This window comes from Mycobacterium sp. PO1, from assembly GCF_017312405.1.
Classification (GTDB): Bacteria; Actinomycetota; Actinomycetes; order Mycobacteriales; family Mycobacteriaceae; genus Mycobacterium.
In genome coordinates this window covers 1-47,976 of the sequence record NZ_BLTG01000071.1, presented here as the reverse complement: position 1 = coordinate 47,976, position 47,976 = coordinate 1, and the positions used below count along the sequence as shown (strand labels likewise).

Sequence of the window (47,976 nt, the reverse complement as noted above, 5' to 3'; positions counted from 1 at the left end):
TTGGTGACGGTGTTGATCGTCGCGGGGGCGGGGGCGACGGCGATGTGTGCCGATCTGGGGTCGCGCACCATTCGTGAGGAGATCGACGCGATGGAGGTGCTGGGCATCAACCCGGTGCAGCGCCTGGTGACGCCGCGGATGCTGGCCGCGGGGTTGGTGGCGTTGCTGTTGAACAGTCTGGTGGTGATCATCGGCATCCTGGGCGGGTACTTCTTCTCGATTTTCGTCCAGGACGTCAATCCGGGGGCGTTCGCGGCGGGGATCACGTTGTTGACCGGGGTGCCCGAGGTGATCATCTCCTGTGTCAAGGCCGCCCTGTTCGGGTTGATCGCCGGGCTGGTGGCCTGTTATCGGGGGTTGACGATCACCGGGGGCGGGGCCAAGGCGGTCGGTAACGCGGTCAACGAGACGGTGGTGTATGCGTTCATGGCGTTGTTCGTCATCAACGTGGTGGTCACCGCCATCGGTATCCGGATGACGACAGGCTAGGCGAGGCGCATGGGTACCTCAGCGGTGTTGCGGTCGCGGTTCCCGCGGCTGGTCGGCTATGCCGGGCGGCCGGTGGCGTTGTTGTCGCGCATCGGTGATCACACCCTGTTCTACGGACGCGCGCTGGGTGGGGTGCCGCACGCGGCGGTGCACTTCCGCAAGGAGATCGTGCGGTTGATCGCCGAGATCTCGATGGGGGCGGGCACGTTGGCGATGATCGGCGGCACCGTGGTCATCGTCGGGTTTTTGACCCTGGCCGCCGGCGGCACCCTGGCCATTCAGGGCTACTCCTCGTTGGGCAACATCGGGATCGAGGCGCTGACCGGGTTCCTGGCGGCGTTCATCAACGTGCGCATCGCCGCGCCGGTGGTCGCCGGGATCGGGCTGGCGGCCACGTTCGGGGCCGGGGTGACCGCCCAGCTGGGCGCGATGCGCATCAACGAGGAGATCGACGCCCTGGAATCGATGGGTATCCGCCCGGTGGAATACCTGGTCTCCACCCGCATCGTGGCCGGCATGATCGCCATCACCCCGCTCTACTCCATCGCGGTGATCCTGTCGTTTCTGGCCTCGCAGTTCACCACCGTGGTGCTCTTCGGCCAATCCGGCGGACTGTATGACCACTACTTCGACACCTTCTTGAACCCGATCGACCTGCTGTGGTCATTCCTGCAAGCCGTCCTGATGGCGATCGCGATCCTGCTGGTGCACACCTACTTCGGCTACTTCGCCTCCGGCGGACCCTCCGGCGTCGGCGCCGCGGTCGGCAACGCCGTACGCACCTCCCTGGTCGTCGTCGTCTCGGTCACCCTGCTGGTCTCCCTGTCCATCTACGGCTCCAACGGCAACTTCAACCTGTCGGGCTAGGGGAGGCGAGATGAGCAGAAGCGTCGGGCCGGGCCCGGCCCATCGGTCGGAGACCACCAGCAGCGCATCGCCGTTGGCGGCGTCGTCGGGGCGGCATTTCGGGGTGTCGCATTACGCGCGGCCCCTGGCCGGTCTCGGGCTGGTGGTGGCGGTGGTGGCGATCATCGCAGTGGCGATCGGGTTGTTCAACGGCAGTTTCACCAAGACCGACACCGTCACGGTGCTGTCCCCGCGGGCCGGGCTGGTGATGAACCCCGACGCCAAGGTCAAGATGCGCGGCGTGCAGGTGGGCAGCGTCGAATCGATCTCCTACCGACCCGACGGCATGGCCGAGCTCAAGCTGGCCATGGACCCGTCGCAGATGCGTCTCATTCCGTCCAACGTCAACGTCGACATCGCCTCGTCGACGGTCTTCGGCGCCAAGTTCGTTCAGCTCGCAGCGCCGGCGGATCCGTCGGGAACCCTCTCGGCCGGCCAGGTACTGCAGGGCGACCACGTCACTGTCGAGATCAACACCGTCTTCCAGCAATTGGTCAACGTTCTCGACTCGATCGATCCCGCCAAACTCAACGAGACCCTCGGCGCCATCGCCCAAGCCTTCAACGGGCGTGGGGAGCAATTCGGCCAGACTCTGACCGACTTCAACGCCGTGCTGGCCGAACTGGAACCGAGCCTGCCCAACCTCGCCCGCGACATCGAGCTGGCGGTGCCTGCGCTGACCGCCTACGCCGACGCCGGCCCTGACCTCGTCTCGACCATCGAGAACACCACCACGCTGAGCAATTCGATCGTCGACGAGCAGCAGAATCTGGACGAGTTTTTGGTCAGCGCAATCGGACTGGCCGACCTGGGCAACGAAGTGGTCGGCGGCAACCGGCAAGCCTTGACCGACGTGCTGGACGTCCTGATACCGACCACCGATCTGCTCTACAAGTACCGGAAGTCGCTGTGGTGCGGAATCGGGGGCCTGGTGCCTTTCGCCAAGGCGCAACCGCAGTACCCGGGAATCTCGGTGTCGGCTGGCCTGACGCTCGGAGTCGAGCGTTACCGCTACCCGGGCGACCTGCCCAAGGTGGCGGCCTCCAGCGGAGGCGCCGACTATTGCGAGGAACTGGGGCTGCCGGAACTGCCGCCGGAATTCGTGCCGCCCATGGTCGTCGGCGACATCGGCTCCAACCCGGCGCAGTACGGCAATGCCGGGATCCTGCTGAATTCCGAGGGCCTCAAGAACTGGTTGTTCGGACCGCTGGACGGCCCGCCGCGTAACACCGCACAGATCGGCATGCCCGGATGACGCGATCGACCGGAACCCTCATCAAGTTCGGCGCTTTCGGCGTCGTGATGACGGTATTGACTGCCTTTTTGTTCCTGGTGTTCAGCGACGCCCGAACCGGCTCGACCAACGAGTATTCGGCCGTCTTCACCGACGCCTCGCGATTGACGACCGGCGACACCGTGCGGATCGCCGGTATCCGGGTCGGCACCGTCACCGGCGTCGAGTTGCTCCCGGACCGCGATGTACTGGTCACCTTCGACGCCGACCGTGACGTTGCGCTGACGCAGGGCACCAACGCGGCGATCCGGTACCTGAACTTGGTCGGTGACCGCTACCTGGAGCTGATCGACACCCCCGAGTCGACGAAGATCCTGCCGGCCGGCGGCCGCATTCCGGACGATCGCACGGCGCCGGCTCTCGATCTGGACCTGCTTCTCGGCGGCCTCAAACCGGTCATCCAGGGCCTCAATCCCGAGGACGTGAATGCCCTGACCTCGTCGCTGGTCCAGATCCTGCAGGGCCAGGGCGGCACACTGGAGTCGCTGTTCTCCAAGACTTCGTCGTTCACGAACTCTCTGGCCGACAACAACCAGGTCATCGAGCAACTGATCGACGATCTTCGTACGGTGCTGGACACCCTCGCCGACGACGGCGAGCAGTTCTCCGGCGCCATCGACAAGCTCGAACAGCTGGTCTCCGGGTTGTCAGCCGACCGCGATCCCATCGGCACCGCAATCGAGGCCCTCGACAACGGCACCACGTCATTGGCCGACCTGCTGGCGCGCGGCCGAGCGCCGCTGGCCAACACCGTCGACGAATTGAACAGGTTGGCCCCGCTGGTGGACAACGACCTCGCACGGCTCGATGCCACCCTCCAGCGGCTGCCCGAGACCTACCGCAAGCTCGCGCGGGTCGGCTCGTACGGCGCGTGGTTCCCCTATTACATCTGCGGCATCACCTTCCGCGCTAGTGACCTGGAGGGCCGCACGGTGGTGTTCCCCTGGATCAAGCAAGAGACCGGAAGGTGCGCTGACAACTAGATGTTGAAGTATCGCGGCGCCCAACTCGCCAGAGCCGGCTTCATCGGCGTGGTCACCATCGTTCTGGTGATCGCCGTCGGGCTGCAGCCCGAGCGATTGCTGCAGTGGGCTTCCTCCATTCGCTACCAAGCACTGTTCACCGAGGCCGGGGGGCTGGCGGTCGGCAATGATGTGACCGTATCCGGGATCAAGGTCGGGTCGGTGTCCTCGATCGGTCTCGACAACGGCGACGCCCTGGTCGGGTTCACCGTTGCCGGCCAATATGCCTTGGGTTCGGACACCACCGCGCACATCAAGACCGGAACGTTGCTGGGCGAACGGGTTCTGGCGCTCGAGTCGGAGGGAAGCGGTGTCCTCGATCCGCAAACGGCGATTCCGACGACGCCGACGACCTCCCCGTACTCTCTGACCGACGCGGTTGGAGACCTCACGGCCAACACCGCGGCCACCGACACCGAATCTCTCAACCAGTCATTGGACACGCTCGCGCAGACACTCGACCAGGTGGCGCCGCAGCTCGGACCCACGTTCGACGGGCTTTCCCGGGTGTCCACGGCACTGAACAACCGCAACGAGAGCCTGGCCGAACTGCTGAAGGCAGCCGGTGAGGTGACCGGCGTGTTCTCCGAACGCAGCCGCCAGGTCAACACGTTGATTCTGAACGCCAACGACCTCGTCGCAGTCCTCAACGACCGCCGGTACGCGATCACCAGTCTGCTGTCGAGCATTTCAGCGGTGTCTCAACAGTTGACCGGGCTGGTGGCCGACAACGAACAGGAACTGGCGCCGGCGTTGGAACGGCTCAACAACGTCACGCGAATGCTCGAGAAGAATCGAGAGAATCTGCAGAAGATGTTGCCGGGTGCGGCGAAGTATTACCTGACACAGGGCGAGATCGTCTCCAACGGTGCCTATTACAACGCGCTGGTCCCCAATATTCAGCCGGCCCAGCTGCTGCAACCGTTCCTCGATTACGCGTTCGGTTTCCGGCGGGGCGTCGAGGCCGGTCAGCCGCCGGACAACGCGGGGCCGCGTGCGGAACTTCCCTTCCCCGTCAACAGTATTCCTCAGCCAGGAGACCTGCCCAATGACGGCAACCCGTAAGCGGCTGGTGGCCGGCACGGCGATCATGCTGGCCCTGATCCTCGTGGCCGGCGCGGCTTTTCTTGTCCGGCAGGTGTTCTTCGGCCCGAAGACAATCGTCGCTTACTTCCCGACTGCGACCGCGATCTACCCCGGCGACGAGGTTCGGGTGTCCGGGGTCAAGGTCGGCACGATCAGCGACATCGAACCCGCCGGTACCGAAACGAAGATGACGTTGGAGATCGACAGCGATCTCCCGGTTCCGGCGGACGCGAAAGCGGTGATCGTCGCCCAGAATCTGGTCGCTGCCCGTTACGTGCAGCTGACCCCGGCCTATCGATCTGGCGGCGGTCCGACCATGGCCGACGGCGCGGTGATCCCCAGTGACCGCACCGCTGTTCCAGTCGAGTGGGACGAGGTCAAGACGCAGCTCATGCGCCTGGCCACCGACCTCGGCCCGCAGACCGTAGGATCGGGCACCTCGATCTCCCGGTTCGTCGACAGCGCCGCCAACGCCATGGACGACAACGGCGTGAAGCTGCGTGAGACGCTGGCCCAGTTATCCGGAGCCGCACGGATATTCGCTGAGGGCAGCGGCAACATCGTCGACATCATCAAGAATCTGCAGATCTTCGTCGGGGCGCTGCGAGACAGCAAACTGCAGATCGTCCAATTCCAGAATCGCCTGGCCAGCCTCACCAGCGTGGTCAACGACAGCAGGTCCGATCTGGACGCGGCGCTGTCGGACCTGTCGGTCGCGATCGGTGAGGTCCAGCGTTTCGTTGCCGGGAGCACGGAACAGACCACCGAGCAGGTTCGCAGCCTCAAGGAGGTCACCCAGATCCTGGTCGACCAGAGGCTGGATTTCGAAAACGTCCTACACATCGTTCCCAACGCCATCGGCAACTTCAACAACATCTGGTACCCGAACGGGGGGGCCGTCACGGGCGCGTTCTCGCTGAGCAACTTCTCGAACCCGGTGTGGTTCTTCTGCGGACTGATCGGCGGGGTGGCGAACACGACGGCGCCGGAGACCGCGAAACTGTGCGCCAACTATCTCGGCCCTGCGCTGCGTCTGTTGAACTTCGGCAACCTGCCCTTTCCGATCAACGCCTACCTGCGGCCGGCTACCAGCCCGGAACGGCTCATCTACACCGATCCGAAGTTGGCGCCCGGCGGTGCCGGTCCGGGTGATCCGCCCGAGCCGCTTCCGGATGTCTCGGCCTATCTCGGTGCGGGCGACGTGCCGCCACCGCCAGGGTGGAACGCGCCGCCAGGCCCACAGGGTCTGTACGCGCCGGATGACGATGCTCCTGCGATTCCTTCACCGGCGCTGTTCCCGGGAGCGCCGATACCGGCGCCGCCCAATATCATCTCCAACATCCCGGCTCAGCCGCAGACTGTTGACGGTCTGCTGCTGCCGCCCACGCCGGCACCGCAGGCCCCGGCGCCCGGCCCGCTGCTGCCGGCAGAAGGGATGCCGCCGTCATGACTTGTGCAACGAAGCGAATGGCCGTTCTCGTGTTCGGTGCGGCGGTGTCACTGACGGGTTGCTCCTTCCAAGGGGTCAACTCGTTGCCGCTGCCGGGTGCGGTGGGTCGCGGGCCGGAGGCAGTGACTTATCGTGTCGAGATCCCCAATGTGGCCACATTGGAATCGAACTCGCCGGTGATGATCGACGATGTCATCGTCGGCAGTGTCGGAGAGATGAGGGTGCAAGACTGGCACGCCGATGTCGAGATCTCGGTCCAACCCGATGTTGTGGTTCCGGCCAACGCGGTAGCGACCGTGGGACAGACCAGTCTGCTGGGTTCGATGCACCTGGCTCTCGACCCTCCGCTCGGTGAAGAGCCGGCCGGCAGGCTGACGCCAGGAGCTACCTTGCCGCTCAATGCGTCGTCGACCTATCCGACCACCGAACAGACGCTGTCGTCGCTGTCGGCCGTGGTCAACGGCGGGGGACTCGGCCAGCTCGGCGACATCATCCACAACATGAACACCGGCTTGTCGGGCCGTGAGGATGAGATTCGCGAGTTGCTGACTCGTCTCGACGATTTCGTGGGTGTGCTGGACCAGCAACGCGACAACATCGTCGGCTCGATCCAGCAGTTGCGACGTGTCGCCGGCGAGTTCGCCGGCCAGCAACAGACCATCGACGAAGCGCTCCGCGACATTCCACCCGCCATCGATGTCCTGATTGCCGAGCGTCCCCGCTTCACCACGGCATTGGAGAAGCTGGGCCAGTTCAGTGACACCGCCAGCGGACTGGTCAATGACGCGGGTGACGATTTGGTTCAGAATCTGGAGAACTTGGGGCCGATCCTGGGCGCACTGGCCGACGTCGGTCCCGATCTGAATCTCGCGGTGTTGTGGGCCTCCGCATTCCCGTACGGACCCACCTTCGCCGACATCATCACCCGGGGTGACTACATCAACCTGTTCGCCACGTTCGATCTGACCTATCCGCGCTTGAAGAAGACGCTGCTACTGGGTACTCGGTGGGGTGATGAGAACGCCAAACTCATTCCCGCACCCGGCGATCCGTACTATCTCAACTACACCTACAACCCGATGGGTCTCGGTGTCGCACCGCCACCGCCGGACGCGGTGCCGCCTGCGGACCTGGCGACCGGCACGAGCGGGATGCCACCGGCGGCCGGCCCTGTCCTGCCGGTGCTGCCTCCACCCCCGACAGCGCCGTGGCTGCCTCAGTCGGAGCCGATCACGTCGTCGCAGATATTCGCCGGCCCGTACGGCGAGCAAGTACCCGAACCGGCAGCGGCCTCGCCGCCCGGGGAGATGCCGCCGGTCCCGGGAGGTGGTGGCTGATGCTCACCCGCTTTGTTCGAACGCAGCTGGTGCTGTTCACCATCGCCTCGATCGTCGGGGTCGCTGTCATGGTGTTCGCCTACATCCAGCTGCCCACACTGCTCGGTATCGGCCGCTTGACCGTCACGATGGAGCTCCCCGCAACCGGTGGGCTCTACCAATTCGCGAATGTCACCTACCGCGGGGTGCAGATCGGCAAGGTGCGGGAGGTGCGCCTGACCGAGGACGGCGCGGAGGCGACGCTGTCGTTGGACACCTCACCGAAGGTGCCGGCGGATCTCGTTGCCGAGGTGCGCAGTGTGTCTGCCGTCGGTGAGCAGTACGTCGACCTGCGGCCGCGCACCGATTCAGGTCCCTATCTGGAGAACGGTGCACGAATTGCCCGTTCTGACACGACGATTCCCCAGCAGGTTGGTCCGATGCTGGACCAGCTGAGCGCGTTGGTGGATAGTCTGCCCAAGGACCGGATCCAGGATCTGCTCGATGAGACGTTCCTCGCGTTCAACGGAGCCGGACCTGACTTCGCCTCGTTGCTCGACTCGGCATCGACGGTGACTGAGGACGTGAGCGGGGTATCGGGAGAGACGCGCGCGCTGGTCGAGGACAGCGGTCCGTTGCTGGAGTCTCAAGCCGAGACAGCTGACGCGATCCGGACGTGGGCGCGCAGCCTCAACGGCATCTCGGCGCAGGTCGTCCAGAACGACCCCGAGGTGCGCGCGATTCTGCAGCAGGGTCCGGGTTTCGCGCAGGAGGTCAGCGGGCTTCTGGACGGGGTGAAGCCGACGTTGCCCGTCCTGTTGGCCAACCTCACCACCGTCGGCCAGATCCTCGTGACGTACAACCCCTCGATAGAACAGTTGCTCGTGCTGTTCCCGAGCATCATCGCCGCCCAGCAGTCATTCGGCCTGCCCAGGAACAACCCCACCGGCCTGCCGTCGGGCGACTTCGCGCTCACCATCAGCGACCCCAATCCCTGTACGGTCGGGTTCCTGCCGCCGTCGCAGTGGCGCTCGCCTGAAGACACCACCACACTCGATACTCCAGACGGCTTGTACTGCAAGCTTCCCCAGGATTCGCCGATGAACGTCCGCGGCGCGCGAAACTACCCTTGCATGGGTCACCCCGGTAAGCGGGCACCGACGGTAGAACTGTGCAACGACCCGAGGGGATTCGTGCCACTCGCGATGCGACAGCACGTTCTCGGCGCATATCCGTTCGACCCCAACCTCGTTGCGCAGGGTGTCCCACTCGATGATCGTGTCGACTTCGAGGAACGGATCTACGCACCGGTGGAAGGCACCCCACTGCCGCCGGGGGCAGTGCCTGCCGGCACGCCACCGCTGTCGCCGGAACTCGCCCCGACGCCGCTGGCGCCAGAACTCGCCACCGAGGGCGCGCCACCGGCGCCGGCGCCGGTCGGACCGCCACCGCCGCCGGCACCCCTTCCGCCGGGGCAGGGGCCGCTCAATCCGGATCAAGCTGTTCCCGCCGCACCCAGTGCCTTCGGCGGTGGCGCGGAGGCTGGTCCGTCAGTGGCCTCTGCGCCGTACGATCCACAGACAGGTCGTTTCCTCAGCCCGGACGGTCAGCTGCAGCAGTTGACCAGTGTGGGTGGGGATGGGCCGAAATCCTGGACTGACCTGATGCCGACCTGACGCTGAGCGGCAGATCTGTTGTGTGTCAGCTGTTCTTCTCGATCCGAACCGGCATTTCGATGATCTTGGGCAGGTTGACGCCGCAGGCGCCGCTGTTGCTCCTGGTCACGTTACGGCCCACGAGCGTCGTGATGTTCTTGCTGACGCGTTCCTCGGTAGACGGGTCGACACCCCACACCCAAAACTTCTGGTGGCCGGTGGCGAACGTACCGTCGGGACAGGGCATCCAGTTGGGCACCTCATGCTCGATGATCCAGGTGTCCCTGAGGTACGCCGAGCCGGTCCAACCGAGGCTGCTCGTCACTTCGCCGTAGCACTCGATCGGGCTCACACAGGTGGTGTTCACGGTCCACGTCTCATGGACGGACTGCTGGTCGATGAGGACGTCATTGGTCCGGGCCCACTCGCCATCGGAGAACACCCGCCATGTTCCGCTGATGTCGGTGCCGAAATCGTCGGCGTAGGCCGAGGGGCCCAGATTCACACTGGCCACTACCATCGTCGCTGTCGCCGCGATGCCAACGAGTACACCTGATGCACGCATTCTTTCAGCCTAATCGTGGTCAGACCTGCCCTCTCCAAAAGGGAGAATTTCGTTCCCGCACATGGAAAAATGGCCGGGTGCGCTTTCTCGTTGCAGTGACGGCTGCTTTGTCGGCATTCAGCTGGCTGATTGGCGGGCCGCCCGCTGCCGCGCAGCCGCCACCTTCGCCGCCGGGGGCGGAATGCAACTATCCGAACTGCGTGCCGGGCATCCAGCCAAATGTGGTTCTGGGGTCGTACTGCAGCAACACCACCTACTACGTGTTCGGGGTGACCGATTGGGGCCGGTTGGTGTTCTGCGGCTCGCCCCGACGGTATGAGCCGCGCTGGTTCCGCTCACCGGAGATGCACGGCGTCAAGAACGAGGGCGATCTGTGCCCTGCGCTGGAAGGTGAGGTCGCCCAGGCGCCCGACGGACTGTTCCTGACATGCATCGCCAAGGACGGCCGGTCCTTCTGGGCGCGCGGCGACCAGTCGGCCGGCGGCGGGAACCCCCCGCCGCAGTGAAGATGCGGCCGCGCTACGGATGCGGCCGCGGTGGTGATGCCGCTGCAGTACTCAGCCCCGGGTCACCAGGGCCGGATGGAGCAGAGCGCGCCCTTGGTGCCGGAGTCCGTCGCGACCACGACGTCGTCAACGCGCAGTTCACACACGAAACCCGGCTCCTGTAACGGAGCTGTGGTGGGACCGGGGAGACCGACCACCACCATCGCCCAGTCGTCGGGGTTGGCCAGAGTCGCCTCCAGCACCCATGGCTGCCCGGGCCCGAGATTGGCTTCCGCGTTGGGGGTGTAGAGGTACGGATTGTGGCTGTAGTCCGCCCAGTTGGGCGGATCGACATCGCGATAGTAGATCTCGGCGTTGGCGATGTCCTGGCTCGCTCCGACGGTGTAGCGGATTTGGTGCATGACCGGTTGGGCCTGCGCCGGCGCGACGGCGAGTACCGCGGTCGCTGTGAACAGTCCCGCCACGCAGACACGCGGAATCCACCTGCAGAGGAGCATTGTCAAATATTAGAACGTCGCTCTTGAGCCTGTCACCGTTTCCCTCGCACCGTCACCGCACGGGGTCGAAGGTGATGTTGAGCTCGGTCAGGCCACGCAGGATGAACGTCGGCTCGTAGGTGTAACTGCGCTGCCCCGGGGCCCCGTGCTTGTCGGCGTCGATCTCGATGTTGCCCATCCGGTCCAGGATCCGCTCGATGGACACTCGTCCCTCCACGCGCGCCAGTGGCCCGCCCGGGCAGGAGTGCACGCCGCGGCCGAAAGCGATGTGCTCGCGGACATTCTTGCGGTCCAAGTCGAACTCGTGCGGGTGCTCGAAGCGGTGCGGATCGCGATTGACCGCACCCGGGCACACCATCATCGTCGTTCCCGCGGGCACGTCGATGTCACCGACCCTGGTCGGCTTCTTGGCAAGCCGGAACTGGCTTTTCACCGGGGCGTCCATCCGCAGCGCCTCCTCGACGAAGATCGGGATCCGGCTGCGATCGGCGCGCAGCCTCTGCTGGATGTCCGGGTGATCGCCGAGGACGCGCAGCGATGCGGACAGCAGCTTGGTGGTGGTCTCCTGGCCCGCGGCGAACAGGAACGTCGCCGAACGGACCACCTCGATCACCGGCGGCGTCGAACCGTCCGGGTACTTCGCAGTCGCCAGCGCGGTGAGCACGTCGTCGCGCGGATTCTCGCGACGCTCTTCCAGGTACCCGATGAACTTCTCGTCCAACCACTCCAGCGGGTTCGCGCCCACCAGGTCGCTGTGGTCGAGCGAGCCGACGTTGGCGCCGGGCCGGGGTGCGCCCAGCACGGTGCGGAACTCGTCATGATCCGATTCGGGCACACCCAGCAGGTCCGCAATCACCAGGAGGGAGAACGGTTTTGCGTACGCGGTGAGGAACTCGCAGCGGCCGGCCTCGATGAAGTCATCGAGGACCTCGTCGGCGAGCCGCCACATGAAGTCCTCGTTCTCCTTGAGCCGGCTGGGCGTCAGCAGTCGGTTCAGCAACGAGCGCGCGTTGGTGTGGTCGGGAGGGTCCATGGTCACCATGTGCTCGAACATCGGCATCTGCGGCCGGTGTGCGGTGATCTGGTCGGTGATGTCGTCACCCTCGGGGGTGAACGGCAGCGGGGGGAACGGGCCGGCCACGGCGATGCACGACGAGAACGTGTCGCTGTCCTTGAGGACCGTCGCGGCTTCCTCGTAACCGGTCACCGCGAGGACGCCGTAGTGCGGCTCCTGGACCACTGGACACTTGCTGCGCAGATGATCGAAGTACGGGTGAGGGTCGGGCACGAGAGACGGATCGGTGAAGTAGTCGATCGTGTCGAAGTCGGTCATGTGCTGTGCCTCCCGGGGCCGGCGGCTCGTCTGCTCGAGACGAGCGCGTTCAAAATGCTGAGCACTTGCTTAGCATGGGGTAAGAGTTAGGGTCAAGGACGACGCGACGAAGATCGCTGCACACGAACGGGGGGACGGATGGCATCGCCGAGGCGAATCGGAGCCCCGGACGCGAAGAACCGCGTCGTGCTTCTCGATGCCGCCGAGCAGCTGCTGCTCGAAGAGGGCTACGCGGCGGTGACGTCGCGCCGCGTCGCCGACCGTGCGGGCCTGAAACCGCAGTTGGTGCATTACTACTTTCGCACCATGGAGGATCTTTTCCTGGCGGTCTTCCATCGCCGCGCCGAGGAGGGTCTGGCGGTGTTGACGACTGCTCTGCAGTCGCCGCAGCCGCTGTGGGCGCTGTGGCGATTCAGCACCGCGCCGGAGGCCACCCGGCTGACGATGGAGTTCATGGGGCTGGCGAACCACCGCAAAGCACTTCGGGCCGAGATCGTCTACTACGCCGAACGGTTCCGGCAGGAGCAGAACCGCGCGATCACCGAGGCGTTGCAGCGCTACGGCCACAGCACCGCCGACGTGCCGCCGGTCGTGTGGACGGTGTTCGCCACGAGCGTGTCGCAGGCGCTGGTGATGGAACGAGCCCTTGGCATCGACACCGGGCACGCGGAGACCTTTGCGTTCTGCGAGCGTTGGATACGGCGACTCGAGGGCGAGCCGATGCCCGCGGTGGCCGGACAGGTGAGCCCCACCGCCGAGCATCGCTGACTCCCGCTACAGCGACAGGATCGTCGCCGAAGCGGTGCCCGGCGCGCCGTACACCTGGGCCAGCCCCACCCGCGGCGAGCCCGGAACCTGACGGTCACCCGCCTCGCCGCGCAGCTGGCGGACCAGTTCGTGCACCTGCCGTAGCCCCGAGGCGCCGATCGGCTCACCGTTGGCGATCAGACCGCCGTCCGTATTGACCGGGATGGTGCCGTGAATCTCGGTCGCACCATCGGCCAGCAGTTTCTCCTGTTCACCGTCGGCGCACAGGCCTGTCTCGGCCATGTGGATCACCTCGGCGCCCGCGTCGGTGTCCTGGAGCTGGGCGACGTCGACGTCCTCGGGGCCGATTCCGGCGGACTCGTAGGCGGCCCGGGCTGCATACACCGTCGGCGAGGCGTCCTCGTCCAACGGGGCCGACGTGGCATGGACCTCGTAGGCGCCGTGGGTTCGCGTACGAATTTCGCTGGCCCGCACGAAGATCGGTTTGTCGGTGAACTTGTGGGCAATGTCGCCGCGGCACATGATCACCGCAGCGGCGCCCTCATCGGGTGCGCAGAACATGTATTGGCGCAGCGGGTAGTTCAACACCGGCGACGCCATGATCTCGTCGATCGAGATCTCCTTGCGGCGGAACGCGTTCGGGTTCAACGCTCCGTTGCGGAAGTTCTTGTTGGCCACCCGCGCCAGTGTCTCTTCCGAGATGCCGTGCTTGTGCAGGTAGTGGTTGGCCTTCATGCCGAAGAACTTCGTGGTCACGAACTGGCCGTTCTCGGCGTACCACTGTGGCAGGGCGAGCTTGGCGGGATCGTCGGTGAACGCGCCGCGCGGGTGCTTGTCCAGGCCGATGGCGATGCCGACGTCGTACTTGCCCAGGCGGATGGTGTCAGCGGTCTGCTGGATTGCCGAGGCCGCGGTGGCACACGCGTTGAACACGTTGGTGAACGTGATGCCGGTGAGGCCCACCAGTCGGGTCACCGCGTCGGGATTGGACACCTCGTAGCTGCCGCCGAAACCGAACTGGATGTCCTTCCATTCGACGCCGGCGTCGGCGAGGGCCGCATGGATGGCTTCGGCGCCCATCTCCATCGCGGTCTTGTCGAAGCGGCCGAAGGGGTGCAGACCTACACCGATGATGGCGACATCGTTGGTCATGAGGTTGTCCTCTCTAGGCGGGCTGGAAGGCGAACGTCATGACCTCGGTGCCGTCCTCGTCGGTCGCGAACGGCACCATCGTCAGCTCCACCTCCTGGCCGAATTCCAGCTTGGCGGGGTCGCTTTCGGTGAGTCGGCCCTCGACACGGATGACGTCGTCGAGTTGGACCAGGCCCACTCCGAACGGCACGAAGTCCTTGCCGGTCGGGCCTTTGTAGGGAGGCCCGGGTGGAAATCCCTGCGTGGTCCAGGCAACCAGGGTGCCGCGCCGCGGCAACCGCACCTCCGACATGTCGGCGCCGCTGCACTTGGGGCAGTGCCGCTGAACCGGGAAGGTGGTGGCGCCGCAGGTGCCACAGCGGCTGCCGAGGAGCTGTGGTTCGTCATCCGGCCAGGTGGAGATCTCGGGCGCGAGGGCCCGCTGCGATGTCGACACGCGGTTGACGATAATCGGAAATGACGTTCTCGTCTAGAGAGAACAAGGGCGATGTGGGCTCGGCCGAATGCCCAGAGATCGCGCCGAGCGTACGGTTTCTGAGGCGTATGGCCGGATTTTCGTCAGAAACCGTACGCTCGCAGCGTCGCAGCGTCGCAGCGTCGCAGCGTCGCCGCCTCGCCGCCTCGCCGCCTCGCCGCCTCAGCGTCGCAGGCCGCGTCGCACCTTGCGGTGCCTCGCCGCCTCGCAGCGGTCGCGGGCTACTTGCCCTTGTTCATCACCTTCTCCGCTGCGGCCCAGTGCTCGTCGGAAACCCAGAGCTCCGCGAATGCCGTGACCGCCTCGGTGGTGGGTACCCCACGCATCACGCGCTTGACCTGTCCGGCCTGCGGGCTCGCGAGGGTTCGGGCGATGAGCCGCCACTGCTGGTCAAAGGACGCGCGGGGGATGACCTGGTCGACCAGCCCGATGCGTTCGGCCTCGGTCGCGGCCAGGATCCGTCCGGTGCCGGCAAGCAGCAGCGCCTTGCTGTAGCCCACCAGTTCGACCAGTCGTTCGGCACCGCCCCACGCCGGCATGATCGCCAGCGCGACCTGATTGAAGCCGATCTTGATGTCGTCGGCGGCCAGGCGGATGTCGGCGGCCACCGCGAATTCGGCGCCCCCGCCCAGGGCATGGCCGTTCAGCGCGGCGATCACGGGCGCCGGGAAACCGGCGATGCGATCGCAGATCGCTCGCATGCGAAACGACATCGCCGAGGCCTGCTCGACGGTGCGCAGCGCGCTGAGTTCCTTGAGGTCCCCGCCCGAGACGAAGGCACGGTCGCCGGCACCGGTGAGCACCAGCCCCGCCGCTCCCTCGGCACCGTCGAGGGCCTTCTCGAGTTGGCCCATCGTCTCCAGTGAGATCGCGTTGCGGGCGTGCGGCCGGTCGATGGTGATGATGGCCAAACCCTCGTCGTATTCCAGGTCGACCATCACTCATTCTCCCTCTTCGGTATTGGCATTCTCGCTGGCGGAGAATAGCATCGCGGTGGCATCTCCTCCGGTCGGAAGGCGGCCCACCCCAGCATGCGGATTATCCCTCCCGAGTTGGTCGAGCGGTACGAGCGCGAGGGCTGGTGGACGCGGGAGACCCTCGGTGATCTCGTGGCCGACGGGTTGCGCGGAAATCCGCAGACCAGCTTCTGCGTGCATTCGGCGGTCCGGCCGTATTCCGGGACGTTCGCCGACATGGAGCGCGACGCGCGACGGCTGGCCGCCGGGTTGCGGGCTCGCGGGATCGGCCACGGTGACGTCGTCGCACTGCAGCTGCCCAACTGGCGCGAGGCCGCGCTCACCTTCTGGGCCTCAGCCCTGCTCGGTGCCGTGATCGTGCCGATCGTGCACTTCTACGGGCGCAAGGAACTGAGCCACATCCTCGCTACCGCCGCACCGCGCGTATTCATCACCACCGCGGAGTTCGGGCGCATGCGCTATCAGCCGGACCTGTGCGCCGACGTGCCCCTCGTCGGCCTGGTCGGGGCCGCTGGCGAATTCGGCCGCCACGAGCACCCCTTCGACGACCTGCTCGCCGACGAACCGATGGGCGGCACGATGGCGACGGACCCCGCGGCGCCGGCGCTCATCGCCTTCACGTCCGGCACCACGCGCGATCCCAAGGGCGTGATCCACAGTCACCAGACGTTGAGCTGCGAAACGCGACAGCTGCTGGCGAACTATCCCCCCGGCCGGGGCCGGCAGCTGACCGCCACGCCGGTCGGGCACTTCATCGGCATGATCGGTGCGCTGCTGATCCCGGTCCTGGAGGGCGCGCCCGTCGACCTGTGCGACGTCTGGGATCCGGGCAGGGTTCTCGAGCTCATCGAGCGGGACGGCCTGTCCATCGGTGGCGGCCCACCCTTCTTCGTCACCAGCCTGCTCGACCATCCCGATTGCCGCCCCGAGCATTTGAAGCACTTCACCACTGTGGGGCTGGGCGGCTCGTCGGTTCCCGCGGCGGTGACGCAGCGCCTCAACGACCTGGGGATGTTCGTGTTCCGCGCCTACGGCAGCACCGAGCACCCGTCGATCACCGGCTCGGGGCCGACGGCGCCCGAGCACAAACGCCTGTTCACCGATGGTGACGCACGGCCGGGGGTGGAGATCAGGCTCGGGCCCGACGGCGAGATCTTCAGCCGCGGTCCGGATCTGTGCCTGGGATACACCGACGACGAACTGACCGCGCAGTCGTTCGACGAGGACGGCTGGTACCGCACGGGCGACATCGGGGTGCTCGACGAAGACGGATACCTGACGATCACCGACCGCAAGGCCGACGTCATCATCCGCGGCGGCGAGAACATCAGTGCCCTGGAAGTCGAGGAAGTGCTGCTGTCGATGCCTGCGGTGGCCGAGGCGGTTGTCGTCGCCGCCCCCGACGCGCGCCTGGGCGAGCATGCCGCCGCGGTTCTGCGCATCCGGGACGGCGCGGTCATGCCGACCCTCGAGCAGGTTCGTGCGCACTTCGACGCCGAGGGTGTGGCCCGGCAGGCCTGGCCGGAGCAGTTGCTCGAAGCCGACGACTTCCCCCGCACCGCCAGCGGCAAGGTGCAGAAGTTCCGCGTTCGTCAACTCGTGCGCGAGGCACTTGTCGACAGCGGGGGCGTTATTGCCACCACACCCAACGTGAGAATATGATTCTCCAAAGAGGAAAAGGAGTTTTTCATGGGGCAACTGTCACATCGGGTCGACATCCCGTTCCCGCTGTTCGACGCGGACAACCACCTGTACGAGCCACCCGAGGCGATGACCAAGTACCTGCCCAAGGAGTACAAGGACGTCGTCCAGTACGTCGAGGTCAACGGCCGCACCAAGATCGCGATCAAGGGCCAGATCAGCAACTACATCCCGAATCCGACGTTCTCTCACGTCGCCAAGCCCGGCGCATGGGAGGAGTACTTCAAGTTCGGCAACCCTGACGGCAAGAGCAAGCGCGAACTGTTCGGCGAGCCGATGCGGTCCATCCCCGCCTTCTTCGAGCCCGAACCGCGGCTGAAGCTGATGGACGAGCTCGGTGTCGACCGCTCGCTGATGTTCCCGACGCTGGCCAGTCTCATCGAGGAGCGGCTGCGCGACGACCCGGTCGCCATCCACGTCATCATCCACTCGCTGAACCAGTGGCTCGACGAGGTGTGGGGGTTCAACTACCAGAACCGCATCTTCACCACGCCGGTCATCACGCTGCCCATCGTCGAGAAGGCCATCGAGGAGCTGGACTGGGCTGTCAAGCGCGGTGCCCGCGCGATCCTGATCCGTCCCGCGCCGGTTCCCGGGTTCCGTGGGCCGCGGTCGTTCGCGCTGCCGGAATTCGATCCGTTCTGGGAGAAGTGCGTCGAGTACGACGTCTTCATCGGCATGCACTCCTCCGACAGCGGCTATGCGCGCTACACCTCCGAGTGGGACGGCGTCGCGCAGGAGATGCTGCCGTTCCAGACCAACGCGATGAACATCCTCAACGAGTGGCGCCCGATCCAGGACGCAGTCGCGTCCTGGGTGATCCACGGCGCACTGTTCCGGCATCCCAAACTCAAGGTGGGCATCGTCGAGGCGGGGTCGAAATGGATGTTCCCGCTGCTGGATTCGATGGCCGAGGTCTACAAGAAAGCGCCGGAAGCCTTCCCGGGAAATCCGATGGAAGAGATCAAGAACCGCATTTACATCAGCCCGTTCTACGAGGAGGGAATCGACGACCTGATCAACCTGGTCGGCGTGGATCAGGTGCTCTACGGGTCGGACTGGCCGCACCCGGAGGGCCTGGCCGAACCGACGCACTACGTCACGGCTCTCGAGCACCTGTCGGTCGACGATCAGGCCAAGATCATGGGCGGCAACCTGGGTCGCCTCGTCACGGTGTGAGGTACCAGACCCTCCCTGAGTTGGTCGCCGGCGCGGCGGACCGATTCGGCGACGCGGAAGCGGTCGTCGACGGTCCGCTGCGCCTGTCCTTCGCGGAGCTGTTCGAGCAGATCTGTGTCGCTGCAGGAGCTTTCGCCGACTTCGGCATCGCCAAAGGGGATCGGGCGGCGGTGTGGGCGCCCAACTCCGTCGAGTGGATCATCGCGTCGTTCGGACTGCTCACTGCAGGCGGAGTGCTGGTACCGGTCAACACCCGCTTCAAGACCGAGGAAGCCGCAGACATCATCACCCGCAGCGGCGCCAAGGCCGTGTTGGTCCAGCAGGGATTCTTGGGCGCCGAATACGTCGCCCCGAGCGGTGTCCCCGTCATCGATCTGAAATCCGATTTCCTCGGCAGCGGGAAGTCGTTCAGCCGGCCCGTGGAGTCCACCGACATCTCCGACATCATCTTCACTTCCGGGACGACCGGAAGGCCCAAGGGCGTGATGATGAACCACAGCCAGAACCTGAGGCTGTACGAGGAGTGGTGCGAACTCGCCGACCTGCGCGAGGGAGATCGCTACCTGATGGTGAACCCCTACTTCCACACCTTCGGTTACAAGGCGGGTCTGATCGCGTCGTTCATCCGCGGTGCCACGATGCTTCCCGTGCCGGTGTTCGACGTCGGCAGGGTCGTCGACCTCATCGCCACCGAGAAGATCACCATGCTCCCAGGCCCCCCGACCCTCTACCACTCACTGCTCGCGGTCGCGGACAAGTCGAAACTGGCCAGTCTTCGTGCCGGCGTCACCGGCGCCGCCGACATACCGGTCGAGCTGGTGCGCCGGGTGCACGAGGAGCTGCCCTTCCAGACGTTGGCGACCGGCTACGGATTGACCGAGGCCGGAACCGTGACGTTGTCGCGGCCGGGGGATTCCTTCGAGGACATTGCCACGACCGCCGGCGTGGCGTGTGACGGCGTCGAGGTGTGCATCGCCGACGACGGTGAAGTGCTGGTACGCGGCTACACCGTCATGCAGGGTTACCTCGACGACCCGGAAGCCACCGCGCAAACCATCGATTCGGACGGGTGGTTGCACACCGGTGACCTCGGGACGCTCGACGAGGCGGGCAGGCTGCGCATCGTCGGTCGCAAGAAGGACATGTTCATCGTCGGCGGTTTCAATGCCTACCCGGCCGAGATCGAGGGTTTTCTGCTGGAGCACCCGGCGATCTCGCAGGCCGCGGTCATCGGAGTTCCCGACGACCGGCTGGGCCAGGTGGGCAAGGCGTTTCTGGTCACCAAGACCGCCGACGACAGCCCGCCCCCAAGTGCAGAGGAGATGATCGCGTGGAGTCGCTCCCGAATGGCCGGTTTCAAGGTGCCGCGATATGTAGAGTTCCTCGACGAGTTGCCATTGAACGCCACCGGCAAGGTCATGAAGGACACACTCAAGGGTCTTCAGCGCTGAGCGGGCGCCCACGCGGTAACCGTCATTTCCGCAGCCAGCGGTCTTTGCCGGTCGGTCAGCGACACGGGGTAGTCTCGCCTCGATGCGCAGTTTCGAAGAATGGCGTTCTCTGAATTTGCGCAAACAGGGGGACGGGTAGAGAAGGAGGTCGACCGTGGCGCCTTTCAGGCGACGTGCGTCGGTGATCGAGACCGAGCGGATCGACGAGACAGCACCGGCCCCCGGCAGTGGTGGGGATGCCGACCGCGCTCGCGCGCTCGCCGAGGAGGCCGAGGCCGAGGCCGCCGAAGCGGAAGCGATTGCAGCAGCCGCGCGCGCTCGGGCGCGTGCACTTCGTCTGCGCCGAGAGGCCGAGGAAACGGTCCAGGCTTCGCCGGCGAATGGGCTCTCCGAGGGCGCCACGCAGGGGGCGACCATCAACGGCGCCACAGAGGTGGCTGACGCCGACGGCGCCACAGAGGTGGCTGACGCCGACGGCGCCACAGAGGCTGCGTCCTCCGAAGGCGCAACCGAGGTCGCTGACGCCGACGGCGCAACCGAGGTCGCTGACGCCGACGGCGCAACCGAGGTCGCTGACTCCGGCGATACCGTCGAGGCCGTTGGTGGCGACCTCGATGCCGCCCGCGACGGCGGTGTTGATGTCGAGGATGAGGCCACGCCTGCGCGACGTCGACGACGCCTGCGGCTTCCGCGACCGACCTGGCGGGGCATCGTCGCCGCGTTGGTGATCCTGGTGACCGCCGCGCTGCTGGCCCTGAGCGGATACATGATCTGGGAGCACCGCGAAGCCGAGCGGCTGCGCCAGCTCGACGCCGAATACAGTGCCGCGGCGCGCCAGAGCGTGGTGACGCTGATGTCGCTGAACTTCAACAACGCCGAAGAGGATGTGCAGCGCATCATCGACAACTCGACCGGCCAGTTCAAGGACGACTTCGAATCCCAGGCCCAGGACTTCGTTCAGGTTGCCCAGGACTCCAAGGTCGTCACCGAGGTCTCCGTCAACGCGACCGGCGTGGAATCGATGACCGAGGACACCGCGGTCGTCCTGGTCGCAGCGTCGTCTCGGGTCACCAACTCCGGCGGTGCCAATCAGGAACCCCGGACGTGGCGGCTCAGCGTGCATCTGCAGCGTGAGGGCGAGCAACTCAAGATGTCGAAAGTGGAGTTCGTGCCGTGAGCGAGGATCGCAAAGTCGACCAGGACGCTACGGCCGAGAAAGACGTGACGGCCAAGAAGGACGTGACGGCCGAGCAAGACGCGACCGTTGACCAGGACGCGACGGCCGACCAGGACGCGACGGCCGACCAGGACGCGACGGCTGACCAAGACGCGAAGGCCGACCCGTCCGATTCTGCGGAGAACGTCGATGCCGGTGAAGCCGAGCCGGCAGAGGTCGAAACGACGTCGGCCGACGGCGACGCCGACACAACGGTCGACGAGACGGCCGGTGTGCCACGACGGCGGGGTGTGGGGACGACGCTGCGCGCGCAGGCGGCCGCGATCTTGCTCGCGGCCGCCTTGGTCGTCACGGCAGGTTTGACCGCCTGGCTGTACCTCGAGCGGTACCGGCCCGATCAGCAGACCGACGCTGCCGCGCAGCAGACCGCGCTGGACGCGGCGACCAGCGGAACTGTCGCACTGCTGTCGTATTCACCAGAGTCGCTCGACAAGGATTTCGCTGCCGCCAAAGCCAGGCTCACCGGCGACTTCCTGTCGTATTACACGCAGTTCACCGAACAGATCGTCACGCCGGCAGCGCGGGAAAAATCGGTCAAGACCGCCGCATCGGTGGTGCGGGCGGCGGTCTCCGACATGCAGCCCGACTCCGCCGAAGTGCTCGTGTTCATCAACCAGACCACCACGAGCCAGGAGAATCTCGACGGGGCGTTCGCCGCCAGCAGTGTGAAGGTGGGGCTGACGAAGATCGACGGCACCTGGTTGATCGACTCCTTCGATCCGGTGTAAACCCGCGCAGCGCTACCCTCGGCGTCGTGACCGTGACGGCGATCCTGCCCCTGCCCGCGGACCTCGACCAGCGTCCGGAGGCGATGTTCACGCCCGTCGTGGGCGTCTCACCGTTGTCGCGCATCATCGAGGGACTGTGTCCGCGTGCCGAGGTCGTGGTCGCCACGGCCTGGGAGCTGATGCCGTCGGTGCGCTCTGCCCTTCAGGACCGTGCGGGGAAAGCAGTTGCCGCGCAAGTTTTCTCGCCGAAATTGGTGGCCGCCGAACCGGCCGCGGGGCGGGCGCAGTGCGTCGCGGCCGCGCTGGCCGAGATCGACGGCGATGCGCCGGTGCTGCTGCACGACGTCGAATGGCCGGTGGTGCCGCCGACACTGGTCGATCGCATCAGCGCAGCGCTGGCAGGCGGCGCGGCCGCGGCCTGGCCGACGCTGCCGGTCACCGACAGTGTCAAGGCGGTGGACGCCGCGGGAACGGTGACCGCGACCGTCGACCGCGCATTGCTGCGCAGCGTGCAGTACCCGCGCGGATACGCCGCCCGCACGCTGAAGACGCTGCTGGCCGAGGACTCCGACGGAACGTTCGACGACCTCGCGCTGGCGTTGTCGGCGGGGCTGCGGCCCACCCTCGTCGAGGGAGATGCCGACGCGGTGACAGTCGAGCTGCCCCGCGACTCGGACTATCTCAGCGCGGTGCTGCAGTCGGTCCAGAACCCACCCGGGCGTTGAGAAGAAGATCGGCCACCGCCACGTCGCGCAGATAGGTGACCTTCAAGTTCGTCGCACTTCCGGGGAAGGTCCGCACCTCGAGATCGGTGTAGTGCTCGACGCACGAGGAGGTGTCGGTCCCGGTGAACCCGTCGCGTTCGGCACTGCAGTAGGCCCGCCACAAGTCCGGCGCCCGGAAGGCCTGCGGAGTCTGCACCCGCACCAGCCCGCCGACTGTGGGTCGTAGCGCCGCTTCGGCGACGCCGGCCACGTGGCGCAGGGGGAGGGCCGGCATTGCGCCGCCGTGCGCGCGGGCCAGTGCGACCGCGTTGCGGTACATCTCCGGCTCGGCGAGGGGGCGGGCGGCGTCGTGGATGGCGATGACGTCGACGGTGCCGGCCTCGATGTCGGGGGCCAGATGGCCAAGCACGTTGTACTCCGATGCGTGTCGGGTGTCGCCCCCTTCGACCAGTTCGACCGCGGCGTTCGGGAGCTCACGGTGCAGGGTGGCCGCAGCCAGGTCGCGTTCGCCGCGCCGGAAGACCAGGATCGTACGGTCGATGTCGGGATGCTCGGCAGGGGTCAGCAGCGACCAGGCGAGCATGCTTCGGCCGGCCAGCGGCAGGTATGCCTTGTTGCCGTCGGCGCCCACGCGGGTGCCCAGGCCCGCAGCCAACACCACAGCGACCGCCATGCCCATACCGCGAAGCGTATCTCCGGTAGCTTTGACGCCGATTTCGAAGGGGGCGCGGTGAGCGACGACGGGCAGACATCCACCAACCGGGCGCACCGGTTCCTGCCCATGGTGGGTCGCGACCCCCACGAGGCGCACCGGGCGGCCACTCCGCTGGAGTTGCTGTTCGATCTGACGTTCGTGGTGGCGTTCGGCATTGCGGCCTCGGAGTTCGCACATCTGCTGGCGGCCGATCACATCGCCGCCGGACTGGCCGGTTTCGCGTTGGCCACCTTCGCGGTCAGCTGGGCGTGGATCAATTTCAGCTGGTTCGCCTCGGCCTATGACACCGACGACTGGGTCTATCGGCTGATGACGATGGTCCAGATGGTCGGTGTGGTCGTGCTGGCGCTGGGCCTGCCCCAGCTGTACACGTCCATCGAGCACGGCGGCCACGTCGACACCACCGTCGTGGTGGCCGGCTACGTGGTGATGCGGGTGGCGATGGTCGGCCAATGGGTGCGCGCCGCGGTGCAGGACCGTCCGAGGCGGCGGGCCTGTCTGACCTACGCCTGGTGGATCACGGTGGCTCAGGTCGGATGGATCGCCTCCATTTTCGTTCACGCCTCGCTGCCGGTGACCGCATTGATGGTGCTGGCGCTGATCGGCGTGGAGTTGATGGGCCCGGTTCTCGCCGAGTCCCGAGCCGGCGGAACACCCTGGCATGCCCATCACATCGCCGAGCGGTACGGCCTGTTCACCATCATCACGTTGGGTGAGGGCGTGGTCGGCACCGTGGCATCCCTGTCCGCCGTCGTCGGTGAGCAGGGCTGGTCGGTGGAGGCGGTCTTCGTCGGCGTCGCCGGCATCGGTCTCACGTTCGGCATGTGGTGGGCGTATTTCGTGCTGCCGCACGCCGACGTCCTGCACGTGCGCCGCGAGCGCTCCTTCCAGTTCGGCTACCTGCACATCCTCGTGTTCGCCGCGATCGTGGTGACGGGCGCCGGACTGCACGCCGCGGCGTACTACATCGAGGATCACTCCGAGCTGAGTTCGACGGCGACCGTGCTGTCCGTCGTGATCCCGGTCGCGGTGTTCATTGTCATGATGTTCGTGCTGTACGCCGCGATGCTGCGGGCGGCTGCGGTCTTCCACATGGCGTTGTTGGCCGTCACGCTGTCGGTTCTGGGACTTGCCGTGGTGCTCGCCGTCGGCGGGATCTCCATGGCCAACTGCCTGCTCCTCGTGACGATCGCGCCGGTCGTGTGGGTGGTCGGCTACGAAGTCCGCGGACACCGCCACACTGCTGACGCCGTGGCCGAAACGCTGCGCACCGGTTAGCGGCCGACTACTTCTCGATGCCTTCGAGCAGGCTGCGATCGTCCTGAAGGCGCAGCAGCCGGCGCGCTTTGCGCCGCGTGATGAGGATTCCGACGACCGCGACGGTCCAGACCACGTACTGCAGGGTCCAGGCGATCCGGAACGACTCGAACGACAGGCCGCCGGTGGCCTCCAGAATCACGCCCATCGCCTGCATGAGCAGTAGCGAGGCCAGGAAGCCGCCCATGTTGACCATGCCCTGCGCGGTCCCCAATGTGGTGCTCGGGTTGAAGGTCCGGGCGAAGTCGAAACCCACCATCGAACCCGGGCCGCCCACCGAGATGACCACGACCAGCACGACCAGCAACCACAGCGGGGCCGGGCCGGGCAGTGCCAGGACCACCGACCACGCCAGGGCGTTGCTGGCGATGATCGCGAGGACCAGGCGTGAGCGTCGGTGCGGATGGCGTCCGGTGAACACCCCGACCAACACGCCCGAGGAGATCGCGGCGGCGACCGACATGGTGAGCAGGGCGCCGGCCACCCCTGCGGACAGGCCCTGCGCCACGGTCAGATACGGCACCCCCCACATCAGGGCGAACACGGTGACCGAGAACTGGGTGCCCATGTGGGTGAAGAAGCCCAGCCGGGTGCCTGGACGAAGCCAGACGGTCTTCACGCTGGACAGGGTGTCGCGCGCCGAGGTGGGTTCGCGCATCGTGGTGGTGCCGTCGGGGGTGTTCTTGACGATGGCGAGTGTGAGCACGATGGACAGCACACCCAGCGCTGCCACGGACACATAGGCGACCGTCCAGCCCATCGCCGTCAGCACCGCCAGGAACGGCACTGCCGACAGCACCTGGCCGAGTTGGCCGCAGATGCCGGTCAGCTGGGTCACCAGCGGTACCTGACGCATCGTGAACCAGTGCGGAACCAGGCGCAGCACCGAGATGAAGGTGACGGCGTCCCCGAGTCCGACGACTGCGCGCGCAGCGATGGCCATCGGCAGGGACTCGGTGAAGGCCAGCACCAACTGTCCGGAGGCCATCAACACGCCGCCGGCGGCGATCAACGCCTTGGACCCGAAGCGGTCGAGCAACACACCGGCGGGGATCTGCGCACCCGCGTAGACCACCACCTGGAGCACCACGAAGGTCGACAGCAAGCCGGGGCCGGTGCTGAACCGGTCGGCGGCGGCGAGTCCGGAGACACCGAGCGTGGTGCGGTCCAGCACAGCCACGATGTAGGCGAGAAGCCCGGTCGTCCAGACAATCCAGGGACGCACGGCGAACCTCTCGACGGGAAGTGACAGTGATGACGGCGGACGGAGTTCGACCAACTTTGTCCTGATGTCCTGCATTCGGTGAAGGACGCTTCACCATCTTCGCCCACCACGGTGCGTCCGTGCCAACCCGTCTGCGGGGGCGTGCGGAGCAAAGTTCGCTAGATTCGCAGACAATTGCCAGCAAGCGCTTGGGAAGAGCCAGATCAACTCAGTTCCAAGCAGCTTTTTGCGGTTCAGTAAACATTTGTTTTTTCAGCTTGGTAACTTCGCTCAAAAGGTTGCCCTCGGGACTACAGTGGTCGCATGAACGCGTTCGACCGAGGCCGGCCACACCAGGGGGGGTTGGGTCTTGGCTGAATACCGGCTGGAGGAGCTGGCGAGGGTCTCGGGGGTCAGCGTGCGCAACATCCGCGCCTATCGCGAGCGTGGCCTCCTGGACCCGCCGCGCAGGGACGGCCGGGCCGCCCTCTACGACGACTACCACCTGTCCCAGCTCAACACCATCAGCCAGCTGCTGAGCAAGGGTTACAACTCGGCCCACATCGCCGAGTTCTTCGCCAGCATGCGCCAGGGAACCGACCTGGCCGACATCCTCGGTCTGCAGCGGGCTGTGCTGGGGCCCCGGGACGGTGAAGCTCCGGAGGAAGAGCCCGAGGTCGACGACGACGGGTTCGGTCTCGGGCCCGACAGCGTCGAGGCCCGCAAGCTGGTGGCATACGGCATGGCCGAGATCGTGGCCGGCAAGGTCCGGTTGATCGACGGTCCCGCCGCCGACATCCTGTCTCGGGCGCCCGATCATCGCCTCTACGTGCGGGCCCTGGTGCGCTTCCTCGAGGCGTCCGACGACTCGGTCGATGATCTGGCCGAAGCGTTCGTCGTCAGTCTCGTCGAGTTGTTCCAGGCCCGGGTCGGCCCTGGCTATCTTCCCGAGCCCGACGAGATGGCCGAGATCCGGCGGATGGTGGACGACTATCGCGAGCTCGGCCAGGAGGTCGTGGCCACCAAGTTCGACCAGGCCACCCGCCGCCACATGGTGGCGTCGGCATCGGACTACACCGCGGGGATCCTGCTGACCGGCGCGTGGGAGCCGGGCCGCGGAGCCTGATCGTCGCCTGCGCGCGGGCCAATGTGATTGCAGGAGCACGGTTGTCGGGCGCCGAATGCGCATGATCGTGGGCACGTGTCGCGGACTTACTGACCGGTAAGTTTTCGCAGCAAACTCGGACGGCAGGCGAAACGGCGCCGCGCGACACTTCGAGCCAGAGTGTCATGCTTGTCGACAACGAACTCCGACGCCGTGAGAACGCGAAATTTCAGATAACGATTTGATAACAAAACTGCCTTGATCTGCTACTTCGTTCTTACTCAAGCGTAACCACCCGCATGCAGGACGTTTGTACCGCAACGGTTCGGGCCACCCGGCGGCGCGCGTTACGCATCGTTCTGTTACCCACGCGTAGAACTCGCCAGTAACCATTTTGGGCGCGAAACTTACTCAGTCTCTTATGACACTCTTACAACGGTTGGAGAGACCACCGCGCCACGAGGGCGAGCCCTGACCGCAGTGTTCGACGCACTGTGCCGGACCCCGTCCTCACGACTTCACGGCCGCGGTCGAACCAGCCGGATTCGACGCCGAATCGCCGATGGCCCCGCAACGGAGTGCAGGCCAGCACCCACGAGCCCACTGCCCGAGGAAACGCGGGCCAGCGCGATCGCAGCCCGATTGCAGTACCGAGGAGAACACCAGACGTGACGATCAACGACCAGCACCGTGCGGCCACCGGCACTCCGAACGGATCGGGACCGGACCACGAACCCCTGTCAGGCACGCACGCCCTCGTCGATCGGTTGCATTCCGGCGAGCCCTATGCCGTGGCATTCGGCGGGCAGGGCGGCCCCTGGCTGGAGAACCTGGAGGAGCTGGTCAACTCGGCCGGGATCGAGTCGGAGATCAGCGCGCTGGTCGGCGAGGCCGAACTGCTGCTCGAGCCGCTGGCCCGCGAGCTGGTCGTGGTTCGCCCCATCGGCTTCGAGCCGCTGAAGTGGATCCGCGCGCTGGCCGCCGAGGAGCCGCTGCCTGCCGCCAAGGACCTCACCACTGCGGCGATCTCCGGGCCGGGCATCCTGCTCACCCAGATGGCCGCGATGCGCGCCCTCAAGCGTCAAGGCCTCGATCTGACAGGGCATCCTCCCGTCGCCATCGCCGGGCACTCACAGGGTGTCACCGCCGTGGAGGCACTCAAGGCCGGCGGGAACCGTGACGTCGAGTTGCTCGCCATCGGCCAGCTCATCGGCGCCGCCGGATCCCTGGTGTCGCGGCGTTGCGGCATGGTCGGACGCGGGGACAAATCGCCCATGGTCTCGGTCACCAATGTCGACCCGGCACGGATGGCCGAACTCCTCGACGAGTTCGCCCAGGACGTCCGCACGGTGCTGCCGCCCGCGTTGTCCATCCGCAACGGCAGGCGTTCGGTCGTGATCACCGGAACCCCGGAGCAGCTGGCCCGCTTCGAGCTGTACTGCGAGAAGATCACCGAGAAAGAAGAGGCCGAGCGCAAGAACAAGACCCGCGGCGGCGCGGTGTTCCGGCCCGTGTTCAACCAGCTCAATGTCGAGGTCGGCTTCCACACCCCGCGTCTGGCCAGCGGCGTCGACCTCGTCGACGAGTGGGCCGCCCGCACCGGCCTGGACGCCGAGCTGACCCGGGAACTGACCGAAACCATCTTCGTGCGCCCGGTCGACTGGGTCGCCGAGGTCGAGGATCTGGCCGCCGCCGGCGCCAAGTGGATCGTCGACCTGGGTCCCAGCGACACCGTCACCCGCCTGACCGCACCGGTGATCCGCGGCCTGGGCATCGGCATCGTGGCCGCCGCGACCCGCGCCGGTCAGCGCAGCCTGTTCACCGTCGGTGCCGCCCCCGACATCGCGCCGGCCTGGTCCAGCTACGCCCCGGCGCCCATCACCCTGCCCGATGGCTCGGTCAAGGTGTCGACCAAGTTCACCCGGCTCACCGGCCGTTCCCCGATCCTGCTGGCCGGTATGACGCCGACCACCGTGGACGCCAAGATCGTCGCCGCCGCGGCCAACGCCGGCCACTGGGCCGAGCTCGCCGGCGGGGGACAGGTCACCGAGGAGATCTTCGATGCGCGTATCCAGGAGCTGGGCGAGCTCCTGGAACCCGGTCGCGCGATCCAGTTCAACTCGTTGTTCCTCGACCCGTACCTGTGGAAGCTGCAGGTCGGTGGCAAGCGGCTGGTGCAGAAGGCGCGCCAGTCCGGTGCGCCCATCGACGGCGTGGTCGTCACCGCGGGCATCCCCGAGCTCGACGAGGCCGTCGAGCTGATCGAAGAGCTCAACAGCGTCGGCATCAGCCACGTGGTGTTCAAACCGGGCACGGTCGACCAGATCAAGTCCGTGATCAAGATCGCCACCGAAGTCGGGGACAGGGACGTCATCGTCCATGTCGAGGGTGGCCGGGCCGGTGGCCACCACTCCTGGGAGGACCTCGACGATCTGCTGCTGGCCACCTACGGCGATCTTCGCAAGCATCGCAACATCACCATCTGCGTCGGCGGCGGCATCGGTACCCCCGAGCGGGCGGCGGACTACCTCTCCGGTGACTGGGCCAAGCCTTACGGCTTCCCCTCCATGCCGGTCGACGGCATCCTCGTCGGCACCGCGGCAATGGCTACCAAGGAGGCCACCACCTCCCCGGCGGTCAAGCAGATGCTCGTGCAGACCAACGGCACCGACACCTGGGTGGGCGCGGGCAAGGCCATCAACGGCATGGCCAGCGGTCGCAGCCAGCTCGGCGCCGACATCCACGAGATCGACAACACCGCGTCGCGTTGCGGGCGGCTGCTCGACGAGGTCGCCGGCGACGCCGACGCGGTCGCCGAGCGCCGCGACGAGATCATCGCCGCGATGGCCGACACCGCCAAGCCGTACTTCGGCGACGTCGGGCAGATGACCTACCTGCAGTGGCTGCAGCGCTACATCGAGCTGGCCATCGGCGACGGCAACAGCACCGCCGACACGGTGCAACCCGGCAGCCCCTGGCTGGCCGACACCTGGCGGGAGCGCTTCGAGGCCATGCTCAAGCGGGCCGAGGCGCGTTTGAACGAGAAGGACTCCGGCTCCATCGAGTCGCTGTTCGACGAGAGCTCCGACGGCCAGGCGCTGCTGGACAATCCCGACACCGCGATCGCGGCGTTGCTGGCCCGCTATCCGGACGCCGAGACGGTGCGGTTGCACCCGGCCGACGTGCCGTTCTTCGTGACGCTGTGCAAGAAGCCCGGCAAGCCGGTCAACTTCGTGCCGGTCATCGACAAGGACGTGCGCCGCTGGTGGCGCAGCGACTCGCTGTGGCAGGCCCACGACGCGCGCTACACCGCTGACCAGGTGTGCATCATCCCCGGCACCCAGGCCGTGGCCGGCATCACCCGCGCCGACGAGCCCGTCGGCGAGCTGCTGGACCGCTTCGAACAGCAGATCGTCGACCGCGTGCTGGCCGACGGCGCCGCGCCGGTTCCGATGGTCTCGCGTCGCCAGGCGCGCGCCGATGTGACCGGCCCGCTGGCCGTCGTGCTCGACTCGCCCGATGTGTTGTGGGCCGGGCGCACCGCCATCAACCCGGTGCACCGCATCGGGGCGCCACGCGAGTGGCAGGTCAACGATGTACCGGGCAAGCCCAGCGCCACCCACCCGAACACCGGTGCGCGCCTGGAGCAGGCGACCGACGACGCCGGCAAGGTCACCGTCACGCTGAGCGTGCCGCTGTCCGACATCTGGATCGACATCCGGTTCACGCTGCCGTCGGCCACCGTCGACGGCGGCATGCCGATCGTCACGGTCGAAGACGCGTCGACGGCGATGCGCGCGGTGCTGGCCATCGCGGCCGGCGTCGACGGACCGGACGCTCTGCCGCCGGTGGCGGACAACACCTCCCGGGTGACGGTGTCGTGGGATCCGGAGAAGGTCGCCGACCACACCGGCGTCACCGCCACGTTCGGTGCGCCGCTGGCCCCCGGCCTGACGCTGGTGCCCGACGCCCTGGTGGGCCTGTGCTGGCCGGCAGTGTTCTCCGCGATCGGTTCGGCGCTGACCGACGACGGTTTCCCGGTCGTCGAGGGCCTGCTGAGCCTGGTGCACCTCGACCACGCGGCGCACCTGCTGGCCGCCATGCCGGCGACGAAGACGGACCTGGTCGTCACCGCGACCGCCCAGTCGGCTACCGACACCGAGGTGGGTCGCGTCGTCCCGGTCAGCGTCACCATCGCCGAGGCCGCCGAACCCGTCAAGGCGCTGGCCACTCTCGAGGAGCGGTTCGCGATCCGCGGCCGCACCGGGGCCGCCGAGCTCACCGACCCGCCTCGGGCGGGCGGCGCCATCACCGACAACGCCACTGACACCCCGCGTCGGCGTCGGCGTGACGTCGTGGTCAACGCACCGGTCGACATGAGCGCGTTCGCCGTGGTCTCCGGTGATCACAACCCCATTCACACCGACCGCGCCGCCGCGTTGCTGGCCGGGCTGAAGCAGCCCATCGTGCACGGCATGTGGCTGTCCGCGGCCGCCCAGCACGCGGTCACCGCCACCGACGGCCGAGCCACCCCGCCCGCCCGGCTGGTGGGCTGGACGTCCCGCTTTTTGGGCATGGTGCTTCCCGGTGACGAGATCGAGTTCCGCGTCGACCGGGTCGGCATCGACCGCGGTGCCGAGATCATCGAGGTCGCGGCCCGCGTCGGCTCCGAGCTGGTGATGTCGGCGACGGCGCAGCTGGCCGCGCCGAAGACCGTCTACGCGTTCCCCGGTCAGGGCATCCAGTCCAAGGGCATGGGCATGGACGTGCGGGCGCGGTCGAAGGCCGCCCGCAAGGTCTGGGACTCGGCGGACAAGTTCACCCGCGAGACGCTGGGCTTCTCGGTGCTGCACGTGGTGCGTGACAACCCGACCAGCCTGATCGCCTCCGGCGTGCATTACCACCACCCCGAAGGCGTGCTGTACCTGACGCAGTTCACCCAGGTCGCGATGGCCACGGTCGCGGCGGCTCAGGTCGCCGAGATGCGTGAGCAGGGCGCCTTCGTGGAGGGAGCGATCGCGTGCGGTCACTCCGTCGGCGAGTACACCGCGCTGGCCTGTGTGTCGGGCGTGTACGAGCTGCCCGCGCTTCTGGAGGTGGTGTTCCACCGCGGCTCCAAGATGCACGACATCGTGCCGCGCGACGCGGCCGGACGGTCGAACTACCGGCTGGCGGCCATCCGCCCCTCGCAGATCGACCTCGACGACGCCGACGTGACGGCGTTCGTCGCCGAGATCTCCGAGCGCACCGGGGAGTTTCTCGAGATCGTCAACTTCAACCTGCGCGGCGCCCAGTACGCGATCGCGGGCACCGTCGCCGGGCTCGAGGCACTGGAGGAGGAGGTCGAGCGGCGTCGCGAGATCAGCGGCGGCAAGCGGTCCTTCATCCTGGTGCCCGGCATCGACGTGCCGTTTCACTCGTCTGTGCTGCGGGTCGGCGTGGCCGACTTCCGCCGCGCCCTCGAGCGGGTCATGCCGCGCGGCGCCGACCCCGAACTGCTGATCGGGCGCTACATCCCCAACCTGGTGCCGCGGCCGTTCACCCTGGACCGCGACTTCATCCAGGAGGTCCGGGACCTGGTGCCGGCCGAGCCGCTCGACGAGATCCTGGCCGACTACGACACCTGGCGCAACGAGCGGCCCGCGGATCTGTGTCGCAAGCTCGTCATCGAGCTGCTGGCCTGGCAGTTCGCCAGCCCGGTGCGCTGGATCGAAACCCAGGACCTGCTGTTCATCGAAGAGGCGGCGGGCGGTCTGGGCGTCGAGCGCTTCGTCGAGATCGGCGTCAAGAACGCGCCGACTGTCGCGGGTCTGGCCACCAACACGCTGAAGCTGCCGGAGTACTCGCACAACACCACCGAGGTGCTCAACGCCGAGCGTGACGCGGCGGTGCTGTTCGCCACCGACACCGACCCCGAACCGGACTTCGAGGAGGCTCCGGCGGACGCCGCACCCGCGACGGCCGAGGCGGCACCGGTCGAGGCGGCCCCAGCCGCCCCCGCCCCCGCGGCGCCCAGTGGTGGTCCGCGTCCGGATGACCTGACCTTCGACGCCGCCGACGCCACCATGGCGCTGATCGCGCTGTCGGCCAAGATCCGGATCGACCAGATCGAGGCGCTGGACTCCATCGAGTCCATCACCGACGGTGCGTCCTCGCGGCGCAACCAGATGCTCGTCGACCTCGGCTCAGAGCTGAACCTCGGCGCCATCGACGGCGCCGCCGAGGCCGACCTGGCCGGCCTCAAGGGGCAGGTGACCAAGCTGGCCCGCACGTACAAGCCATTCGGCCCGGTGCTCTCCGATGCGATCAACGATCAGCTGCGCACGGTCCTCGGCCCGTCCGGCAAGCGGCCGGCCTACATCACCGAGCGGGTCAAGAAGACCTGGGAACTCGGCGACGGTTGGGCCAGGCACGCCACCGTCGAGGTCGCGCTGGGCACCCGAGAGGGGTCCAGCGTGCGCGGCGGGGCGCTCGGCGGGTTGCACGACGGCGCGCTGGCCGACGCCGCGTCGGTCGACAAGGTCATCGACGCCGCTGTCGCCGCGATCGGCGCCCGCCAGGGTGTGCCGGTGTCGTTGCCGTCCGCCGGTGGCGCCGGCGGCGGGGTGGTCGATTCGGCCGCTCTCGGCGAGTTCGCGGAGAAGGTCACCGGGCCCGACGGTGTGTTGGCCGCGACGGCCCGCACCATCCTCGACGAGCTCGGCCTGGGCGCACCGTTCGCCACACCGGACGCCTCCGCCGATGCGGAACTCATCGACCTGGTGACCGCCGAGCTCGGATCGGACTGGCCGCGCCTGGTGGCGCCGTCGTTCGACGGGCGCAAGGCCGTGCTGCTCGACGATCGATGGGCCAGTGCCCGTGAGGATCTGGTCCGGATCTGGCTGATGGACGAGGACGACGTCGACGCACAGTGGGCGCACCTGTCGGAGCGCTTCGAGGGCGCCGGCCACGTGGTCGGCACCCAGGCCACCTACTGGCAGGGCAAGGCGCTCGCCGCCGGCCGCAATGTCCACGCCTCGCTCTACGCGCGCGCTGCCGCGGGTGCGGAGAATCCGGGCAGGGGCCGCTACAGCGACGAGGTGGCTGTGGTGACCGGCGCATCGAAGGGGTCGATCGCGGCCTCGGTGGCGGCTCAGCTGCTCGACGGCGGCGCCACCGTCATCGCGACCACCTCCCGCCTGGACGACAGCCGGCTCGCGTTCTACCGCACGCTCTATCGCGACCACGCCCGGTTCGGCGCCAAGCTGTGGGTGTTGCCGGCGAACATGGCGTCCTACAACGACATCGACGCGCTGGTCGAATGGGTCGGCACCGAGCAGACCGAGAGCCTCGGGCCCAAGTCCATCCACATCAAGGACGCCCTGACCCCGACGCTGCTGTTCCCGTTCGCCGCGCCGCGTGTCGGCGGCGACCTGTCGGAGGCCGGATCGCGCTCGGAGATGGAGATGAAGGTTCTGTTGTGGGCCGTGCAGCGGCTCGTCGCGGGCCTGTCGCACATCAGCGCCGACCGCGACATCGCGGCCCGGTTGCACGTCGTGCTGCCGGGTTCTCCGAACCGCGGCATGTTCGGCGGCGACGGCGCCTACGGCGAGTCGAAGTCGGCCCTGGACGCGGTGGTGTCCCGGTGGAAGGCCGAGACGTCCTGGGCACAGCGGGTCAGCCTGGCGCACGCTCTGATCGGGTGGACCCGAGGCACCGGCCTGATGGGTCACAACGACGTGATCGTCGACGCGGTCGAGGACGCGGGGGTGACTACGTACTCCACCGAGCAGATGGCCGCCATGCTGCTGGATCTGTGTGACGTCGAGACCAAGGTCGCGGCGGCCCGCGAGCCCGTGCAGGCCGATCTCACCGGCGGCCTGGCCGAGGCCGAGCTGGATCTGTCGGAGCTGGCCACCAAGGCGCGCGAAGAGGCGACCGGTTCGGTGGACGAGGACGACGAGGACGTTGCCGCCGATCATCTGATCGCCGCGCTGCCGTCGCCGCCGCGTCCGCACGCCGGTGCCCCGGCGCCGGAGTGGGCGGATCTCGACGTCGATCCCGCCGACCTGGTCGTCATCGTCGGCGGCGCCGAACTCGGCCCGTACGGCTCGTCACGTACCCGCTTCGAGATGGAGGTGGACAACGAGCTCTCCGCGGCCGGTGTGCTCGAGCTGGCGTGGACGACCGGGTTGATCAAGTGGGAGGACGATCCCCAACCCGGTTGGTACGACACCGAATCCGGTGACCTGGTGGACGAGTCCGAGCTGGTCGAGCGGTACCACGACGAGGTCGTGCAACGGTGCGGCATCCGGGAGTTCGTCGACGACGGGGCCATCGATCCCGATCACGCCTCGCCGTTGCTGGTCAGTGTGTTCCTGGACAAGGACTTCCGCTTCGTGGTCTCCAGCGAGGCCGACGCGCGGGCGTTCGTCGAGTTCGATCCCGAGCACACCGCGGCGCGGCCGATCCCCGACTCCGGGGACTGGGAGGTGATCCGCAAGGCGGGCACCGAGATTCGGGTGCCGCGCAAGACCAAGTTGTCGCGGACCGTCGGTGCCCAGATCCCGACCGGATTCGACCCGACGGTGTGGGGCATCAGCCAGGACATGGCGACCTCCATCGACCGGGTGGCGCTGTGGAACATCGTCGCCACCGTCGATGCGTTCCTGTCCTCGGGCTTCACCCCGGCCGAGCTGATGCGCTACGTGCATCCCAGTCTGGTGGCCTCGACGCAGGGGACCGGCATGGGTGGCATGACGTCGATGCAGACCATGTACCACGGCAACCTGCTGGGCAGGTCCAAGCCGAACGACATCCTGCAGGAGGTGCTGCCCAACGTTGTTGCCGCCCACGTGATGCAGTCCTACGTCGGCGGTTACGGCGCGATGGTGCATCCGGTGGGCGCGTGCGCCACCGCGGCGGTGTCGGTCGAGGAGGGCGTCGACAAGATCAAGCTCGGCAAGGCCGAATTGGTGGTCGCCGGCGGTTTCGACGACCTGACGCTGGAAGCGATCATCGGCTTCGGAGACATGGCGGCCACCGCCGACACCGAGGTCATGCGCGGTAAGGGCATCAGTGACTCGAAGTTCTCCCGCGCCAACGACCGTCGCCGTCTCGGCTTCCTGGAGGCCGAGGGCGGGGGCACGGTGTTGCTGGCCCGCGGAGACCTGGCGGTGAAGATGGGTCTGCCGGTACTGGCGGTTGTCGGCTACGCGCAGTCGTTCGCCGACGGCGTGCACACCTCGATCCCGGCCCCCGGGCTGGGCGCGCTGGGTGCAGGCCGCGGCGGCCGCGACTCGATGCTCGCGCGGTCCCTGGCCAAGCTGGGGGTGGGCGCCGACGACATCGCGGTGATCTCCAAGCACGACACCTCCACACTGGCCAACGATCCCAACGAGACCGAGCTGCACGAGCGGCTGGCCGACTCGCTGGGACGTTCGGACGGCGCCCCGCTGTTCGTCATCAGCCAGAAGAGCCTGACCGGGCACGCCAAGGGCGGCGCGGCGGTGTTCCAGATGATGGGTCTGTGCCAGGTTCTGCGCGACGGTGTCATCCCGCCCAACCGCAGCTTGGACTGTGTCGACGACGAGCTGGCCACCTCGGCGCACTTCGTGTGGCCGCGCGAGACGCTGCGGATGGGCGAGAAGTACCCGCTCAAGGCCGGTCTGGTCACCAGCCTCGGCTTCGGCCACGTGTCGGGTCTGATCGCGCTGGTGCATCCGCAGGCCTTCCTGGCCACGCTCAGCCCCGAGCAGCGGGAGACCTACGCCGCACGGGCGCAGGAGCGCTCGCTGGCCGGACAACACCGGCTGGCCTCGGCGATCGCCGGTGGACGGCCGATGTACGAGCGGCCCGCCGACCGTCGCTTCGACAGCGAGCATTCCGAGAAGGCGCAGGAAGCCGCGATGCTGCTCGACACGGCGTCCCGGCTCGGCGAGAACGGCGTGTATCTGCGGTGAACCGTGCGATAGCGTGCTGCGCGTGGCCATCGTCGGGATAGGCATCGACCTCGTCTCCATTCCGGAGTTCGCCGAGCAGGTGGACCGGCCGGGCACGGTGTTCGCCGAGACGTTCACCCCGGGTGAGCGGCGCGACGCCGCCGACAAGAGTTCGTCGGCGGCGCGCCACCTCGCGGCGCGGTGGGCGGCCAAGGAAGCCGTCATCAAGGCGTGGTCGGTGTCGCGGTTCTCGAAACGGCCGGTGCTGCCCGAGGGCATCCACCGCGACATCGAGGTGATCACCGACATGTGGGGGCGGCCGCGGGTGCGGCTGTCGGGGGCGGTGGCCGAGCACCTCAAAGAGGTGACCATTCATCTGTCGCTGACCCATGAGGCCGACACCGCCGCCGCGGTGGCCGTCCTCGAGGAGCGCTAACATTCGTCCCCGAGTTGCTGCAGACCCTGCTGCTTTCGTGACCCGGTAAACGGTGAGGCCGTACGGTCAGGCCATGGACTTCGAGGAGTACCGCGCCCATGACGCCACATCGCTGGCGAAGCTGGTAGCCGACCGACAGGTGTCCGCGGCGGAGTTGCTGACGCTGGCCCGCGAGCGTGCGGCCGCGGTCAATCCGCGGATCAACGCCGTCGTGCGTGACGTCCCCGCAGTCCCGCCGGACCGGCCGCAGGGACCGTTTTCCGGGGTGCCGTTCCTGATCAAGGACCTCGCCCAGGACTACGCGGGACTGCCGACGTCCGCCGGCTCGCGGGCGTTGATGTCGACCCCGGCCGCCGAGCACGCCACGGTGGTGCAGCGATGGATCGACGCGGGCCTGGTCATCTTCGGGAAGACCAACACCCCCGAGTTCGGCGCGAAAGGGGTCACCGAACCGCTCGCGTGGGGATCGGCACGTAATCCGTGGGACACCGACCGGACCCCGGGCGGCTCCTCGGGCGGGTCGGCTGCGGCGGTCGCGGCCGGGATCGTGCCCTGCGCGGGCGCCAACGACGGAGGCGGATCCATCCGGATCCCCGCGGCCTGCTGCGGGCTGGTGGGTCTGAAACCCGGTCGCGGTCTGACGCCGTCAGGCCCGCTGGCCGGTGAGGCCATGCACGGCTCCGCTGTGCAGGGTGTGGTGTCGCGCACGGTGCGCGACACCGCGGGAATGCTCGATGTGATCAGCGGCGGCGAACCGTTCGGGCCCTACGTCCCGGCCATGCCGCCGTCGTCCCTGACATCGTGCGTGGGCCAGGATCCCGGTGCGCTGCGGATCGGGGTGCGGGTGCCCTCGGCGATCACGCCGACGCCGCACCGCGAGGCCTACGCTGCGGTGGCTACGACCGTGCGCGCGTTGACCGAGCTGGGTCACCAGGTCGACGAACTGCCTGAGGCGCCCTACGACGATGCCGAGCTGGCGCGTGACTTCCTGCTGACCTGGTTCGTGGTCGCGGCGTGGGAGGTGGCCGAGGCCAAGCGGCTCAGCGGTGCGGGGGACGAGTCGTTCGAACGGGACACGTTGATCATGGCGGCGCTCGGTCGCGCCACGAGCAGCGTCGACTATGTGGATGCCGTGGAACGCCGGCATGCGCACACCCGCCGGCTGAGTACGTTCTTCGAGTCCTACGATCTGTTGCTGACCCCCACATTGGCCACCCCACCGCCGACCATCGGCGAGTTCGAACTTCCTGTGGCACTGGCCCGGGCGGCCGATGCTCTGCTCAAGACCCGGACAGCGCGGTTCCTGAAGTACACCAAGATCGTCGACGACATGGTCGACAAGAACCTCAACTGGGTGCCCTACACCCAGTTGGCGAATCTGACTGGGCGCCCGGCAATCTCGCTTCCGCTGCATTGGACGCCGGAGGGCTTGCCGATGGGGGTCCAGTTCGTCGCACCGCTGGCCGGCGAGTCCCTGCTGGTCAAGTTGGCCGCTCAACTGGAACAGGCGATGCCCTGGGCGGGGCGGGTCGCGCCGATCTAGGACACTGGCCGCAGACCGGGGGCGGCCGAGCGCGCTGATCGGCCCGCACCGCCGGTTGGCGGCCCGGCGTTTCGGGTATCCCGGCGGATCACTGTGGCCGCATCGGAGGACGAAACTGTGACCGAGACAGACCAGCGCCGAAAGCTGGGGGAATCCGACAGCCCGATCGAAGACGCGCTCGAGTACGCCTTCCGTCGCATGGTCGACGAGGGCACTCAGCGCCTGCACCGCAGCTGGCGCGAAGTTCTGGTGACCGGCTTCTTCGGCGGCACCGACATCGCGGTGGGGGTGTTGGCCTATCTGGCGGTGTTGAACGTCACCCACCAGCCGCTGCTGGCCGGACTGGCGTTCTCCATCGGATTCTTGGCGCTGCTGCTGGGTCGCAGCGAATTGTTCACCGAGGGCTTCCTGGTCCCGGTCACGACGGTCGCGGCCAAACGGGCCAGTTTCAGGCAGCTGATGAAGCTGTGGAGCGGCACGCTGGTCGCCAACCTCGCCGGTGGTTGGTTGCTGATGCTGGTGATGATGACAGCGCTGCCGCAGCTGCACGCGCAGACCATCGAATCCGCGTCGCACTATGCGACGGCACCCCTGTCGGCCGAGACGATCGCGCTGTCGTTGTTGGGCGGCATGGTGATCACGCTGATGACCCGCATGCAGCACGGCACCGACTCGGTGCCGGCCAAGATCGCGGCCGCGATCGCGGGCGCGTTCCTGCTCGCGGGTCTGCAGCTGTTCCACTCCATCCTCGATTCGCTTCTGATCTTCGGGGCGCTGATCACCGGTGAGGCACCGTTCGGCTACCTGGACTGGCTCGGATGGTTCGGATACACCGCGGCCGGCAACCTCGTCGGCGGACTGGGTCTCGTGACACTCCTGCGCCTGTTGCGCAGCAAGGATCGCGTCGCCGAGGAGCGCCGCCGGGCCGAGTCACCCGGTGACGAGGAGCCGCTAACCTCGACGCATGACTGACATCCCGGCGCGGGTGCGCGACGTGCTCCCAGCGGTGCGCGCCGATCTCGAGAACCTGGTACGCATCGAGTCGGTGTGGGCCGACCCCGACCGCCGCGGCGAGGTGCAGCGCAGCGCCGAAGAGGTGGCGAAGTTGTTGTCGGAGGCCGGATTCGGTGACGTACGCATCGTGGCCGAAGGTGGCGCCCCCGCTGTCATCGCGCACCACCCCCCGCCGCCCGGCGCCCCGACGGTTCTGCTGTACGCCCACCACGACGTGCAGCCGGAAGGTGATCGGTCTCAGTGGCATTCGGAGCCGTTCGAGCCGACTGAACGCGACGGACGGCTCTACGGCCGCGGGACCGCCGACGACAAGGCGGGCATCGCCACACATCTGGCTGCTTTCCGTGCGCACGGTGGGAACCCGCCGGTCGGGGTGACGGTCTTCGTCGAGGGCGAAGAGGAGTCAGGCTCCCCGTCGTTGTCGCGGCTACTGGCCGCGCACCGCGACGCCCTGGCCGCCGATGTCATCGTGATCGCCGACTCCGACAACTGGAGCACCGAGGTTCCGTCGCTGACGGTGTCGCTGCGCGGGCTGGCCGATTGCATCGTGGAGGTCGCCACGCTCGACCACGGGCTGCACTCGGGCATGTGGGGTGGTGTCGTGCCCGACGCGTTGAGCGTGCTGGTGCGGCTGCTGGCCAGCCTGCACGACGACGAGGGCAACGTCGCGGTCGACGGGTTGCACGAATCGACTGCCGCACCCGTCGAGTACACCCCGGAACGGGTGCGGGCCGACACCGGTCTGCTCGACGGTGTGCAGGAGATCGGTTCGGGCTCGGTGGCGCAGCGCCTGTGGGCGAAACCGGCGATCACCGTCGTCGGCATCGACACCACGCCGATCGCCAAGGCGTCCAACACCTTGACACCACGCGCCCGCGCCAAGGTGAGCATGCGGGTGGCGCCGGGCGGTGACGCCGCCGAACACCTGGCTGCGCTCACCCGCCACCTCGAGCAGCACACACCCTGGGGTGCGCTGGTCACCGTGACGCCCGGCGACGTCGGCGAGCCGTATGCGATCGACCCGAGCGGGCCCGTCTATGAAGCGGCGCGTGCGGCCTTTCGCCAAGCCTGGGGGAACGACGCAATCGACGCCGGAGTGGGCGGCTCGATTCCGTTCATCGCCGCGTTCGCTTCGGCGTTTCCGGACGCCAAGATTCTGGTGACGGGGGTCGAGGACCCCGACACCCAGGCGCACAGCATCAACGAGAGCCTGCACCTCGGCGTGCTGGAGCGGGCGGCGACCGCCGAAGCGCTGCTACTGGACCGGTTGGCTGGATCAGACCGACAAATCGCGACGTAACTTGGCGACATGGCCCGTCGCGCGGATGTTGTACTGCGCCAACGCGATCTTGCCTTTCTCGTCGACGACGAAGGTCGACCGGATGACGCCCTGCACGGTTTTGCCGTACATGGTCTTCTCGCCGTAGGCGCCCCAGGCCTCGAGCACTGTGCGGTCGGGGTCGGCCAGCAACGGGAACGTCAGGCCCTCCTTGTCGCGGAACTTCGCCAGTTTCTCGGGTTTGTCCGGTGAGATGCCGACGACGTCCAGACCGGCGTCGTTGAGCTCGGCGAGGTTGTCCCGGAAGTCACAGGCCTCCTTGGTGCAGCCGGGGGTGGACGCGGCCGGGTAGAAGTACACGATGACTTTGCGGCCCTTGTAGTCCGAGAGTTCGACGGTGTTGCCGTCGGCGTCGGGCAGGCTGAAAGCGGGAGCGGTGTCGCCTACTTCGAGGCGAGGGGTCTGCGGCATGGGTAGCTGTCCTCCGGTGTCGCGGGGTCCGGTGCGATCTGAAGCGACCGGCGCGCTCGGTCTCGCCCCGGCTGATCTAGGGTAGTGCGGCAGGACGACACCGTTGGTCGATGGGCGCACTGTCGGTGAACAGGCGCGCCGTCGGTGGATGAGCACAGTAGGCGATGAGGCACGGAGGCAGATGTGGCGGACCGCGATCCCGACAGCATCAAGGCTGAGATCGACGAGGCCCGGGAGCAGTTGGCCCTGACCGTGGATTCTCTCGCTGCCCGCGCCAACCCGCGCCGGCTCGCCGACGATCTGAAGGCGGGGGTGGTGCGGTTCGTTCGCCAACCGGCCGTGGCGGCGTCGCTGGCCGGTGTCGGACTGGTGGTCATCGTCGTGACCGTGCGCCGCCTCCGCCAGCCCTGAGCGGACGATTCAGCGCCGCCGGCCACCTCGCAGCCACGTCGGGAACGTGAAGCCGGGCGGGTTGGCCACCCGGCCCAGCCGGGAGCAGGTACGGATCGCGACCGGGTGTTGGCCAGTCACGTGATCAGCTGAGTTCTCACCACCGGTCCCCATCGGCGCCGGATCGGCCAGGCCTGCCATCAGCTAATTCCTCGATTCACCCGTCCATGGTTTGCCCGATGTAGGGACCATGTTCAACAGCTAACGGCAACCATAGCACTGTGGTGGCTCTTTTCCCAGCGCACGTGCCGTTAATATTCGCGCAGCCATCTCTATGGTTACCATCGGGGCAATCGTGACCAGCTTGCGATCGCCACGCGGGCAGTGAGCTCTAGCACAGTGTCGGGGCGCTCGGCCGAGAAATCCCCAGAATTTTCGTGAACGTAAACCGATCGCTGGATACCTCGTGTCGCACATCCGCCGTGCGCCGTGTGTCGGGAAGTCGGGAGGTGCTGGCAAGCGCCGCGGCCGGCGCGTCCTCTACGCTGGCGCTGTCCACGACAGCAAAGGAGGCCGGCATGGCCTGGTTCCTGGCCCTCCAGGGCGCGACGCAGCCGAGTCACCAGTCCTCGGTGTACGAACTCCAGGACTCGGCTGACATCGACAAGCTCGCCCAGGAGTTGGTGGGCGCCGTCACGCTCGATCGGGTCGTGCCCGTTCCGGCGATGCTTCCGCAGAACACCCGCAAGCGGCAGAAGGTGACGCTCTACATCCGGCCGGCCGCATGGGGGATGTGGACCTTCTACGAGCTCTCCGAAGAAGACCGGCGCCAGTTGATGAAGGACAACCCGCTGGTTCAGGCGATTCAGCAGCATCAACGCGAGCATGCCGGGCAGCCTGGTGCGGGCCAGGGCAACCCGCTGCTCGGTCAGCCCGGTCCGGGCGGGTTCGCTCCGCGTCGTTGATCACGGTCGGCCGAACGTGCCCGGCGACGAGGGCTGAGGCTGTGCGGCCGCTTCGTCTCATGGCCATCTGGTGACATCAGACAACTTTGCCAGCCCTCGTCACGGCGATTTCGCTGACGACAGCGTCTTCTGAGCGACTCCCCGAATACTGCACGCGCGTACCAATTGCCATTTGCCTGTGACACTTTTCGGCAATCCCCGGTGCCCGACTATTGACGCGGCATATATTTGCCCGGCATTCGCGGGTCGGTGGGAGGACGTTATGAGCGCAGCGGCACATGTCGGTCGGATCGGTGGCCTCGCGGTCGCCCTGGGCGTCGGGGCTGCGGTCCTGACGGGCTACGGTGTCGCGGCTGCGGACACCGGCTCCGGAGAGTCGGGTTCGAGTGCGTCGTCGGGTAGTTCGGCAGGCTCCTCCACAGGCGGTACCGACAGTTCGACCGCCGGCGCTTCGAGCCCCTCGGCGAATGCGGGCGACGGCGACGATGCCTCGGACAGTGACGATGCCTCGGACAGTGACGAGGCCGCTGACGCGTCCGAGGGCGACGACGCTTCGGAGAGCGACGACGGCGACGACACGGCTGGGGACAGCGAAGACCTCGACGCCGATCTCGGCGTCGACGAGGGTCTCGAAGCTGACGGAGACGTGGACGGGGACGATCCGGCAGACAGCGGCGGCTATGCGTCCGCGGAGTCGGAAGCCCCCGCGGAGGTGGTCGACGACGTCGACTCGGCGGCTCCCAGCGACGGGGTCGACTCGACAGTAGTGAGCGACGAGGTCGATGCCGAACTCGCGGCCGAGCGGCAGGACCAAGCCGTCGAATGGCTGGCCACCCCCGAGGCCGTCGCCGGCCGTGCGGGCACCGAACAGACAGCGCCGGCCGAGCAGACGGCTGCCGCCGAAGAGTCCGTCGACGCCACGGCGGCCGTGCCAGACGTCGCCCTCACCGAGATGGTCGGGCTGCTCAGCCCGTTCGCCGGTGGGGGGCCGGCGGCTCCGCCGATGAACTCGCCCATGGAGTGGGCGATGGCAGCGGCCGCCCGTCGCGAACTCGAGAGCGGTCCGGTCTCGGTGAACCCCGTACTCGAGTTCCTCGACGGGGTCATCTACGGCAACGTCGGCGCCACCGATTCGCGGGGAAACCCGTTGATCTACACCATCATCGACGAGCCGAACCAGGGCGGCAAGATCACCCTCGCCGAAGACGGCAGCTTCTCGTTCCTGCCCGACCTGTCGGTCGTCGAGTCCGGTGGCATCGAGCAGTTCACGGTGATGGTCAGCGAGCAGACCGGGCTGGTGCGCTTCCTGGAGCAGATTCCACTGCTGGGTGACTTCGTCCAGCCGATCGTCCTCGGTCTGCAGCAGATTCCGATCCTGGGCACCATCCTGCAACCGTTCATCGGATACCGGGTGATCGCACCGATCGACGTCAATGTCGGCGAACTGGTGCCGGCCGGTGCGCCGGTCGCCTTCACCACGATGGTGACGTCGTTCGACGGGGTACAGATCAGCACGAACTTCTTCCCGGCCTCGGGTCTGCAGGCCGGCGAAACCGCGTCGACGGTGCTGAATGGGCCGGGTCTGGGCGACCCGGGCAACATCGACCCCACCTCCGTGACGACGGTGTTCAACCTGGTGCCGGGACTGGTGCCGCTGCGGGACGCCGGGTACAACGTGGTGACCTGGGATCCGCGTGGCGAGTTCGCGTCCGGCGGCGTGCTGCAGTTGGACAACCCGTTCTTCGAGGGCCGCGACGTGCAGGCCATCCTGGACTGGGTTGCGACCCGCCCGGAGACACTGCTCGACGGTCCCGGCGACCCCGTGGTCGGCATGGTGGGCGGTTCCTACGGTGGTGGAATCCAGTTGGTGTCCGCGGGCATCGACGACAGGATCGAGGCCATCGTCCCGGTGATCGCGTGGAACTCGCTGAACGAGGCGTTGTATCCCACCGAGGCGTTCAAGACCGCCTGGGCGACCCTGCTGGGACTGGATCTGCTGGAGGGCGGCGCCCGAATCAACTCGCAGATCTACCCGGCCATCATCCTCGGCGATCTGCTGGGATTCATCACCGAGACCCAGCAGGCCATCCTGGCCAGCAGCGGTCCCACCGTGCTGGTGAGCGGCATCACCGCGCCCACGCTGCTGATCCAGGGCACCGCCGACGGTCTGTTCACCCTGGCGCAGGCCGTCACCAACGCGATGTTGCTGGAGGCCGCCGGCACCCCGGTCGACATGATCTGGGCGTGCGGTGGTCACGGCGTCTGCCTGGACCCGATCAGCCCGTTGCAGACCCCCCTGCTGATCGACTCGACGCTGGATTGGCTCGACAAGTACGTCAACGGAAACGAATTGGTGCCCACCGGACCACGGTTCGAGTGGTTCGACCAGAACGGTGACTATTTCTTCTCGGATCTGCTGCCGTCGGATCCGGCGTTCTACGGAGAGTCCCTCGTCGTCGCCGGGGCCGGCGGGTTCCTGCCGATCCTGCCGCTGCTGGGCGGTTCCGGGCCGCAGACGCAGTCGCCCACACCGCTTCTGGTGTCTCCGGCCCTGGCTTCGGAAGCCGCGCTGGCCATCGACGTCGAGGTGCCGTCCCCGGAAGCCACCGTGCAGATCGTGGGCGCGCCCGAGCTGACCATCACGTACTCGGGCCTGGGGACGAGTCGACACATCTACGGGCAGTTGGTCGACGAAACCACCGGCTTGGTGTTGGGCAACCTGGTGACACCCATCCCGGTGACGCTCGACGGCCGCACGCACACCGTCTCCATCGACCTGGAGCAGATCGCCTACACGATGGCGCCGGACTCGCAGCTCAAGCTGCAGTTGGTGGGTTCGGCCACGCCGTACGAGAACCTGCTCCAACTTGGCTTCATCAACGTCGAGGCCGTCGAGCTGGCGCTGCCGACCGTCGCAGCCGAGGTGGGCGGTGTGGCAGGGCTGACGGTGGGCATGGCGGTCGCCTGACCCGCCGCGCTGGTCTCCGGGGAAGCGTCTGCGGGGAAAGCCTTGGAGGGGGCGGGCCGCTCAGGCAGCCGGAGCCGGTTCCTGAACCGCCGCGTTCATCTCGGAGAACTCGCGTTCGATGTCGTCGTTCTGGCGTCTGGTGAGCAGCGACACCGCCACAGCCACCACACCGCAGGCGATGAAGCCGGGAACGATCTCGTACATCACGCTGGCCAGCGCGTCTGTCTGGCCCCAGACTCCGACGACCACCGCGCCGCTGAGCATCCCGGCAATCGCGCCGGCCGAGGTGAGTCGGCGCCAGAACAGCGACAAGATGATCAGCGGGCCGAACGCCGCGCCGAAGCCGGCCCAGGCGAATCCCACCAGATCGAGAATCGTCCCGTCGGGGTTCAACGCGAGCAGCATCGCCACCACCGCGACGGTCAGCACCCCCAACCGGCCGTAGTTGACCAGCCGGGTCGGGCTGGTTTCCTTGCCGAACGCGCGGTAGATGTCTTCGACCAGTGCGGAGGAGCAGACGATGAGCTGCGAGGAGATCGTCGACATGATCGCCGCGAGTACCGCCGCGAGCACGATTCCGGCCACGAACGGGTGGAACATCACCTGTGCCAGTTGCAGAAACACCGTCTCGGCGTTGTCGAGTGTTTCGCCGCGACTGTAGAAGTACGCCAGGCCGGCGAATCCGGTGGCAATGGCGCCGACCGAGCTGAGCACCATCCAGCTGATGCCGATGCGGCGGCCGGCCTTCGCGTCGGCGGGGGAGCGCAGCGCCATGAACCGGACGATGATGTGGGGCTGACCGAAGTAGCCGAGCCCCCAGGCCGCAGCGGACAGGATCGCCATCACGCTGCCGCCGAAGAACAGCGAGGTGCGGTGCATTTCGTCAGCGGGGTCTGCGAGGTTGTGCGCAGCGTCGGCGGCGTTGATCGCGTCGATCACCTCGCCGGGCCCGCCCGCAGCGATGATGGTGACGACGGGAACCGCGATGAGAGTGGCGAGCATCAGCAGGCCTTGTGCGACGTCGGTGAGGGTCGCTCCCAGGAACCCACCGAACAGCGTGTAGCTCAACGTGATTCCGGCGACCAGCAGCATGCCCACCAGGTAGGACGAGCCGAAGGTGGCCTCGAAGAACACTCCGCCCGCGACCATGCCGGACGACACGTAGAAGGTGAAGAACACCAGGATGATCGCGCCCGCTGCGATCCGCAGGACGTGCGAATGGTCTCGCAGCCGGTTCTCGAAGAAGCTCGGTACGGTGATCGAGTTGTTCGCGATCTCAGTGTAGGCGCGCAAGCGGGGGGCGACGAAGCGCCAGTTCAGATACGCCCCGATGACCAGGCCGATCACGATCCACGACTCCCCGAGTCCGGTGGCATAGATGGCGCCGGGCACCCCGAGCAGCAACCAGCCGGACATGTCGGACGCTCCGGCGGACAGCGCCGCCACGCCGGGGCTGAGTTTGCGCCCGGCGAGCATGTAGTCGTCCAGATCGCTGGTCTGGCGGTAGGCGTAGACGCCGATGGCGATCATCGCTGCGAAATACAGCCCGATGGCCAGCATCTGGAACGTCGAGTCCGTCATGTCGGTGTCCTCGGTGCTAGGCGTGAGACGGCTTCGGCTGATCGTAGGAGAATTCCGGTCCACGCTGGTCCGATCGGGCGAACGCGATGGGGGGACGAGGTCAACCCTGCCCGGGTCGACTCTGCCCGGCTGGGCGCCACAGGTGCCGGACAGTTGTCCGCCCGGATGGGCCCGGAAACCACAAAAACCCCGCCGAAGCAGGGTTTCTGTGTGGTGCGCCGTCAGGGTTTCGAACCCCGGACCCGCTGTTAAAGAGCATTCGGCCGTCGTTGCCGAAGTGCGATGTTCGCAGGTGACTGGTGGCGCCGGTTCTCCTGGCGCCCACCGTCTAGCACTGTCTGGACCGCCGTGAGGTACATACTTGGGGTACACAGCTTTGGGTACACACCTCTGCGATGACGAGGCTGATGTCCGCAAGCGCGCGATCACGTGCAGTAGACGACAAGTCTTGAAGGTGACGACGTTCGGCTCACCGTGTGTCGGATCGGCCGACTTAGATCGCTAAAGACACAGCGATGTGCTGTTCGTGCCCAAGTTTGAGTTCCTAAGGGATGTC

Annotated in this window: 37 protein-coding genes; 26 read left to right on the top strand and 11 right to left on the bottom strand. The window is 67.2% G+C overall.

All coding sequences use genetic code 11. The features are described 5' to 3' along the window. The 8 genes from J3476_RS20805 to J3476_RS20770 all read left to right on the top strand — a co-directional run. Nucleotides 1-489 (top strand): ABC transporter permease (locus tag J3476_RS20805; RefSeq protein WP_207068257.1); only part of this gene is annotated, 489 nt, incomplete at its 5' end. Between the two features lie 9 nt (nucleotides 490-498). Beyond that, nucleotides 499-1,356: an ABC transporter permease gene (locus J3476_RS20800; protein ID WP_207065081.1), complete on the top strand. Its 858-nt coding sequence runs from the start codon at nucleotides 499-501 to the stop codon at nucleotides 1,354-1,356. 10 nt (nucleotides 1,357-1,366) lie between these two features. Then, complete coding sequence (locus J3476_RS20795) at nucleotides 1,367-2,650, top strand: MCE family protein (RefSeq protein WP_207068256.1); 1,284 nt, start codon at nucleotides 1,367-1,369, stop codon at nucleotides 2,648-2,650. Continuing rightward, nucleotides 2,647-3,672 carry an MCE family protein gene (locus tag J3476_RS20790; RefSeq protein ID WP_207068255.1) on the top strand — a complete coding sequence of 342 codons (1,026 nt, stop codon included), beginning with the start codon at nucleotides 2,647-2,649 and terminating at the stop codon, nucleotides 3,670-3,672. The genes J3476_RS20795 and J3476_RS20790 overlap by 4 nt, the downstream gene beginning before the upstream one ends. Next, nucleotides 3,673-4,776, top strand: coding sequence for an MCE family protein (locus J3476_RS20785; RefSeq protein ID WP_207068254.1), 1,104 nt, complete (start codon nucleotides 3,673-3,675; stop codon nucleotides 4,774-4,776). Further along, the gene (locus J3476_RS20780; protein WP_207068253.1) at nucleotides 4,760-6,247 is read left to right on the top strand and encodes an MCE family protein; all 1,488 of its coding nucleotides are present in this window, start codon (nucleotides 4,760-4,762) and stop codon (nucleotides 6,245-6,247) included. Before J3476_RS20785 ends, J3476_RS20780 begins: the two co-directional genes overlap by 17 nt. 17 nt (nucleotides 6,248-6,264) lie before the next feature. After that, entirely contained in the window at nucleotides 6,265-7,584 is a 1,320-nt protein-coding gene (locus tag J3476_RS20775; protein ID WP_207068252.1) for an MCE family protein, read from the top strand. Continuing rightward, nucleotides 7,584-9,239, top strand: coding sequence for an MCE family protein (locus J3476_RS20770; protein WP_207068251.1), 1,656 nt, complete (start codon nucleotides 7,584-7,586; stop codon nucleotides 9,237-9,239). Before J3476_RS20775 ends, J3476_RS20770 begins: the two co-directional genes overlap by 1 nt. Nucleotides 9,240-9,264: 25 nt before the next feature. Here the strand turns inward: J3476_RS20770 and J3476_RS20765 are convergent, their stop codons facing one another. After that, nucleotides 9,265-9,783 carry a hypothetical protein gene (locus J3476_RS20765; RefSeq protein ID WP_207068250.1) on the bottom strand — a complete coding sequence of 173 codons (519 nt, stop codon included), beginning with the start codon at nucleotides 9,781-9,783 and terminating at the stop codon, nucleotides 9,265-9,267. A 77-nt stretch (nucleotides 9,784-9,860) separates the two neighbouring features. Here J3476_RS20765 and J3476_RS20760 point away from each other — a divergent pair, with 77 nt between their 5' ends. Next, complete coding sequence (locus J3476_RS20760; RefSeq protein WP_207068249.1) at nucleotides 9,861-10,289, top strand: hypothetical protein; 429 nt, start codon at nucleotides 9,861-9,863, stop codon at nucleotides 10,287-10,289. A gap of 62 nt (nucleotides 10,290-10,351) precedes the next feature. On the opposite strand, the gene J3476_RS20755 is transcribed toward J3476_RS20760, so the two are convergent. Both J3476_RS20755 and J3476_RS20750 read right to left on the bottom strand, forming a co-directional pair. Beyond that, complete coding sequence (locus J3476_RS20755; RefSeq protein WP_207068248.1) at nucleotides 10,352-10,786, bottom strand: hypothetical protein; 435 nt, start codon at nucleotides 10,784-10,786, stop codon at nucleotides 10,352-10,354. A 52-nt stretch (nucleotides 10,787-10,838) separates the two neighbouring features. Then, nucleotides 10,839-12,119: a cytochrome P450 gene (locus J3476_RS20750; RefSeq protein WP_207068247.1), complete on the bottom strand. Its 1,281-nt coding sequence runs from the start codon at nucleotides 12,117-12,119 to the stop codon at nucleotides 10,839-10,841. Between the two features lie 138 nt (nucleotides 12,120-12,257). On the opposite strand from J3476_RS20750, the gene J3476_RS20745 reads away from it, so the two are divergent. Then, nucleotides 12,258-12,887 carry a TetR/AcrR family transcriptional regulator gene (locus J3476_RS20745; RefSeq protein WP_207068246.1) on the top strand — a complete coding sequence of 210 codons (630 nt, stop codon included), beginning with the start codon at nucleotides 12,258-12,260 and terminating at the stop codon, nucleotides 12,885-12,887. Between the two features lie 6 nt (nucleotides 12,888-12,893). Here J3476_RS20745 and J3476_RS20740 read toward each other — a convergent pair whose 3' ends face one another. The 3 genes from J3476_RS20740 to J3476_RS20730 form a co-directional block, all read right to left on the bottom strand. After that, nucleotides 12,894-14,039, bottom strand: coding sequence for a thiolase family protein (locus tag J3476_RS20740; RefSeq protein ID WP_207068245.1), 1,146 nt, complete (start codon nucleotides 14,037-14,039; stop codon nucleotides 12,894-12,896). 13 nt (nucleotides 14,040-14,052) lie between these two features. Further along, nucleotides 14,053-14,487: an OB-fold domain-containing protein gene (locus J3476_RS20735; protein WP_207068261.1), complete on the bottom strand. Its 435-nt coding sequence runs from the start codon at nucleotides 14,485-14,487 to the stop codon at nucleotides 14,053-14,055. 248 nt (nucleotides 14,488-14,735) lie between these two features. After that, complete coding sequence (locus J3476_RS20730) at nucleotides 14,736-15,452, bottom strand: enoyl-CoA hydratase/isomerase family protein (RefSeq protein ID WP_207068244.1); 717 nt, start codon at nucleotides 15,450-15,452, stop codon at nucleotides 14,736-14,738. A gap of 93 nt (nucleotides 15,453-15,545) precedes the next feature. Here J3476_RS20730 and J3476_RS20725 point away from each other — a divergent pair, with 93 nt between their 5' ends. The 6 genes from J3476_RS20725 (at nucleotide 15,546) to J3476_RS20700 (ending at nucleotide 22,512) form a co-directional block, all read left to right on the top strand. Next, entirely contained in the window at nucleotides 15,546-17,153 is a 1,608-nt protein-coding gene (locus J3476_RS20725; RefSeq protein WP_207068243.1) for an AMP-binding protein, read from the top strand. Nucleotides 17,154-17,180: 27 nt separating this feature from the next. Beyond that, nucleotides 17,181-18,371, top strand: coding sequence for an amidohydrolase family protein (locus J3476_RS20720; protein WP_207068242.1), 1,191 nt, complete (start codon nucleotides 17,181-17,183; stop codon nucleotides 18,369-18,371). Further along, nucleotides 18,368-19,822, top strand: coding sequence for a FadD3 family acyl-CoA ligase (locus tag J3476_RS20715; protein WP_207068241.1), 1,455 nt, complete (start codon nucleotides 18,368-18,370; stop codon nucleotides 19,820-19,822). The genes J3476_RS20720 and J3476_RS20715 overlap by 4 nt, the downstream gene beginning before the upstream one ends. A gap of 154 nt (nucleotides 19,823-19,976) precedes the next feature. Next, nucleotides 19,977-20,999, top strand: coding sequence for a hypothetical protein (locus J3476_RS20710; protein WP_207068240.1), 1,023 nt, complete (start codon nucleotides 19,977-19,979; stop codon nucleotides 20,997-20,999). Between the two features lie 62 nt (nucleotides 21,000-21,061). Then, nucleotides 21,062-21,787, top strand: coding sequence for a hypothetical protein (locus tag J3476_RS20705; protein WP_207068260.1), 726 nt, complete (start codon nucleotides 21,062-21,064; stop codon nucleotides 21,785-21,787). 26 nt (nucleotides 21,788-21,813) lie between these two features. Beyond that, nucleotides 21,814-22,512 (top strand): 2-C-methyl-D-erythritol 4-phosphate cytidylyltransferase, encoded by a 699-nt coding sequence (locus J3476_RS20700; protein ID WP_207068239.1) that lies wholly within the window; start codon nucleotides 21,814-21,816, stop codon nucleotides 22,510-22,512. Here J3476_RS20700 and J3476_RS20695 read toward each other — a convergent pair. After that, on the bottom strand, nucleotides 22,469-23,191 hold the full coding sequence (locus J3476_RS20695; protein WP_207068238.1) for a 2-C-methyl-D-erythritol 4-phosphate cytidylyltransferase: 723 nt from the start codon (nucleotides 23,189-23,191) through the stop codon (nucleotides 22,469-22,471). The genes J3476_RS20700 and J3476_RS20695 overlap by 44 nt on opposite strands. 51 nt (nucleotides 23,192-23,242) lie before the next feature. Between J3476_RS20695 and J3476_RS20690 the strand changes: the two genes are divergently transcribed. Continuing rightward, on the top strand, nucleotides 23,243-24,505 hold the full coding sequence (locus J3476_RS20690) for a low temperature requirement protein A (RefSeq protein WP_373889101.1): 1,263 nt from the start codon (nucleotides 23,243-23,245) through the stop codon (nucleotides 24,503-24,505). A 7-nt stretch (nucleotides 24,506-24,512) separates the two neighbouring features. Here the strand turns inward: J3476_RS20690 and J3476_RS20685 are convergent, their stop codons facing one another. Continuing rightward, nucleotides 24,513-25,769 carry a nitrate/nitrite transporter gene (locus J3476_RS20685; protein ID WP_207068237.1) on the bottom strand — a complete coding sequence of 419 codons (1,257 nt, stop codon included), beginning with the start codon at nucleotides 25,767-25,769 and terminating at the stop codon, nucleotides 24,513-24,515. Between the two features lie 349 nt (nucleotides 25,770-26,118). Here J3476_RS20685 and J3476_RS20680 point away from each other — a divergent pair, with 349 nt between their 5' ends. From J3476_RS20680 to J3476_RS20655, 6 genes are all read left to right on the top strand, one after another. Beyond that, the gene (locus tag J3476_RS20680; protein ID WP_207068236.1) at nucleotides 26,119-26,874 is read left to right on the top strand and encodes a MerR family transcriptional regulator; all 756 of its coding nucleotides are present in this window, start codon (nucleotides 26,119-26,121) and stop codon (nucleotides 26,872-26,874) included. 716 nt (nucleotides 26,875-27,590) lie between these two features. Next, nucleotides 27,591-36,794 carry a type I polyketide synthase gene (locus tag J3476_RS20675; RefSeq protein WP_207068258.1) on the top strand — a complete coding sequence of 3,068 codons (9,204 nt, stop codon included), beginning with the start codon at nucleotides 27,591-27,593 and terminating at the stop codon, nucleotides 36,792-36,794. Between the two features lie 22 nt (nucleotides 36,795-36,816). Beyond that, a complete protein-coding gene (locus tag J3476_RS20670; RefSeq protein ID WP_152517922.1) occupies nucleotides 36,817-37,209 on the top strand; it encodes a holo-ACP synthase in 393 nt (130 codons plus the stop codon). A 73-nt stretch (nucleotides 37,210-37,282) separates the two neighbouring features. Next, nucleotides 37,283-38,752, top strand: coding sequence for an amidase (locus J3476_RS20665; protein ID WP_207068235.1), 1,470 nt, complete (start codon nucleotides 37,283-37,285; stop codon nucleotides 38,750-38,752). A gap of 117 nt (nucleotides 38,753-38,869) precedes the next feature. Further along, nucleotides 38,870-39,724, top strand: a complete 855-nt coding sequence (locus J3476_RS20660; protein WP_207068234.1) for a formate/nitrite transporter family protein — start codon at nucleotides 38,870-38,872, stop codon at nucleotides 39,722-39,724. Next, entirely contained in the window at nucleotides 39,717-41,066 is a 1,350-nt protein-coding gene (locus J3476_RS20655) for a dipeptidase (RefSeq protein WP_207068233.1), read from the top strand. Before J3476_RS20660 ends, J3476_RS20655 begins: the two co-directional genes overlap by 8 nt. Here J3476_RS20655 and bcp read toward each other — a convergent pair. Continuing rightward, a complete protein-coding gene (bcp, locus tag J3476_RS20650; protein ID WP_207068232.1) occupies nucleotides 41,043-41,516 on the bottom strand; it encodes a thioredoxin-dependent thiol peroxidase in 474 nt (157 codons plus the stop codon). The two genes, J3476_RS20655 and bcp, sit on opposite strands and share 24 nt — an antisense overlap. Before the next feature lie 183 nt (nucleotides 41,517-41,699). On the opposite strand from bcp, the gene J3476_RS20645 reads away from it, so the two are divergent. Further along, a complete protein-coding gene (locus J3476_RS20645) occupies nucleotides 41,700-41,927 on the top strand; it encodes a DUF3618 domain-containing protein (RefSeq protein WP_152517917.1) in 228 nt (75 codons plus the stop codon). A 9-nt stretch (nucleotides 41,928-41,936) separates the two neighbouring features. Here the strand turns inward: J3476_RS20645 and J3476_RS20640 are convergent, their stop codons facing one another. Beyond that, complete coding sequence (locus J3476_RS20640) at nucleotides 41,937-42,107, bottom strand: hypothetical protein (RefSeq protein WP_207068231.1); 171 nt, start codon at nucleotides 42,105-42,107, stop codon at nucleotides 41,937-41,939. 377 nt (nucleotides 42,108-42,484) lie between these two features. Between J3476_RS20640 and J3476_RS20635 the strand changes: the two genes are divergently transcribed. Together J3476_RS20635 and J3476_RS20630 are read left to right on the top strand one after the other, a co-directional pair. Next, nucleotides 42,485-42,871 carry a hypothetical protein gene (locus J3476_RS20635; protein ID WP_152517916.1) on the top strand — a complete coding sequence of 129 codons (387 nt, stop codon included), beginning with the start codon at nucleotides 42,485-42,487 and terminating at the stop codon, nucleotides 42,869-42,871. Nucleotides 42,872-43,133: 262 nt separating this feature from the next. After that, nucleotides 43,134-45,839 (top strand): CocE/NonD family hydrolase, encoded by a 2,706-nt coding sequence (locus tag J3476_RS20630; protein ID WP_207068230.1) that lies wholly within the window; start codon nucleotides 43,134-43,136, stop codon nucleotides 45,837-45,839. A 60-nt stretch (nucleotides 45,840-45,899) separates the two neighbouring features. Here the strand turns inward: J3476_RS20630 and putP are convergent, their stop codons facing one another. Further along, a complete protein-coding gene (putP, locus tag J3476_RS20625; RefSeq protein WP_207068229.1) occupies nucleotides 45,900-47,420 on the bottom strand; it encodes a sodium/proline symporter PutP in 1,521 nt (506 codons plus the stop codon). Nucleotides 47,421-47,976: the final 556 nt, after the last annotated feature.

Excerpts from the sequence above, each read along its gene's own strand:
- J3476_RS20800 (WP_207065081.1), top strand. The coding sequence starts at position 499 with ATGGGTACCTCAGCGGTGTTGCGGTCGCGGTTCCCGCGGCTGGTCGGC.
- J3476_RS20795 (WP_207068256.1), top strand. The coding sequence starts at position 1,367 with ATGAGCAGAAGCGTCGGGCCGGGCCCGGCCCATCGGTCGGAGACCACC.
- J3476_RS20790 (WP_207068255.1), top strand. The coding sequence starts at position 2,647 with ATGACGCGATCGACCGGAACCCTCATCAAGTTCGGCGCTTTCGGCGTC.
- J3476_RS20785 (WP_207068254.1), top strand. The coding sequence starts at position 3,673 with ATGTTGAAGTATCGCGGCGCCCAACTCGCCAGAGCCGGCTTCATCGGC.
- J3476_RS20780 (WP_207068253.1), top strand. The coding sequence starts at position 4,760 with ATGACGGCAACCCGTAAGCGGCTGGTGGCCGGCACGGCGATCATGCTG.
- J3476_RS20775 (WP_207068252.1), top strand. The coding sequence starts at position 6,265 with ATGGCCGTTCTCGTGTTCGGTGCGGCGGTGTCACTGACGGGTTGCTCC.
- J3476_RS20770 (WP_207068251.1), top strand. The coding sequence starts at position 7,584 with ATGCTCACCCGCTTTGTTCGAACGCAGCTGGTGCTGTTCACCATCGCC.
- J3476_RS20765 (WP_207068250.1), bottom strand. The coding sequence starts at position 9,783 with ATGCGTGCATCAGGTGTACTCGTTGGCATCGCGGCGACAGCGACGATG.
- J3476_RS20755 (WP_207068248.1), bottom strand. The coding sequence starts at position 10,786 with ATGCTCCTCTGCAGGTGGATTCCGCGTGTCTGCGTGGCGGGACTGTTC.
- J3476_RS20750 (WP_207068247.1), bottom strand. The coding sequence starts at position 12,119 with ATGACCGACTTCGACACGATCGACTACTTCACCGATCCGTCTCTCGTG.
- J3476_RS20745 (WP_207068246.1), top strand. The coding sequence starts at position 12,258 with ATGGCATCGCCGAGGCGAATCGGAGCCCCGGACGCGAAGAACCGCGTC.
- J3476_RS20740 (WP_207068245.1), bottom strand. The coding sequence starts at position 14,039 with ATGACCAACGATGTCGCCATCATCGGTGTAGGTCTGCACCCCTTCGGC.
- J3476_RS20730 (WP_207068244.1), bottom strand. The coding sequence starts at position 15,452 with ATGGTCGACCTGGAATACGACGAGGGTTTGGCCATCATCACCATCGAC.
- J3476_RS20725 (WP_207068243.1), top strand. The coding sequence starts at position 15,546 with ATGCGGATTATCCCTCCCGAGTTGGTCGAGCGGTACGAGCGCGAGGGC.
- J3476_RS20720 (WP_207068242.1), top strand. The coding sequence starts at position 17,181 with ATGGGGCAACTGTCACATCGGGTCGACATCCCGTTCCCGCTGTTCGAC.
- J3476_RS20695 (WP_207068238.1), bottom strand. The coding sequence starts at position 23,191 with ATGGGCATGGCGGTCGCTGTGGTGTTGGCTGCGGGCCTGGGCACCCGC.
- J3476_RS20665 (WP_207068235.1), top strand. The coding sequence starts at position 37,283 with ATGGACTTCGAGGAGTACCGCGCCCATGACGCCACATCGCTGGCGAAG.
- J3476_RS20655 (WP_207068233.1), top strand. The coding sequence starts at position 39,717 with ATGACTGACATCCCGGCGCGGGTGCGCGACGTGCTCCCAGCGGTGCGC.
- bcp (WP_207068232.1), bottom strand. The coding sequence starts at position 41,516 with ATGCCGCAGACCCCTCGCCTCGAAGTAGGCGACACCGCTCCCGCTTTC.
- J3476_RS20640 (WP_207068231.1), bottom strand. The coding sequence starts at position 42,107 with ATGGCAGGCCTGGCCGATCCGGCGCCGATGGGGACCGGTGGTGAGAAC.
- J3476_RS20635 (WP_152517916.1), top strand. The coding sequence starts at position 42,485 with ATGGCCTGGTTCCTGGCCCTCCAGGGCGCGACGCAGCCGAGTCACCAG.
- J3476_RS20630 (WP_207068230.1), top strand. The coding sequence starts at position 43,134 with ATGAGCGCAGCGGCACATGTCGGTCGGATCGGTGGCCTCGCGGTCGCC.
- putP (WP_207068229.1), bottom strand. The coding sequence starts at position 47,420 with ATGACGGACTCGACGTTCCAGATGCTGGCCATCGGGCTGTATTTCGCA.